The 57671-nt window shown below is 60.6% G+C and carries 47 protein-coding genes and 2 tRNA genes (1 of these 49 running past the window's edge); 11 read left to right on the top strand and 38 right to left on the bottom strand.

Annotation, left to right across the window (positions count from 1 at the left end):
- Nucleotides 1-172 precede the first annotated feature (172 nt).
- The 8 genes from GIW48_RS07565 to amaB all read right to left on the bottom strand — a co-directional run bounded on the left by GIW48_RS07565 (nt 173) and on the right by amaB (nt 10231).
- The gene (locus GIW48_RS07565) at nt 173-940 is read right to left on the bottom strand and encodes an SDR family oxidoreductase (protein ID WP_017136080.1); all 768 of its coding nucleotides are present in this window, start codon (nt 938-940) and stop codon (nt 173-175) included.
- 820 nt (nt 941-1760) lie between these two features.
- Nucleotides 1761-2477: an ABC transporter ATP-binding protein gene (locus GIW48_RS07570; protein WP_017136079.1), complete on the bottom strand. Its 717-nt coding sequence runs from the start codon at nt 2475-2477 to the stop codon at nt 1761-1763.
- On the bottom strand, nt 2474-3349 hold the full coding sequence (locus GIW48_RS07575; protein WP_017136078.1) for an ABC transporter ATP-binding protein: 876 nt from the start codon (nt 3347-3349) through the stop codon (nt 2474-2476). The genes GIW48_RS07570 and GIW48_RS07575 overlap by 4 nt, the downstream gene beginning before the upstream one ends.
- Nucleotides 3346-4623: a high-affinity branched-chain amino acid ABC transporter permease LivM gene (gene livM, locus GIW48_RS07580; protein WP_017136077.1), complete on the bottom strand. Its 1278-nt coding sequence runs from the start codon at nt 4621-4623 to the stop codon at nt 3346-3348. Before livM ends, GIW48_RS07575 begins: the two co-directional genes overlap by 4 nt.
- Nucleotides 4624-4625: 2 nt before the next feature.
- The gene (locus GIW48_RS07585) at nt 4626-5540 is read right to left on the bottom strand and encodes an ABC transporter permease subunit (RefSeq protein WP_017136076.1); all 915 of its coding nucleotides are present in this window, start codon (nt 5538-5540) and stop codon (nt 4626-4628) included.
- Between the two features lie 249 nt (nt 5541-5789).
- On the bottom strand, nt 5790-6926 hold the full coding sequence (locus GIW48_RS07590; RefSeq protein WP_099548106.1) for a branched-chain amino acid ABC transporter substrate-binding protein: 1137 nt from the start codon (nt 6924-6926) through the stop codon (nt 5790-5792).
- Between the two features lie 374 nt (nt 6927-7300).
- On the bottom strand, nt 7301-8584 hold the full coding sequence (gene amaA, locus GIW48_RS07595; protein WP_017136074.1) for an L-pipecolate oxidase: 1284 nt from the start codon (nt 8582-8584) through the stop codon (nt 7301-7303).
- A 156-nt stretch (nt 8585-8740) separates the two neighbouring features.
- Nucleotides 8741-10231 (bottom strand): L-piperidine-6-carboxylate dehydrogenase, encoded by a 1491-nt coding sequence (gene amaB / locus GIW48_RS07600; protein WP_017138439.1) that lies wholly within the window; start codon nt 10229-10231, stop codon nt 8741-8743.
- Between the two features lie 153 nt (nt 10232-10384).
- Between amaB and GIW48_RS07605 the strand changes: the two genes are divergently transcribed.
- The 3 genes from GIW48_RS07605 (at nt 10385) to nadE (ending at nt 13532) form a co-directional block, all read left to right on the top strand.
- Nucleotides 10385-11272 (top strand): LysR family transcriptional regulator, encoded by an 888-nt coding sequence (locus GIW48_RS07605; protein WP_017138440.1) that lies wholly within the window; start codon nt 10385-10387, stop codon nt 11270-11272.
- Between the two features lie 214 nt (nt 11273-11486).
- Nucleotides 11487-12701, top strand: a complete 1215-nt coding sequence (gene pncB, locus GIW48_RS07610) for a nicotinate phosphoribosyltransferase (RefSeq protein WP_017138441.1) — start codon at nt 11487-11489, stop codon at nt 12699-12701.
- A gap of 3 nt (nt 12702-12704) precedes the next feature.
- Nucleotides 12705-13532, top strand: a complete 828-nt coding sequence (gene nadE / locus GIW48_RS07615) for an ammonia-dependent NAD(+) synthetase (protein WP_017138442.1) — start codon at nt 12705-12707, stop codon at nt 13530-13532.
- 124 nt (nt 13533-13656) lie between these two features.
- Here the strand turns inward: nadE and azu are convergent, their stop codons facing one another.
- Nucleotides 13657-14103, bottom strand: a complete 447-nt coding sequence (azu, locus tag GIW48_RS07620) for an azurin (RefSeq protein ID WP_017138443.1) — start codon at nt 14101-14103, stop codon at nt 13657-13659.
- 333 nt (nt 14104-14436) lie between these two features.
- On the opposite strand from azu, the gene GIW48_RS07625 reads away from it, so the two are divergent.
- Entirely contained in the window at nt 14437-14619 is a 183-nt protein-coding gene (locus GIW48_RS07625) for a hypothetical protein (protein ID WP_017138444.1), read from the top strand.
- A 46-nt stretch (nt 14620-14665) separates the two neighbouring features.
- Here the strand turns inward: GIW48_RS07625 and GIW48_RS07630 are convergent, their stop codons facing one another.
- The 13 genes from GIW48_RS07630 to rnr all read right to left on the bottom strand — a co-directional run bounded on the left by GIW48_RS07630 (nt 14666) and on the right by rnr (nt 33284).
- A complete protein-coding gene (locus tag GIW48_RS07630; protein ID WP_170040302.1) occupies nt 14666-15556 on the bottom strand; it encodes a transglutaminase family protein in 891 nt (296 codons plus the stop codon).
- Complete coding sequence (locus GIW48_RS07635; protein WP_017138446.1) at nt 15556-18042, bottom strand: circularly permuted type 2 ATP-grasp protein; 2487 nt, start codon at nt 18040-18042, stop codon at nt 15556-15558. The genes GIW48_RS07630 and GIW48_RS07635 overlap by 1 nt, the downstream gene beginning before the upstream one ends.
- A gap of 193 nt (nt 18043-18235) precedes the next feature.
- A complete protein-coding gene (locus tag GIW48_RS07640) occupies nt 18236-21526 on the bottom strand; it encodes a transglutaminase family protein (protein WP_236461951.1) in 3291 nt (1096 codons plus the stop codon).
- Nucleotides 21527-21713: 187 nt separating this feature from the next.
- On the bottom strand, nt 21714-22163 hold the full coding sequence (locus GIW48_RS07645; RefSeq protein ID WP_176991758.1) for a hypothetical protein: 450 nt from the start codon (nt 22161-22163) through the stop codon (nt 21714-21716).
- On the bottom strand, nt 22160-23092 hold the full coding sequence (locus tag GIW48_RS07650; protein ID WP_099548100.1) for an NAD synthetase: 933 nt from the start codon (nt 23090-23092) through the stop codon (nt 22160-22162). Before GIW48_RS07650 ends, GIW48_RS07645 begins: the two co-directional genes overlap by 4 nt.
- Nucleotides 23093-23253: 161 nt before the next feature.
- On the bottom strand, nt 23254-25557 hold the full coding sequence (locus GIW48_RS07655; RefSeq protein WP_138451339.1) for a YgiQ family radical SAM protein: 2304 nt from the start codon (nt 25555-25557) through the stop codon (nt 23254-23256).
- Between the two features lie 426 nt (nt 25558-25983).
- On the bottom strand, nt 25984-27381 hold the full coding sequence (dnaB, locus tag GIW48_RS07660) for a replicative DNA helicase (RefSeq protein ID WP_017138451.1): 1398 nt from the start codon (nt 27379-27381) through the stop codon (nt 25984-25986).
- A gap of 110 nt (nt 27382-27491) precedes the next feature.
- Nucleotides 27492-27938, bottom strand: coding sequence for a 50S ribosomal protein L9 (gene rplI / locus GIW48_RS07665; RefSeq protein WP_003171376.1), 447 nt, complete (start codon nt 27936-27938; stop codon nt 27492-27494).
- An 18-nt stretch (nt 27939-27956) separates the two neighbouring features.
- Nucleotides 27957-28850, bottom strand: a complete 894-nt coding sequence (locus GIW48_RS07670) for a hypothetical protein (protein WP_099548099.1) — start codon at nt 28848-28850, stop codon at nt 27957-27959.
- 36 nt (nt 28851-28886) lie between these two features.
- A complete protein-coding gene (gene rpsR, locus GIW48_RS07675; protein WP_002551829.1) occupies nt 28887-29117 on the bottom strand; it encodes a 30S ribosomal protein S18 in 231 nt (76 codons plus the stop codon).
- Nucleotides 29118-29145: 28 nt separating this feature from the next.
- Nucleotides 29146-29568: a 30S ribosomal protein S6 gene (gene rpsF, locus GIW48_RS07680; RefSeq protein ID WP_003217491.1), complete on the bottom strand. Its 423-nt coding sequence runs from the start codon at nt 29566-29568 to the stop codon at nt 29146-29148.
- 327 nt (nt 29569-29895) lie between these two features.
- Nucleotides 29896-30651, bottom strand: a complete 756-nt coding sequence (rlmB, locus tag GIW48_RS07685) for a 23S rRNA (guanosine(2251)-2'-O)-methyltransferase RlmB (protein ID WP_017138453.1) — start codon at nt 30649-30651, stop codon at nt 29896-29898.
- Entirely contained in the window at nt 30648-33284 is a 2637-nt protein-coding gene (rnr, locus tag GIW48_RS07690; RefSeq protein ID WP_099548098.1) for a ribonuclease R, read from the bottom strand. The genes rlmB and rnr overlap by 4 nt, the downstream gene beginning before the upstream one ends.
- 224 nt (nt 33285-33508) lie before the next feature.
- On the opposite strand from rnr, the gene GIW48_RS07695 reads away from it, so the two are divergent.
- From GIW48_RS07695 to GIW48_RS07710, 4 genes are all read left to right on the top strand, one after another.
- Nucleotides 33509-33595 (top strand) — tRNA-Leu (locus GIW48_RS07695).
- A gap of 153 nt (nt 33596-33748) precedes the next feature.
- A tRNA-Leu gene (locus tag GIW48_RS07700) sits at nt 33749-33835 on the top strand.
- A gap of 144 nt (nt 33836-33979) precedes the next feature.
- Nucleotides 33980-35005 (top strand): extracellular solute-binding protein, encoded by a 1026-nt coding sequence (locus GIW48_RS07705; RefSeq protein WP_138449479.1) that lies wholly within the window; start codon nt 33980-33982, stop codon nt 35003-35005.
- Nucleotides 35005-36558 (top strand): ABC transporter permease, encoded by a 1554-nt coding sequence (locus GIW48_RS07710; RefSeq protein ID WP_170039131.1) that lies wholly within the window; start codon nt 35005-35007, stop codon nt 36556-36558. The genes GIW48_RS07705 and GIW48_RS07710 overlap by 1 nt, the downstream gene beginning before the upstream one ends.
- Before the next feature lie 108 nt (nt 36559-36666).
- On the opposite strand, the gene GIW48_RS07715 is transcribed toward GIW48_RS07710, so the two are convergent.
- The 12 genes from GIW48_RS07715 to GIW48_RS07770 form a co-directional block, all read right to left on the bottom strand.
- Nucleotides 36667-38601, bottom strand: coding sequence for a methyl-accepting chemotaxis protein (locus GIW48_RS07715; RefSeq protein ID WP_017138457.1), 1935 nt, complete (start codon nt 38599-38601; stop codon nt 36667-36669).
- Nucleotides 38602-38740: 139 nt separating this feature from the next.
- Complete coding sequence (locus GIW48_RS07720; protein ID WP_017138458.1) at nt 38741-40030, bottom strand: adenylosuccinate synthase; 1290 nt, start codon at nt 40028-40030, stop codon at nt 38741-38743.
- A gap of 54 nt (nt 40031-40084) precedes the next feature.
- Complete coding sequence (locus GIW48_RS07725) at nt 40085-41272, bottom strand: ATP phosphoribosyltransferase regulatory subunit (protein ID WP_170039127.1); 1188 nt, start codon at nt 41270-41272, stop codon at nt 40085-40087.
- 292 nt (nt 41273-41564) lie between these two features.
- The gene (gene hflC / locus GIW48_RS07730) at nt 41565-42431 is read right to left on the bottom strand and encodes a protease modulator HflC (protein WP_017138460.1); all 867 of its coding nucleotides are present in this window, start codon (nt 42429-42431) and stop codon (nt 41565-41567) included.
- On the bottom strand, nt 42431-43609 hold the full coding sequence (gene hflK, locus GIW48_RS07735) for an FtsH protease activity modulator HflK (RefSeq protein WP_017138461.1): 1179 nt from the start codon (nt 43607-43609) through the stop codon (nt 42431-42433). Before hflK ends, hflC begins: the two co-directional genes overlap by 1 nt.
- Nucleotides 43610-43705: 96 nt before the next feature.
- Nucleotides 43706-45007 (bottom strand): ribosome rescue GTPase HflX, encoded by a 1302-nt coding sequence (gene hflX, locus GIW48_RS07740; RefSeq protein WP_017138462.1) that lies wholly within the window; start codon nt 45005-45007, stop codon nt 43706-43708.
- A gap of 12 nt (nt 45008-45019) precedes the next feature.
- Complete coding sequence (gene hfq / locus GIW48_RS07745) at nt 45020-45280, bottom strand: RNA chaperone Hfq (protein ID WP_003188059.1); 261 nt, start codon at nt 45278-45280, stop codon at nt 45020-45022.
- 93 nt (nt 45281-45373) lie between these two features.
- Nucleotides 45374-46345, bottom strand: coding sequence for a tRNA (adenosine(37)-N6)-dimethylallyltransferase MiaA (gene miaA, locus GIW48_RS07750; RefSeq protein ID WP_099548094.1), 972 nt, complete (start codon nt 46343-46345; stop codon nt 45374-45376).
- Complete coding sequence (mutL, locus tag GIW48_RS07755; protein ID WP_419789488.1) at nt 46345-48258, bottom strand: DNA mismatch repair endonuclease MutL; 1914 nt, start codon at nt 48256-48258, stop codon at nt 46345-46347. Before mutL ends, miaA begins: the two co-directional genes overlap by 1 nt.
- Nucleotides 48258-49679 (bottom strand): N-acetylmuramoyl-L-alanine amidase, encoded by a 1422-nt coding sequence (locus GIW48_RS07760; protein ID WP_017138465.1) that lies wholly within the window; start codon nt 49677-49679, stop codon nt 48258-48260. Before GIW48_RS07760 ends, mutL begins: the two co-directional genes overlap by 1 nt.
- A gap of 17 nt (nt 49680-49696) precedes the next feature.
- Nucleotides 49697-50167: a tRNA (adenosine(37)-N6)-threonylcarbamoyltransferase complex ATPase subunit type 1 TsaE gene (gene tsaE / locus GIW48_RS07765; protein ID WP_170039124.1), complete on the bottom strand. Its 471-nt coding sequence runs from the start codon at nt 50165-50167 to the stop codon at nt 49697-49699.
- Nucleotides 50155-51015: an NAD(P)H-hydrate dehydratase gene (locus GIW48_RS07770; protein WP_186617906.1), complete on the bottom strand. Its 861-nt coding sequence runs from the start codon at nt 51013-51015 to the stop codon at nt 50155-50157. The genes tsaE and GIW48_RS07770 overlap by 13 nt, the downstream gene beginning before the upstream one ends.
- Before the next feature lie 63 nt (nt 51016-51078).
- On the opposite strand from GIW48_RS07770, the gene queG reads away from it, so the two are divergent.
- Complete coding sequence (queG, locus tag GIW48_RS07775; RefSeq protein WP_017138468.1) at nt 51079-52143, top strand: tRNA epoxyqueuosine(34) reductase QueG; 1065 nt, start codon at nt 51079-51081, stop codon at nt 52141-52143.
- On the opposite strand, the gene GIW48_RS07780 is transcribed toward queG, so the two are convergent.
- The gene (locus tag GIW48_RS07780) at nt 52140-52757 is read right to left on the bottom strand and encodes a trimeric intracellular cation channel family protein (protein ID WP_169986743.1); all 618 of its coding nucleotides are present in this window, start codon (nt 52755-52757) and stop codon (nt 52140-52142) included. The genes queG and GIW48_RS07780 overlap by 4 nt on opposite strands.
- A gap of 415 nt (nt 52758-53172) precedes the next feature.
- Complete coding sequence (gene orn, locus GIW48_RS07785; RefSeq protein WP_060767947.1) at nt 53173-53715, bottom strand: oligoribonuclease; 543 nt, start codon at nt 53713-53715, stop codon at nt 53173-53175.
- Between the two features lie 107 nt (nt 53716-53822).
- On the opposite strand from orn, the gene rsgA reads away from it, so the two are divergent.
- Nucleotides 53823-54854 carry a small ribosomal subunit biogenesis GTPase RsgA gene (gene rsgA, locus GIW48_RS07790; protein WP_003171340.1) on the top strand — a complete coding sequence of 344 codons (1032 nt, stop codon included), beginning with the start codon at nt 53823-53825 and terminating at the stop codon, nt 54852-54854.
- A gap of 455 nt (nt 54855-55309) precedes the next feature.
- Here rsgA and motB read toward each other — a convergent pair whose 3' ends face one another.
- A complete protein-coding gene (gene motB, locus GIW48_RS07795) occupies nt 55310-56335 on the bottom strand; it encodes a flagellar motor protein MotB (protein WP_017138471.1) in 1026 nt (341 codons plus the stop codon).
- 3 nt (nt 56336-56338) lie between these two features.
- A complete protein-coding gene (motA, locus tag GIW48_RS07800; RefSeq protein WP_017138472.1) occupies nt 56339-57190 on the bottom strand; it encodes a flagellar motor stator protein MotA in 852 nt (283 codons plus the stop codon).
- A 166-nt stretch (nt 57191-57356) separates the two neighbouring features.
- Here motA and GIW48_RS07805 point away from each other — a divergent pair, with 166 nt between their 5' ends.
- Nucleotides 57357-57671: the 5' end (the start) of an HDOD domain-containing protein gene (locus GIW48_RS07805; RefSeq protein ID WP_236460417.1), read on the top strand. The gene runs 1221 nt beyond the window's last position; only the first 315 of its 1536 coding nucleotides appear in the window; its start codon is at nt 57357-57359; its stop codon lies off the right edge, out of view.

Here is a 57671-nt window from a genome sequence, read left to right on the forward strand (position 1 = left end):
AAGACAGCCGAGAGATGCGGGGACGGGGAGGGCTGCGGCCCGGGAGAGCCGCCAACGCACGAAATATAGAACCGGCGGCTACGCCGTCGGGCGGGAGCAAGCTCCCTCGCCACAACAACAACAACAACAACAACAACAACAACAACAACAACAACAACAACAACAATCAGTTTCAGCCCTTGGCCCCACGCTCAATCGCAAACCCAGCCCAGGTCTGGCTCACCGGCATCAGCTCCAACCGGTTGATGTTCACGTGCGCCGGGGTATTCATCACCCAGAAGATCGTGTCGGCAATGTCCTGCGGCTGGATCGGCTCGGCACCGGCATAGGTCGCGTCATAACGCGCCTGGTCACCGCCAAAGCGCACCAGCGAGAACTCGCTCTCACACAGGCCTGGCTCGATGTTGGTCACGCGCACGCCAGTGCCTTGCAGGTCGCAACGCAGGTTCAGCGAGAACTGCTTCACGAACGCCTTGGAACCGCCATACACGTGGCTGCCCGGGTACGGGTAGTTACCGGCGATGGACCCCAGGTTGATGATGCCGGCGCCACGGCCGTGGGCGATCAGGCGCGGCAACAGCAGGTTGGTGGTGGTCAGCAGGCCTTTGATGTTGGTGTCGACCATGGTTTCCCAATCGTCGAGGCTGCACTTGGGCGCAGGGTCGGTGCCCACGGCCAGGCCGGCGTTGTTGATCAGCCCGCGCAACTTGGCGAACGACGGCGGCAGGTTGGCGATGGCCTCCTCCATACCCTTGCGGTCACGCACGTCCACCACCAGGCCATGCACTTCGGTCTGCTTGGAAAGCTCTTCGACCAAGGCATTCAAACGGTCAGCACGACGGCCGGTAAGCACCAGTTTCCAGCCAGCGTCGGCAAAACGACGGGCGCAAGCTTCGCCAAAACCAGAGGTGGCGCCAGTAATAAACAGCGTGTCGGACATGGTGTTCTCCTTGCGGGCATCGGAAAAAAACAGCCAGCAGAATGCCCTTACGCCGCGATTGCAGCAACCGCTAAGCGCATAACTTCATACACGACTGGTTGTTTTTTGATCACTTCAGGCAAAGCCTTATAGAACGTGGCGTGCAGCCATATGCACGCAGGTTATCCACAACTGCGCCCACAGTCTTTGGGGGCAAGTGTAAAAAGCGCCAAGCCGCTCTATACAAGGCTTGCAGGCGATTTCAGAAAGTTTTTTGCTTGACCTTGGCCAAGGCGTATGTAGCCCAATGGCAAGAGGGAAAATCCGAACGATGGCTCCAGGCCAGTCATTCCGGCCTCTGCGGCCGTCTTTCCAGAGTTTAGTCACAGACTTATCCACAGGCTGTTCCGACATAAATCAGTCATATACCTGTGTCTTTAAACAGGTTGACAAAGCCCTCGGCAGGCCAGCAAAAACCGGCTGATCAATAAACAACCACCACGCTGCAAGCCACGGTTTTAAAGGCTTGCAGCCAGCTACTCCCACGTTACCCACAGCCGGTTCCACAGCGGATGGGGACAAGTCAAAACTGTGACAAAACAGGGATTTGCGGCGGCTATATGTCGCGCTTTGGAGGTGGGCTGGATTTGTTTTCCACAATTTGGCGGGAGCACTGAAAACACCCCAAAAACACCTGTGGGAACCGTTTCATGTGGGAGCTGGCTTGCCTGCGATGGCATCTCCTCGGTCTACCTGAAAGACCGAGGTGCTTGCATCGCAGGCAAGCCAGCTCCCACAGAGAGCCGGTTCCCACATGGGGTTATTGCGTCAGGCCTTTAGATCAATGCCCGCCGAGGTAGGCGTTGCGCACTTCCTCATTCACCAGCAATTCCTTGCCGGTGCCCGTCAGGCGAATCTCGCCGTTGACCATCACATAGGCCCGGTCCGACAGGCGCAGCGCGTGGTTGGCGTTCTGTTCCACCAGGAAGATAGTCATCCCGGTGGCGGCCAGCTCGCGCAGTGTGGAAAAGATCTGCTTCACCACAATGGGCGCCAGGCCCAGGCTCGGTTCGTCCAGCAACAGCAGTTTGGGCCGGCTCATCAGCGCGCGGGCGATGGCGAGCATTTGCTGCTCACCACCGGACATGGTCATTGCGCGCTGGGTGCGCCGCTCCTTGAGCCGAGGGAACAGCTCGAACATGCGCTGCATGTCTTCCTGCGCATACTTGTCACCAATCGGGATGGTGCCCATCAGCAGGTTTTCCTCGACGGTCATGTCGGGGAACACCCGCCGCCCTTCCGGCGACTGCGCAATGCCGTTGGAGGCGATGTAGTGGGACGACTTGTGGGTAATGTCGACGCCGTTGTACAGAATTTGCCCGGACTCGGCGCGCGGCTGGCCGAAAATCGACATCAGCAGCGTGGATTTACCCGCGCCGTTGGAGCCGATCAGGCTCACGGTTTCGCCTTCGTTAATGTGCAGCGAGACTTTTTTCAGGGCCTGGATCGGGCCGTAAAACACGTCCAGGTCCTTCATTTCGAGGATAGGTGCACTCATACCAGCTCCTCTTCGTCTGCGCCCAGGTAGGCGGCAATCACTTTCGGGTCGTTGCGGATCGCGTCCGGGCCGCCTTCGGCGATCACGTTGCCGTGGTCGAGCACCACGATGTGGTCGGAAATACTCATCACCATGCCCATGTCGTGTTCGATCAGCACCACTGTCAGGTCGTGTTCGTCGCGCAGCAGGCGAATCATCGCGCTGAGGGCTTCGGTTTCCTGCGGGTTGAGGCCGGCTGCCGGCTCGTCCAGGCAGATGATCTGCGGCCGGGTGCACATGGCGCGGGCGATTTCCAGGCGGCGTTGCTGGCCGTAGGAAAGCTCACCGGCCAGGCGGTTGGCGCAGTCCACCAGATCCACCACTTCCAGCCAATAGAAGGCGTGGTCGAGAGCATCGCTTTCGGCCTTGCGGTAGCCCTTGGTGTTGAGGATGCCCGCCAGCATGTTGCGGTTGACCCACATGTGCTGGGCCACCAGCAGGTTTTCCAGCACCGACATTTCCTTGAACAGGCGAATGTTCTGGAAGGTCCGCGCCAACCCTGCGCGGTTGACCAGGTGGGTGCCGCCGAACATCTTGTAGTACACGCGGCTGAAGAAGCTTTTTGGCGACACAAAGTCGACGGCCTTGAAGCGCTCGCCGAGCAACTGGATCACGTTGGTCTGCTTGCCACGAATGTTCAGTTCGATCTTGCCGCCGCTGGCTTTGTAGAAGCCGGTGAGGCAGTTGAACACCGTGGTCTTGCCCGCGCCGTTGGGGCCGATCAGGGCGAAGATCGAGTTGCGTTTGACCTTGAGGCTCACATCGCTCAAGGCCTTGATGCCACCGAAGTGCATCATCAGGTGTTCCACGGAGAGGACGACTTCTTTGCTCATGGCGCCACTCCTTTACGTGGGGTCACACCGGTTCGGCTGATGCGGATCAGCCCGCGTGGCCGCCAAATCATCATCACCACCATCAACACGCCAAACAGCAGCACACGGTACTCGGAGAAGCTGCGCAGCAACTCCGGCGCGACGGTCAAGACGAACGCCGCAATCACCACACCGACTGTCGAGCCCATGCCGCCCAACACCACGATGGCCAGGATCAGCGCAGACTCGAAGAAGGTAAACGACGACGGGTTGACGAAGCCCTGATAGCTGGCAAAGAACACCCCGGCCAGCCCCGCAGTCGAGGCCCCGATGGTGAACGCCGAAAGCTTGACCAGTACATGGTTCAGGCCCATGGAACGGCAGGCGATTTCATCTTCGCGCAAGGCTTCCCAGGCGCGGCCCACTGGCATGCGGGTCAGGCGGTGCTTGATGTACAGCACGGCCAGCACCACCAGGAACAGCACGATGTAGATGAACATGAACTTGATGTTGGGGTTGTAATCGATGCCGAAGAACTCGTGGAACGGAATCCCGCCATCCTTGGCCTTGCGCCCGAACTCCAGGCCGAGAAAGGTCGGCGAAGGCACCGGCATACCGTTGGGGCCACCGGTGAACGACAGCCAGTTGTTGAGCACCAGGCGGATGATCTCACCAAAGCCCAGGGTCACGATCGCGAGGTAGTCACCGTGCATTCGCAACACCGGGAACCCGAGTATGCAGCCCGCCAGCGCGGCAGCGATGGCCGCCAGGGGCAACACACTCCAGAAGCCCAGGCCCAGGTATTGATAACCGAGCGCCAGGCCGTAGGCGCCGATGGCGTAGAACGCCACGTAACCCAGGTCGAGCAAACCGGCCAGGCCCACCACGATGTTCAGGCCAAGGCCGAGCAACACGTAGATCAGCCCGAGAATCACCACGGTCAGCAGGTACTTGTTGGCGAAGATCGGGAACACGATCGCGATCACGATCAGTGCCGGGATGATCCAGCGCAGCCGCGATTTGTAGTCCGGCGGCAACACGTGCACGCCGGAGCCACTGCTCTCGAAACCCTGCAGGATCTTCACGCCCTTGGGGGTTTGCAGGAACAGGCTCAAGGCAAAGCGCCCGGCCATCACGATGGCGACCAACGTGGCCACCCGCGCAGGCTCGAGGTTAAAGCTATACCCGTCGAGGACCACGCCGACAATCGGACCGAACACGATCAACGAAATCAGCCCGGCAAGGACCGTATCGACCACACTTTTCTTGATATCGATAGATTTGGCAGCAGACATGTTTACACCTTAGCCACGAGTGGGCGACCAAGCAGGCCCTGAGGACGGAAGATCAGAATCACCACCAGCAGGGAGAAGCTGAACACGTCTTTGTAGTCAGAGTTGATCAACCCCGAAAACAACGACTCGGAGATACCCAGGATGATCCCGCCCAACATCGCCCCAGGCAGGGAGCCGATGCCGCCGAGTACCGCTGCGGTAAATGCCTTGATGCCGATGATGAAGCCGGCATAGAAGTCGAAGGTGCCGTAGTTGAGGGTGATCAGCACGCCGGCCAGGGCGGCCATGGCGGCACCGATGACGAACACGTAGGAGATCACGCGGTCGGTGTTGATGCCCAGGATCGAGGCCATCTTGCGGTCTTGCTGGGTGGCGCGGCACATGCGGCCGAGCTTGGTGTATTTGATGATGTAGGTCAGCAGGCCCATGCCGAGAAACGCGGCCACCAGGATAAACACCTTGGTGTAGGTCAACTGCACGAAGCCCGTGCCGATATCGACGCGCCAGGCGCCGGCCAGCAGGGTTGGAATGCCTTGTTGTTTCGCGCCCTGAGCGATCTGCGCATAGTTTTGCAGGATCAGGGAGATACCGATGGCGCTGATTAACGGTGCCAGCCGGGTGGAGTTACGCAGCGGTTTGTAGGCGACACGCTCGATGACCCAACCGTACACGCCGGTGACGACCACGGTGAAGATCAGAGTGCCGAGAATGAGCAGCGGGAAGGATTCGATGCCGAAGTAAGCCAGCAGTGCCAGACTGATCGCCGCGAGGTAAGCGGAAATCATATAAACCTCGCCGTGGGCGAAGTTGATCATGCCAATGATGCCATAGACCATTGTGTAGCCGATGGCGATCAGGCCGTAGACCGACCCGAGGGTCAGGCCGTTGACCAGTTGCTGCAGGAAAATACCATCCATAACGCAATCTCACGCGGTGAGCACCTGCACACGGTTGAGTGCGCGGCGCTTCTGGAGGAAAAGACAGATATCGATATCAACACCACTCCCTGTGGGAGCGGGGCCCTGTGTGGGAGCTGGCTTGTGTGGGAGCTGGCTTGCCTGCGATTGCATCACCTGGGTATTACTGAAGTACCGAGGTGCCTGTATCGCAGGCAAGCCAGCTCCCACAACAAGCCCGCTCCTACATGGGTTCCGTGGTGCTTGTTCTTACTTCTGCTTTTCCAACTGGTGGTATTTGCCGTCTTTATCCCACTGGTAAACCACGTAGTCGGAGATTTTCAGGTCGCCCTTGGTATCCCAGGCTTTTTCGCCCATCACGGTTTTCACCGGGTGAGCCTTGAGCCACTTGGCGGCGTCTTCGCCCTTGTTGGATTTGGCGCCGTTGAAGCCAGCCGCCAGGGCCTGGATCGAGGCGTAGGCGTACAGGGTGTAGCCTTCTGGCTCAGTGCCGTTTTTACGGAACTCTTCCACCACGGTTTTGCTGTCTGGCAGCAGGCGCGGGTCGGCGCCGAAAGTCATGTACACACCATCCACGTATTGCTTGCCGCCAGCGGTGGCCACCAGTTCGTCGGTCACGACACCATCATCGGACATGAACTTGACGTCCTTGAGGCCGGCTTCACGAATCTGGCGAACCAGCGGACCGGCTTCCGGGTGCAGGCCGCCGAAGTACACGACGTCCGCACCAGTGGAGCGGATTTTGGTGACCAGCGCGCTGAAGTCTTTCTCGCCACGGGTCAGGCCTTCTTCCAGCACCGGCTTGACGCCGCGCTTGGTCAACTGGGCAGCAGTAGCGTCGGCCAGGCCTTTGCCGTAGGTGTCCTTGTCGTTGATGACCGCTACTTTTTTGCCTTTGAGCACGTCGACGATGTAGTCGCCGGCCACGATGCCTTGCTGGTCGTCACGCCCGCACATGCGGAACACGGCGCTCAGACCACGCTCGGTTACCTGTGGGTTGGTGGAGCCCGGGGTAATCATGATGATGCCCGCATCGGCATACACTTCAGACGCCGGGATGGTGTTGGACGAGCAGAAGTGCCCGACCACGCCGATCACTTTGTCCTGGTCGGCCAAGCGGTTGGCCACGGCCACGGCTTGCTTGGGCTCACAGGCGTCGTCACCTGCCACCAGTTTGATCTGCTCGCCGTTGATGCCACCGGCCTTGTTGATAACATCGGCTGCCGCCTGGGCACCCTTCATGTACTGCTCACCGAAAGCTGCGTTGGCGCCCGTCATCGGGCCTGCCACGCCAATCTTCACATCAGCTTGAACAAACGCAGAAACACCCAACGCCGCTGCAACGGCGAGGGCCAGAAAACCTTTCTTGTAAAACGTCTGGGACATGAGTGGTGCTCCGAGGTTTTTGTTTATTGGCACTACGAATTCGCGTCAAACTTTCACAGGAAAGCCCAGAGCAAGGCGCGTGCCATTACTTTTTTATTCTTCAAAAAGACACGGTGTCATTGTTATTACAGGCGTTTCGACTCCCTTTGCCAGTACGTGCAACCGTCTAGCATCGAAAGGTGCAACCAATGAATCCAAAAAGTACAACCCTGGCAGGTCGCACCTGCAACCGGATGCCTAAACGACAGTTCCTACAGCTGTAACAATGTGCGTAACGGAACTGCACATTTACAGTGCGTGATTGCTACGACTTGCACCAATACAGATTAGTAGCCTGCTAAGAAGATGCAGGCTTTTGACAGGTATTTCGCTGATCAGACCACGATCCGCAGGCATTGCCCGGCGTGATACAGCGAGAACCCCGCTTCATACAGGCAACTGCGCAGGCCCACTCCGGCGAGCGGTTGCATCGGCGCAAACGGGATCGGCAACGCCTGGGGATCCTGGTGACATAAGTAGTCGGCAAAGGCCTTGCCCACCACACTGCCCGTGGTCACGCCGCGGCCGTTATAACCGGTGACGGCGACCAGACCGGGGGCCGGCTCGAACAGGCGCATCAGGTGGTCCGGGGTGAAGGCGATGCAGCCGGTCCAAGTGCATTCCCACTGCACCGATTTGAGGTACGGGAAGTAATGCTGCTGCACCCGATCGGCCCACGCCTTGAGGAACCACGTCGGTTTCTGGTTGCCATTGCCCAGGCTGCCGAGCAACAAGCGGCCATCCGCGTCGCGGCGGATGCTGCTTAACACCTGGCGTGTGTCCCACGAGCCCTGCCCGCCGGGGAGGATATGTTGCGCGGCTTCGTCCGTCAGCGGGGCCGAGGCGACCTGGTAGTAGTAACCGGGAAAGAAGTTGCGCCGCAGCTCGGTCCATTCGCCTTCGGTATAGGCGTTGGAGGCGATCACCACTTGCGCCGCCTGCACTGAACCCTGGGCGGTCTGCACCGACCAGAGTGCACCTTGGCGTTCAAGTTGCGTGACCGGCGAATGATCGAACAGTTGCCCGCCAAGTCCCACAGCCGCATTCGCCAGGCCAGTGGTGTAGGCCATTGGGTTCAAGGTGCCAGCGCGCCGGTCCAGCAGGGCGGCGGCGATCTTTTTGGTGCCGGTGGCCTGTTCGCACGCCTGGCCCGTCAGCAGCTCGACGGGGGCGCCACGGCGCTTCCACTGTTCTTCGCGACTGCGCAAATCCGCCTCGCCACGGGCGTTATGCGCCATGTGCAAGGTGCCCTCACGGCGCAGTTGGCAATCAATCTTGTATTTGTCGATCAGGCTGAACACCAGCGACGGCGCCGCGCCCAGCATGCGGTTGAGCTGGCTGCCCACCGCTTCGCCGAAACCCGCTTCGATCTCGTCCGGCGGGATCCACATACCGGCGTTGACCAGCCCGACGTTACGCCCCGAACCGCCATGGCCGGTGCGATGAGCCTCCAGCACGGCGACGCTTTTGCCTTGCTCCAGCAGGTGAATGGCGGCCGACAAGCCGGTGATACCGGCACCGATCACGCACACATCAACCTTGACCTCGCCCTTGAGCGCGGCGCGATCGGGCCGGCCTGGGGTGAGTTGTTCCCATAAACATGTTTCGCGTAGTGCCATTGCCAGACTCCGATGAGACCCAACAAACAACTATTGTTCTGAATTGCAAATGAGACCAAATGTGGGAGCTGGCTTGCCTGCGATAGCGGTGTATCAGCCACCACCGCTATCGCAGGCAAGCCAGCTCCCACATTGATCCCACTTCGACTTGGGGGATCAGTCGAAGGTGATGCCTTGGGCCAAGGGCAGCTCCAACGAGTAGTTCACGGTATTGGTCTGGCGACGCATATACCCGCGCCATGCATCCGAACCCGACTCACGCCCACCACCGGTCTCTTTCTCACCACCAAACGCGCCACCAATCTCCGCGCCGCTCGGGCCGATGTTGACGTTGGCGATGCCGCAGTCACTGCCCACCGCCGACATGAACTGCTCGGCTTCACGCACGTCGGTGGTGAAGATGCACGAGGACAGGCCTTGCGGCACGGCGTTATTCAGGCGCAAGGCTTCGGTGAAGTCGCTGTAGCCAACCACATACAGAATCGGCGCGAAGGTTTCGGTACACACCACGTCACTTTGCTCGGGCATCTCCACAATGGCCGGCGACACGTAGTAGGCATTCGGGAACTTGTCTTCCAGCTGGCGCTTGCCGCCGAACACCTTGCCGCCTTCGCTCAAGGCTTGCTCCAGGGCGTCCTGCATGTTCTCGAAGCCGTGCTTGTCGATCAGCGGGCCGATCAGGTTGCCTTCCAGCGGGTGGCCGATGCGCACTTTGGAATAGGCGGCTTTGAGACGGGTAACGATTTCTTCCTTGACCGACTCATGGGCGATTAAACGGCGCAAGGTGGTGCAACGCTGGCCGGCAGTGCCGACGGCGCTGAACAGAATGGCGCGCACGGCCATGTCGAGGTCGGCGCTTGGGCCGAGGATCATCGCGTTGTTGCCGCCCAGCTCAAGGATGCTGCGGGCGAAACGTGCGGCGACTTTCGGCGCCACTTCGCGGCCCATGCGCGTGCTGCCGGTGGCGCTGATCAGCGCAACGCGCGGGTCATCCACCAGCGCCGCACCGGCGTCACGGCCGCCAATGATCACTTGGCTGAGGTAGTCGGGGGCGCCGTCGAACTTCTTCAGTACGCGCTCGAACAATGCCTGGCAGGCCAAGGCGGTCAGCGGGGTCTTTTCCGAGGGTTTCCAGATCACCGCGTTGCCGCACACCAGCGCCAGCGTGGTGTTCCACGCCCACACGGCGACCGGGAAGTTGAAGGCGCTGATCACGCCGACCACACCCAGCGGGTGCCAGGTTTCACGCATGTGGTGGCCTGGGCGCTCGGAGGCGATGGTCAAGCCGTACAACTGGCGGGACAGGCCCACGGCGAAGTCGCAGATGTCGATCATCTCCTGCACTTCACCCAAACCTTCCTGGGTGATCTTGCCGGCCTCCCACGACACCAACTCGCCCAGGTCGGCTTTATATTCGCGCAATACATCGCCGAACTGGCGCACCAGCTCGCCGCGACGCGGTGCCGGCACCTTGCGCCAGGCCTCGAATGCATGCTCGGCGCGACTGACCTGCTGCTCCACTTCAGCGGCACCTTCCCAGTGCACACTGCCGATACGGCTGCCATCAATCGGCGAATGCACGGGCTGTTTACCCGACTGGTACAGCGCCGGGTTTACCCCGAGACGGTCAAGCAATGCGGCAACCATGGGTCACTCCTTCAAACTCAAACAGAAAATTCGCGCCGCCACAGACACGGCGATCCAGACCTTATTTGTAGCTGGCCCAAGACTTGCCAACAAACGACGATTAGGCGAGATATCATTCCGTTTACTCATGCAAAGAATAAAAAGAGGCGTGCCGTGCTGAATAAAAGACATTTGCCCTCGATCACCGCCCTGCAGTGTTTCGAAGCCGCCACCCGCCACCTGAGCTTCACCCGCGCTGCCGAGGAACTGAACCTCACGCAAAGCGCGGTGAGCAAGCAGGTCGCGCAGCTGGAAGAATTGCTCCAACACCTATTGTTTCGCCGGGTGCGCCGCCGCTTGCAGATGACCCCGGCAGGGGATTTGTACCTGGTGGAAGTGCGCAAAATCCTCACGCAAGTGGAGATGTCCACCCACTACCTGCGCTCCTACGGCGGCGAGACCGAAGTGCTGCGCGTGTCCACGCCCTACACGTTCGGCGCGCGCTGGCTGGTGCCGCGCCTCAAGGGCTGGCGTTTGCGTCACCCGCAGATCCACCTGGACCTGTGCAACGAGCAGGAGCCGGACGAACTGTTGCAAGGCAAGGCCGACATGGCTTTCTACTTCGGCCAGCGTTCACGGCCGGGCACCGAGAGCCTGAAACTGTTCAGCGAAGAGTTGGTGCCGGTGTGTGCGCCAGAGAGCTTGCCTGCGCAGCCATTCACCGACCCCACGCAACTGAGCAACCTGGTGCTGCTGCAAAACGCCTCGCGACCGCAAGGCTGGCATGACTGGTTCGCCAGCCAGGGCTACCAGACCGAGCACAGCTACCACGGGCCGCGTTTTGATACCTTTTATATGTGCATTCGGGCGGCGCAGGTCGGCTGTGGCGTGGCCTTGTTGCCGCGCTTTCTGGTGGAGGAAGAGCTGGCCGAGGGCAAGCTGGTGATTCCCTGGCAGCATGCGATGCCCAGCCAGGATGCGTATTACCTGGCGTATCCCGAGCATTCGGCGGAGGTGCCCAAGGTGCGTGAGTTTGTGAAGTGGATGATGGAGCAGGTTTAGCTCTTTTTGGGCTGCACCACCGCTATCGCAGGCAAGCCAGCTCCCACCTTTGGAATGCATTTCAAGTGTGGGAGCTGGCTTGCCTGCGATGAGGCCAGTGGCCGCACTGAAAAAATCACTGGCAAAACCCTACAGGTCTATGCGCCACTAGCACCCTTCCTTAATTGTGCGTAAAGGCCGGCGCCCATCGCCGACCCGTCTGGAGATTCCCGTTATGAGCGAGAGTGTGTTTGCCGATCGCATCGTGCAGAACTTGCTCGACACCGACTTCTACAAGTTGACCATGATGCAGGCGGTGCTGCACAACTACCCGAACGTGGAAGTTGAATGGGAGTTTCGTTGCCGCAACAGTGAAGACCTGCGCCCGTACCTGGCGGAAATCCGCTACCAGATCGAACGCCTCGCCGAGTTGAGCCTGAGCCCCGACCAGTTGGGCTTCCTGGAACGCATCAGCTTTATGAAGCCGGACTTCCTGCGCTTTCTGGGGCTGTTTCGCTTCAACCTGCGCTATGTGCAAACCGGCATCGAGAACGGCGAGCTGTTTATCCGCCTGCGTGGGCCGTGGCTGCATGTGATCCTGTTTGAAGTGCCGATGCTGGCCATCGTCAGCGAAGTGCGTAACCGCTACCGCTACCAGACCGTCATCCTCGAACAGGCCCGCGAACAGCTGTACCGCAAATTCGACTGGCTGTCCGCCAATGCCAGCAGCGAAGAGCTCTCGGAGCTGCAAGTGGCCGACTTCGGCACCCGCCGGCGCTTCTCGTACCGCGTGCAGGAAGAAGTGGTCAGCGTGCTCAAGCACGACTTCCCCGGGCGTTTTGTCGGCACCAGCAACGTGCACCTGGCCCGCGAGTTCGACATGAAACCGCTGGGCACCATGGCCCACGAATGGATCATGGCCCACCAACAACTCGGCCCGCGCCTGATCGACAGCCAGATCGCCGCCCTCGATTGCTGGGTACGCGAATACCGTGGCCTGCTCGGCATCGCGCTGACCGACTGCATCACCACCGACGCGTTCCTGGGCGATTTCGACCTGTACTTCGCCAAGCTCTTCGACGGCCTGCGCCACGACTCCGGTGACCCGATTCAATGGGCCGAAAAAGCCATCGCCCACTACCACAAGCTCGGTATCGAGCCGATGAGCAAGACCCTGGTGTTCTCCGACAGCCTGACGCTGCCCAAGGCCCTGGAGATTTTCCGCGCATTGCGCGGTCGCATTAATGTCAGCTTCGGTATCGGCACCAACCTGACCTGTGACATTCCGGGTGTTGAACCGATGAGCATCGTGCTTAAAATGACCGCCTGCAATGGCCAGCCCGTCGCGAAAATTTCCGATGAGGCGGGCAAGACCCACTGCACCGATCCGAATTTTGTCGCCTATTTGCGTCACGTTTTTAAAGTACCTGCCCTTTCCAGCAAGGAGTGAATCATGCAAGCCGTACAGCGTGAGATTGCGCAGCAGCTCAAGGTCCAAGCACCGTTCAACGACCAGGCCGCCCTTGAGGCCGAAGTGGCGCGCCGCGTAGGGTTTATCCAAGGCTGCCTGCGCAATTCCGGGCTCAAGAGCTTGGTGCTGGGCATCAGCGGCGGTGTCGACTCGCTGACCGCCGGCCTGCTTGCCCAGCGTGCAATGAAAGAACTGCGCGCCAGCACAGGTGATGAAGCCTACCGTTTTATCGCGGTGCGCCTGCCCTACGAAACCCAGTTCGACGAACACGACGCCCAGGCGTCGGTGGACTTTATCGACCCGGACGAACGCCACACCGTGAACATCGGCCCGGCGGTTAAATCCCTGGCCAATGAAGTGGCGGCGTTTGAAGGCAAGGCGGCGGTGTCGCGTGATTTCGTGCTGGGCAACACCAAGGCGCGCATGCGCATGGTGGCGCAGTACACCATCGCTGGCGCGGCCGGTGGTTTGGTGATCGGCACTGACCATGCGGCGGAAGCGGTGATGGGTTTCTTCACCAAGTTCGGTGACGGTGCCTGCGACCTGGCGCCGCTGAGCGGATTGGTGAAGAACCAGGTGCGTGCGATTGCGCGGCACTTTGGCGCGCCGGAGTCGCTGGTCGAGAAGATCCCGACTGCCGACCTTGAAGACCTGTCGCCGGGCAAACCGGACGAAGCCTCACACGGCGTGACCTACGCCGAGATCGATGCGTTCCTGCACGGCGAGCCGGTGCGTGAGGAAGCGTTCAAGATTATCTGCGACACGTATCGCAAGACTGAGCACAAGCGCGTCATGCCCTTCGCGCCGTGAGGTAGACCGCAATCGCAGCGGTGCGACGATTCGACAAGCCAGCTCCCACACTTGACCGAGTTCCAACAGGGGAACGCGGTCAAATGTGGGAGCTGGCTTGCCTGCGATGAACGATAACGCGGTGTTACTTGACTACCACAGTGCCTTTCATCATCGAGATGTGGCCCGGGAACGAGCAGAAGAACGCGTAATCCGTGCCGGCAGCCAGTTTCGACACATCAAAGGTCACCGAATCTTTCTCACCAGCACCAATGATCTTGGTGTGAGCAATGATGCGAGTGTCGCCGTCTTTGAGGTAGTTTTTGTCGATACCAGCGGCCATGCCGTCGCTGGCAACGCCCGGCATGTCGGCGGCGGAACTCAGCACCCAGTTATGGCCCATGACGTTTTTCGGCAAGCTGCCGGAGTGTTCAAGGTTCACGGTGAACTTCTTGCAGCTCTTGTCGATGGTGATTTCTTTGGTGTTGAAGGACATCTGGTCGGTGGAATCAACAGTGACCGCGCACTCTGCAGCAAGCAACTGGCCGCTCGCCAGTGTCAGCAGGGAAACAGCAACGATTTTGGCAAACATGTGAATCTCCAAGGCAGGGTTTAAAAAACGCGTATTGCGACTAGGGTGCCCCAAGCAGGCTGAAATTCTTATGATCTGAATCAACAGATTGTATACAACTTTAGGCTATCAGACTGATCAACACAATCTACCAGCCAAACAACAGCCACCCGCTTATGATCGCTCCATCACCCACCGGAGCGTCTGCCATGCACTTCAATCAGTTCTTCAACGGCCTCTTGGCCGCGTATGCCTGCGGTAAGTGAAGGCCAATCGCGCTGCTAAGCTGCTACCATAGCGACCCAAGGCAGCTGCGCGCCGCCCACCCTCACCTTCGACCCTAGAGGATCGCCCATGGCCAAACCTAATTACTCCTTCGCCAAACGTCAGAGAGACTTGGCCAAGGAGCAGAAGAAAGAGGAAAAGCTGCAACGCAAGAAAGCCGCTGCAGATGAAGAAGCAGGCGCACTGAACCCGGATGCTGAAGGCGAAGTGGCTGCTGATGACACCGAGACACCGAAAGACCCGGCGGAATAAATTTTGTTGAGGTGAGCAGGCCCTCCCTGCTCACCCCAACCCACTGTTACTCCAGCGGCATCACCGTCACCCGAACCTCCGGGTCATGGTTCCCTCCTCCCAGAATCACCCCACGCAACGGCGACACATCCGAGAAATCACGGCCCCAGGCCAGAGTGATGTGCTCCAGTGCCGGCTGCACGTTATTCGTCGGATCAAAATCCACCCAGCCCGCCACCGGGCAAAACACCGAGACCCAGGCGTGGGATGCATCGGCGCCGATCAGACGTGGCTGGCCGGGCGGTGGCTGGGTCAGCAGGTAGCCGCTGATGTAACGCGCGGCCAGGCCCCGCGAGCGCAGGCACGCGAGCATCAGGTGAGCGAAGTCCTGGCACACGCCGCGTCGGCGCTCCAGCACTTCCACCAAGGGCGTGGCGACCTGGGTGGCTTCGGCATCGAAGGTGAATTCGCTGAAGATCTTCTGCATCAAGGCCTGCACGCCCAGCAGCAACGGCACGCCTGGCGGGAAGCAGCTTTCGGAGAACTCGACGAAGGTGCTCTTCAGGTGCACGTAGGGCGACTCGAAGCGATAACGGCAGGCTTCGAGCATCTCCGGCGACAGCACCTGGCTGCTGTAGGTCAGGCTGTCGCGCGTCTGGTCCCAAGGCGGTGACTGCTGGAAATCCAGCGCCGGCCGCGCCAGCACTTCCACGGTCAGCCCGGCATTGACCAGCAATTCATCATGGGGCCGTTCGAACGCCAGCCGGGTGATCGGGTTGCCGAACACGTCCAGCTCATCACGACGCGACGACGGCTGCGGGCTGATATCCAATTGCTGGGAACTGCAGCGCTGCCACGCACATGGGCGCGGCCACAGGTGTGCCAACTGCTGGGCCAGGGACACCGGGCTGTCGTAGTGGTAATGGGTATCGTGAAAGATCTGATAGCGCGCACTCATCACACCGACACCGTTTGCTGGCTGACATCATCCACATGGGCAAAGTGGCGCAACGCCAGGCGATCCGACACTTGCCCGCTCTCATCGGCGACCGCTTGCAGCAGGTCCGCCAGGCCGTCCAACGCGGCACGTACGCTGGATTCGCCGAACAGCGGGTTCTCCAGGCAGCCCAGATCAAAACGCGACAGGCGCTCCACCAACGGCGCCAGGCCGGTTTCCCGTGGCACGCCAAAGTCATCATTGAGACGCCGCAGGGTGCGGCTGACCAGCTTCAACTGGAACAGCACCGCATGCGGGTTCTGCTCATCGAGCAGCAACAAGTCGAGCACCGGGATCAGTTGCGGCACGGCCAGGTAACGCGAGCGATAGGTGATGCTGCTATTGCCCAGCTCCAGCAGCCATTCCAGCCCGGCCTGATCAAATACCGCCACGCCACGCAGGAACGCGGCGAGGCTGCTGCTGAGAAATTGCAGGCGCTCAATACGCCGGCCCATCATCAAAAAGCGCCAGCCTTCATCACGGGTCATGTCATCCAGGGCAAACCCGGACAGCGCCGCCAGGGACATCACCAGGCGGTTGAGGAAGTCCAGCAACTCGCCAAAATCCGGGGCCTCGCTTTCCAACTCCAGGGCTTCGCGCTGCAACTCCACTAGCGCTTGCCAGTTCTCGCGGGACAACTTGCCACGCACCTGGGACGCCGCCCACTGCAAGCGTTGCAGGTTGGCGCGCAGGCTCGACGGCCAGTCATCGCCGAGCAAAGCGGCAAGCAGGCGCTCGGGCAGTTCGCCCTCCTCCGGCAACAAGCGCAGGGTCTCGCCCAGCTCGACAGCGGCCTGCAAGGCTTGCGGGTCGTCGCCATCGACATAACGCGCCAGCACAATGCGCAGCCAGCGCGCGCTGTCATCACAGCGTTCGCAGTAACGGCCAAACCAGAACAGGTTTTCCACTACGCGCGACGGCAGATAAGGGTCGCGCCGCACCAGATCATGTACGCCAATCGCCCGTTGCGCGCGCCAATGCTCGCCGCCGACAGCGCGATCGCCGAGCACCCACGTGTCTTTGCTCGCGCCACCACGCTGCATCGACACCACTTCGGCATCCGCCTCAGCCGCCACGCGAGTCAGGCCGCCGGGCAGTACACGGTAGCCGTCAGCGCTGGCCACCGCGTACACGCGCATGCCGATGGCACGGTGTTGCAGATGGTCGTCGACGGTGTGCCATACCGGCGCCTGGGACAATTGCGCCAGCTCCTGGGCCACATAGGCGTAAGGCCGCGCACGCATGCGCTCGGCCAGGGCCAGGCGTTGCTCTTCGTTCAAATCGCGGCCGAATACCGGCGCGAAGCTTTGCGAAGGAAACGCTGGTTTGATCAGCAATTCCGGCAGCTTTTCCAAGGCTTCGGCCAGCACCGGCGCCTCGCCGCACCACCAGGTGGCGATGGACGGCAGGATCAGTTCTTCACCAAACAAAAACTCGTTGATCTTCGGCAGAAAGCCGAGCAAACCGGGCGACTCCAGCACGCCGCTGCCCAAGGCATTGGCCACCAGCACATTGCCCTGGCGCACCGCATCCAGCAGGCCGGGCACGCCCAGCGCCGAGTCGGTGCGCAGCTCCAGCGGGTCGCAGAAATCGTCATCCAGGCGCCGCATGATCGCGTGCACCCGGCGCAGGCCGCTGAGGGTTTTGAGGAACACCGTGCTGTCGCGCACCGTGAGGTCGCCGCCTTCTACCAATGGGTAGCCGAGCTGGCGCGCCAGGTAGAGGTGTTCGAAATAGCTTTCGTTGAAACGCCCCGGCGTGAGCAGCACGATCAACGGTGGCTGGTCATCACCGGGCGCCTGGCGGGCCAGGGTTTCCTGGAGCGTGCGGAAGAAACCGGTGAGGTGTTGAACCTGCAAATCGCGGTACAGATCCGGGAATGCACGGGACACGATGGTGCGGTTTTCCAGCGCGTAACCTGCGCCCGATGGCGCCTGGGTACGGTCGGCGGTGACCCACCAACGGCCATCCGGGGTGCGCGCCAGGTCCACGGCATACAGGTGTAGAAACGCGCCGTCCGGTGGCTGAATGCCCTGGCACGGCCACAGGAAGTTGTTGTGCCCAAACACCAGCTCCGCCGGCAACAGGCCTTCTTTGATCAAGCGCTGCGGGCCGTACAGGTCGGCGAGCACGGCATTGAGCAAACGCGCCCGTTGGGCGATGCCGGCCGACAGGTGCTGCCACTCATCGGCGGCCAGCACATGGGGCAGCAAGTCCAGCTCCCACGGGCGGTCGGCGCCCTTGGGGTCGGCGTAGACGTTGTAGGTCACGCCGTTTTCCTGGATCTGCCGGGTCAGCAACGCCTGGCGCTGGGCCAGTTGCACGGGCGTACTGCGTTGCAGGTGATCGAGCAGGCGCTGCCAATGGGCACGCACCGCGCCACTGTCGTCGAGCAGTTCGTGATAGGTGCCCGCAGTGAGCGGGTAACGGTCGAGCAAGTCGGGCATGGAACGCTCGGCAGAGGCAAGGGAAGTCAGTTTAAATCAAATTCACTGCAATCAAGTGTGGGAGCTGGCTTGTTGTGGCGAGGGAGCTTGCTCCCGGTCGACTGTGTAGCAGTCGCCTGCTTTGGGGGCGCTTCGCACCCCAACGGGAGCAAGCTCCCTCGCCACAAAAGCCATCCCACATTTGGATTGTGGTTTAGTCATTTTTATTGGGGAAACGCCGCAAATCCAGGGTCATTGGTAGTTCATCGTTAATCACCAAGGGCGGCACAGGCAATTTGCCTGGGCTGTGGCCGATGCGGAAAAACCGCGCCATACGCCGGCTCTCCGCCTCATTGGCATTCACCGGCAAGCTGTCGTAATTGCGCCCACCCGGATGCGCGACGTGGTACTGGCAGCCGCCCAGCGAGCGTTGCATCCAGGTATCGAGCAAGTCGAACACCAACGGCGCATGCACCGCGATGGTCGGTTGCAAACAGTTGGCCGGTTGCCAGGCGCGATAACGCACGCCAGCGACGAACTCGCCGATACGCCCGGTCGGCTGCAACGGCACCGGGATGCCGTTGCAGGTCAGCAGGTAGCGTTGCGGCGCCAAGCCGCTCAACTTCACCTGCAAGCGTTCCAGGGATGAGTCCACGTAACGCACCGTGCCACCGACGGCGCCTTCTTCGCCCAGCACGTGCCAAGGCTCCAACGCCTGGCGCAACTCCAGTTCGATACCGCTGACGGCGTAGTCGCCGACCTTGGGGAAACGAAACGCCAGGTGCGCGGCAAACCATTCGGCGCGCAGCGGGTAACCAGCAGCATTCAGCTCGACGATCACGTCGGCAAAATCCTGCTCGATAAAGTGCGGCAGCAAAAAGCGATCGTGCAGCTCCGTGCCCCAGCGCGCCAGTTTTGCTGGTGCATACGGCTCACGCCAGAAGCGCGCGACCAAGGCCCGCAGCAGCAATTGCTGGGTGAGGCTCATGCGCGCATGGGGCGGCATTTCAAACGCACGCAGTTCCAACAGACCCAGGCGGCCAGTGGCGCCATCGGGCGAGTAGAGTTTGTCGATGCAGAATTCGGCGCGGTGGGTGTTGCCGGTCACGTCGATCAGCAGGTTGCGCAACAGCCGGTCGACCAACCATGGCGGGCATTCTTCGCCAGGCTCGGGCATTTGTGCGAAGGCGATTTCCAGCTCATACAGCGCGTCGTTACGCGCTTCATCCACCCGTGGCGCCTGGGAGGTCGGGCCGATAAACAGCCCGGAAAACAGGTACGACAAGGACGGATGGTTATGCCAGTAGCTGATCAGGCTGCGCAGCAAATCCGGGCGGCGAAGGAACGGTGAGTCTTTCGGCGTAGCGCCGCCCAGCACAAAGTGGTTACCACCGCCGGTGCCGGTGTGGCGCCCGTCGATCATGAACTTTTCGGTGGTCAGGCGGGTTTGCCGCGCCTCTTCGTAGAGGAACTCGGTGCGTTCTACCAGCTCATCCCAAGTGGCGGACGGCTGTACATTGACCTCGATCACACCCGGATCCGGCGTGACCCGGAAGTTGCTCAAGCGCGTATCGAACGGCGGCTCGTAACCTTCCAGCAACACCGGGCAATGCAGTTCTTCGGCGGTGGCTTCAATAGCGGCCACCAACTCCAGGTAATCCTCGACGCGTTCCAGCGGCGGCATAAACAGGTACAAACGCCCTTCCCGTGCTTCGGCACACAAGGCGGTGCGAGTCAGCCAATCGGCGGATTCGTCGACCTTGGGCACGCGCTCGTCGCTCGGCGCAGGCGTGCCATGGCTTTGCAGTTGCGCGGTGGTCGGCAGGTCCGGCTGATCCTGATTCGGGTCGGTGGGATGCACAAATGGGTATTCCGCCGCCGTCACCCATGGCTGCGAGGCCAACGGCAGGCGGTAACCCAACGGCGAATCACCCGGCACCAGACGGCAGTGGTTATCACGCAGGTACCAGCGCCCACTCTGCCAGCGGTCATTGGCCGCCGTGCGCGCCAGCGGCAACACTTGGCCGATGACTTTATCCAGGCCCTGGCTGAACACTTTGCGCAGACGCTCGCGCTCCAGGTCATCACTCAGGCGCGGGTCCTGGGCGGTGACGTTTTGCGGCAGCGCACCTTCGCGCCACAGGTAGTAGAAGTTGTCTTCGAAAGCCGGGAACACAAAGCGTGCCGGCAGTTTAAGGCGCTCGGCGACACTGGCCAGGAAGCGCCCGGCCATCACGCCATCGGCGCCGTAGTCCTGTTGTTCATCGGCGATCAGCGCGCTGTTGTGCCAGATCGGCACGCCGTCGCGGCGCCAGTAGCAATTGAGCGACCAGCGCGGCAGTTGCTCGCCGGGGTACCACTTGCCCTGGCCGAAATGCACCAGGCCTTTGGGCGCGTAGTGCGCGCGCATGCGCTGGAACAGCTCGGCAGACAGGCGACGCTTGTCCGGCCCCAGCGCCGCGGTGTTCCACTCGGCGCCGTCGGGATCATCGATGGAGACAAAGGTCGGCTCGCCGCCCATGGTCAGGCGTACATCATCCTTGAGCAGGTCGGCGTCGATCTGCCGGCCCAACGCCTGGATCGCCAGCCATTGCTCTTCGGTGTAGGGCTTGGTGACACGCGGCGCTTCCCAAATGCGCTCCACCGACATCTCGTGGGTAAATTCGCACTCGCAGGGTTCCACCAGCCCGCTGATTGGCGCAGCGGACGAAGGATCAGGGCTACAGGCCAATGGGATATGCCCTTCACCGGCGAACAGCCCGGAGGTGGCGTCCAGGCCGATCCAGCCCGCGCCGGGCAAGTACACCTCGCACCAGGCGTGCAGGTCGGTGAAGTCGACTTCGGTGCCGGACGGGCCATCGAGGGCTTTGACGTCGGCGGTGAGCTGGATCAAGTAGCCCGACACAAACCGCGCCGCCAGCCCCAGGTTGCGCAGTAGTTGCACCAGCAGCCACGCCGAATCGCGGCAGGAGCCGGAAGCGGCGCCCAAGGTGAATTCCGGCGTTTGTACGCCCGGTTCCATACGGATCAAATAGCCGATGTCGGCCGCCAGGCGCTGATTGAGCCCGACCAGAAAATCCACAGCCGGCAGCGGCGTGCGGTCGATGCCGGCCAGATAGGCGGCAAACTTTGGCGTCAGCGGCAAGGTTTCCAGGTACGGCGCCAGCTCACGCTGCTCATCGGCGGCGTAGCTGAAGGGGATTTTTTCGGCGTAGGGCTCGAGGAAAAAATCGAACGGGTTGAATACCGCCATCTCGGCGACGAGGTCGACCTCAATGCGCAACTCATCAGTCTTTTCCGGGAATACCAGGCGCGCCAGGTAATTGCCCTGCGGGTCTTGCTGCCAATTGATGAAGTGCTGCTCGGGCAGCACTTTGAGCGCGTAAGACAAGATCCGCGTGCGGCTATGGGCAGCCGGGCGCAAGCGCACGATCTGTGGGCCGAGTTCGACAGCGCGGTCATAGCGGTAATGCGTAACGTGGTGCAACGCGACATGAATCGACACGGCGGCCTCCTGCGAGCCAGGGCATGAACACAAAGCGCGCAAGACTTATGCCAGAGCGGCCGTCATTGCGCTTTATCGTAAGACCCGGTGCAGTACAGCACCAAAACGGCGCCAACGTGGGTGCCGTGGTGCAAGGCTTGCACATATTTGTGGCGTGCGTGTGAGGCCGGGTGGTGAATCTACCCAGTCAGCGCGTTTTGTGGCGAGCGATCGTGGCTTCGCGAAGGTGGCGGACTTCGAGCAGCTTTTGGCGCATTTCGCGGTGGCGCTTGCTGTTAAGCAGGAGCAACCCCAACAGCGGAAAGAGTACCGCCGAGCCGTAGACCAGTTTGGGAATGGGGTACTGGATCATCGGCAGCACGAACAGCAGGCAGCAACCCAGATAACCCGCCACCAGGCCGGTGGCCCATGGGCGGCCACGCGCAACCATCACGTTGGCAAAGACCAGCACCGCCACCAGCAGCAAAATTGCGAGGCCTGAGTAGTCGGATTTAAGCGACGCATCGACACCCCGCAAATACGTCACGCCGGCGAGGGATACAGCAGACGCGCCGGAAAAGATCGCCATGAAGATCGTGCCCATGAACACCGGGAAATAGCGCGCGAGAAAACTGCCCATGTCGGGGAAACCTTTCATTCGGTGAGGTCCTCGTACAAGCCGATTGCAAGGGTGGTGGCAGTGCCCACGCTACCGCTGCGGTAGCTGCCCACGATACCGAGGATGCCGCCCAATGCGTCTTTCATCTGGGTCAGGGTGGCATGCCGAATTTCCGTGGAGCTGAAGCTCTTGGTCAGTTTGCCTGCACGCTGCTGCAACTTGAGCAACTTGGGCGTCAGGCTGGGGTCGCGCAGGCTTAGCAGCTCCTTGGTCAGTTTCTTGCGTTCCTGGCGATTTAAACCCTTGAGCAATTCATACCAACTCTTGCCCAGAGCGGCAGCCTTTTTGGCCCTGAGCAGCTTCACCGTGGTCAGCGCGCCGGTGCCGATCCCCACCAGGGAAGCCGTATCAAGGATGGTTGAAACAGCGCCGAACCATTCGGCGTCATCCATCCGGTCGTTAGCGTCAGGGTCGAGTATCTCGTTGTAGGTACGCGCCACGCCAAACCCGCATTGCGCACTGCTGGCCAGCGCCGCCGTCACGCCAATGCCCACCACGAACGCGCTGGCGCCCGCCGTAAAAGGCACGGCGACGCTGCCGCTGAACACCACGATCCAACCGATAATCGCGGCGGTGCACGACAAGCCCATATCAAACGCCTCTTTTCTGAGGCGTTCTTCCCGTGGGTCGGTCTTGACCTGCTCCACAAATTGCGCGGGCGAAATGTACTTCTGTGCTTCGCGCAAAATGATGCGCTTGGGCTTAATGCTGCAGAGGGGCTTGAATTCGCGCAGGGTGATCACATTGAAGTCGGCGTCGATGTACACCACACCGGCGCCGACAATGCCGGGGTCGGCATCGATGGCGGCGAACAACCGTGGCAGGTTGATCTGGCTTTCGATACGCTGGCGCGCCATGAATTGGGAGCGGTTGGAGTCCATGCCGATGGAGAGCAGGGGGTTGCTCATGGGTGTTCTTCCTTGAATATGAGGGTGGCCGGGCCGGCTTTGTGGGAGCTGGCTTGCCTGCGATGGCGATCTAATGGGCGCCACCTTAACAAACAGGCACGCCAGCGAATAGAAAGCAAAACGCCAGCACGAGGCTGGCGTTTTGCATATTCAGGTTGCGATCAGCGCGGCACGACCGGCTTGCGCGCAGGCTTGCCGCCTTTGCCCTTCGCCGCATCACTGCGTTCTTTAGCCGCCTGCTTGTTACGCGCCTGAGCTGCCGCCTTGGCTTGCTCACGCTTGTCCCACGGGTTGCTGCCATCACTGCCGCGCGGTGGCAGGCCGGTGTGCTGGGTGAGGATCCTGGTGGTGGTCTCCTTCGCAACCTTATGGCTGCCAGCCGGCGTCGAGTTCTTGCGACGGGCGCTCTGGTAGCTGTCGGTGGACGGCTGGTGCAGCGGGATCAACTGATCCTTGCCCGGCCCGATCAGGTCGGCGCGGCCCATGCGCGTCAGTGCTTCACGCAGCATCGGCCAGCCTTTCGGGTCGTGGTAGCGCAGGAAGGCCTTGTGCAGACGGCGCTGTTCCTCGCTCTTGACGATGGTGACCGCGTCGCTCTTGTAGGTGACCTTGCGCAGCGGGTTCTTGCCCGAATGGTACATGGCGGTGGCGGTGGCCATCGGCGACGGGTAGAACGCCTGCACCTGGTCGGCGCGGAAGCCATTGCCCTTGAGCCACAGGGCCAGGTTCATCATGTCTTCATCGGTGGTGCCCGGGTGGGCGGCGATGAAGTACGGGATCAGGTACTGTTCCTTGCCCGCTTCCTTGGTGTACTTCTCGAACATGCGCTTGAACTTGTCATAGCTGCCAATGCCCGGTTTCATCATCTGGTTGAGCGGACCTTCCTCGGTGTGTTCCGGGGCGATCTTGAGGTAACCGCCGACGTGGTGGGTAACCAGCTCCTTGACGTACTCCGGCGACTCGACCGCAAGGTCGTAGCGCAGGCCGGAAGCAATCAGAATCTTCTTCACACCCGGCAACGCACGGGCGCTGCGATACAGCTGAATCAACGAGGAGTGATCGGTGTTCAGGTTCGGGCAGATGCCCGGGAACACGCATGACGGCTTGCGGCACGCGGATTCGATTTCCGGGCTCTTGCAGGCGATGCGGTACATGTTCGCGGTCGGGCCGCCGAGGTCGGAGATCACGCCGGTAAAGCCTGGCACTTTGTCGCGGATCTCTTCAATCTCGCGAATGATCGACTCTTCGGAACGGTTCTGGATGATGCGGCCTTCGTGCTCGGTGATCGAGCAGAAAGTACAGCCACCGAAGCAGCCACGCATGATGTTCACCGAGAAACGGATCATGTCGTAGGCCGGGATCTTTTCCTTGCCGTACACCGGGTGCGGGACGCGGGCGTAAGGCATGCCGAACACGTAGTCCATTTCTTCGGTGGTCATAGGGATGGGCGGCGGGTTGAACCACACGTCCACTTCGCCATGCTTCTGCACCAAAGCGCGGGCGTTGCCCGGGTTGGTTTCCAGGTGCAGCACGCGGTTGGCGTGGGCGTACAGGACCGAGTCGCCACGGACTTTTTCCATGGACGGCAGACGAATGACCGTCTTGTCACGGGTCATGCGCGGGCTGGCAAGAATTTGTACGACCTTGGCTTCTTCCGGGTCTTCAACCGGGCCTTTTTCCTGCTCGATGGCGCAGGCCTGGGTGTCCTGGGTATTCACATACGGGTTGATGATCTTGTCGATCTTGCCCGGACGGTCGATACGCGTGGAGTCCACCTCGTACCAGCCTGCAGGCGTGTCACGGCGAATGAACGCGGTGCCGCGCACGTCGGTGATGTCTTCGATCTTGTGGCCCCACGACAGGCGCTGGGCAACTTCGACGATGGCCCGCTCGGCGTTGCCGTACAGCAGGATGTCGGCGCAGGCATCGATCAGGATCGAGTTGCGCACACGGTCCTGCCAGTAATCGTAGTGGGCGATGCGGCGCAGGGACGCTTCGATGCCGCCAAGTACGATCGGCACGTTCTTGTAGGCTTCCTTGCAACGCTGGCTGTACACCAGGCTGGCGCGGTCCGGGCGTTTGCCGGCCATGCCGCCTGGGGTGTAGGCGTCGTCGGAACGGATTTTCTTGTCAGCGGTGTAACGGTTGATCATCGAGTCCATGTTGCCGGCCGCGACGCCGAAGAACAGGTTCGGCTCGCCGAGCTTCATGAAGTCGTCTTTGGACTGCCAGTTCGGCTGCGCAATGATCCCGACGCGAAAGCCCTGGGACTCCAGCAGCCGGCCGATGATCGCCATGCCAAACGACGGGTGATCCACATACGCATCACCGGTGACGATGATGATGTCGCAGGAATCCCAGCCAAGCTGATCCATCTCCTCCCTGCTCATCGGCAGGAATGGCGCAGGACCGAAACATTCGGCCCAGTACTTGGGATAGTCAAATAACGGCTTGGCTGTTTGCATGACGGTGACCGGTGTTGAGATGAAAAATCGCGGGCGCGGAATATAGCACAAATTTTGACCAATTCCGACGGTAATGGTCGGAATTGTGCTGATGCAATCGAAGGCAAGCCAGCTCCCACACTCGAACGGTGAATACCTTCAAATGTGGGAGCTGGCTTGCCTGCGATGAGCATAGGTATCTACACAACTTTTAAAAGCAGCCTATTTCTCCTGTGGCGAGCAGGCTTGTCCTGCGTTGGGCTGCGAAGCAGCCCCAAAAACAGACGCTGAGTACTTTCAGCAAAATTGCCGTGCTTGTACTGGGGCCGCTTCGCAGCCCAACGCAGGACAAGCCTGCTCGCCACAACAGCCCACCTGCCACAGACTTCGTGTTAACCGGTTGTGTAGATACCTATGCTGCGATGAGGCCCTTACAGGCGCTGAAACTTACTCGTCATCGTCGAAGTTATAGCTGCCCGGCGCCAGGTTCTCGAAGCGCGTGTACTTACCGATAAACGCCAGGCGGATAAAGCCGATTGGCCCGTTCCGCTGCTTGCCGATGATGATCTCGGCAATGCCTTTGTGCTCCGTCTCGGGGTGATACACCTCGTCGCGGTACACGAACATGATCACGTCAGCATCCTGCTCGATCGCTCCGGATTCCCGCAAGTCGGAGTTCACCGGGCGCTTGTTCGGGCGTTGCTCAAGGGAACGGTTGAGCTGGGACAGCGCCACCACCGGGCAGTTGAATTCCTTGGCCAGGGCTTTGAGCGACCGGGAGATTTCGGAAATCTCGTTGGTGCGGTTGTCACCGCTGGAGCCTGGAATCTGCATCAGCTGCAGGTAGTCGATCATGATCAGGGCGATGTCGCCGTGCTCACGCACCAGCCGGCGAGTACGTGCACGCATCTCTGATGGGCTGATACCGGCGGTGTCATCGATAAACAGCTTGCGGTCGTTAAGCAAGTTGACCGCCGACGTCAGGCGCGGCCAATCGTCGTCTTCCAGGCGACCGGCTCGCACCTTGGTCTGGTCGATACGGCCAAGCGAGGAAAGCATACGCATGATCAGCGATTCACCAGGCATCTCCAGCGAGTAAACCAGTACGGCTTTGTCGCTGCGCAGCACGGCGTTTTCCACCAGGTTCATCGCAAAGGTGGTTTTACCCATGGATGGACGGCCGGCGACGATGATCAAGTCAGACGGCTGCAGGCCGCTGGTCTTCTCGTCGAGGTCGGTGTAGCCGGTGGAAATACCCGTGATGGCGTTGTCGGTGTTGAACAAGGTGTCGATGCGGTCGATGGCCTTGGTCAACAGGTCGTTGACGCTGACTGGGCCACCGGTTTTCGGCCGCGCTTCGGCGATCTGGAAGATCTGGCGTTCAGCCTCATCAAGGATCTCGGCGGCGGTGCGGCCTTCGGGGTTGAAGGCGCTGTCGGCGATTTCGGTGCTGATTCCGATCAACTGGCGCAGGGTGGCGCGCTCGCGAACGATCTGCGCATACGCCTTGATGTTGGCGACGGATGGCGTGTTTTTCGCCAGCTCACCCAGGTAGCCCAGACCGCCGACTTGGGAGGTCTGGCCTTCCTTGTCCAGCTGTTCGGCCAGGGTTACCACGTCGATCGGCGAGTTCTGGTCGGCCAGCTTGGCAATGGCGCGGAAGATCAGGCGGTGGTCATGGCGATAGAAATCACCGTCCGAGACTTGATCCAGCACGCGTTCCCAGGCGTTGTTATCCAGCATCAAGCCACCGAGCACGGCCTGTTCGGCCTCGATGGAATGCGGCGGCACCTTCAGGGCAGCGGTTTGCAGATCGTATTGCTCAGGAGCTGAAATATCGTTCATGGCCACTTGGAATTAGGGGTGTGTAGAAAAACAAAAGGCACGACCTGTAAACAGGATCGTGCCCGATGTTAACCGCCTGGCACGCGAGGTGCCAGTCAGTTAGGTGTTGCTTAAGCTGCTACCACTACAACGCGTACGGTGGCTTCAACTTCAGCGTGCAGGTGCACGGCTACGTCGAATTCGCCTACGTTGCGGATGGTGCCGTTCGGCAGACGAACTTCGCTCTTCTGCACTTCAACGCCGGAGGCGGTCAGTGCATCAGCGATGTCGTGGGTGCCGATCGAACCGAACAGCTTGCCTTCGTCACCGGCGGTGGCAGTGATAGTCACTTCCAGCTCAGCCAGTTGGGCAGCGCGAGTTTCGGCCGAAGCTTTTTTGTCTGCTGCGGCTTTTTCCAGCTCAGCACGACGCTCTTCAAACGCAGCCAGGTTGGCAGCGGTTGCAGCGGTGGCTTTGCCGTATGGCAGCAGGTAGTTACGACCGTAGCCGGCCTTAACGTTCACTTTGTCGCCCAGGTTGCCCAGGTTGGCGACTTTTTCCAGAAGGATCAGTTGCATGTGAAAATCCTCTAACTTTTAACCTTCACCGTTCGCGTTATCGGCGTCTTTCGACGCCAGACGACCGCGAAAATCAATCAGGCCGTCGACAATGGCCAAAACCACGAGTAACGGATAGATCAGCTGCATAAACAGCAACATCGTGACGTACAACCCCACCAGCCAGAACTTGGCCAGGCGCTTTCGCGCAACCAGCCCGTGAATCAGGGCCAGCCCGGCAAACACCAGCGGTACACTGCAAATCGGCGCCAGCAAGGCCATCTGTGGGCCGAAGTTCGGCCCGACAACCATGCACGCCAGCAGCAACATCGCCGGCCCCGCTGGGATTCTGATACTGCGAAATTCGCGACCAAAACCACCCGGGTTGTACAACAACGCTTGCCAATAACGCCCAACAATCAGGCTCAGCACGCTGACGACCTGCAACAATGCCGCAATCAGGCCGGTCAGGACCGGGGCAATCAGTGACGCAAACCGCGCTCGCTCATCTACCGACAATTGCTGGTAGAGATCCCCGAGGGCCATCGGCAGGATCTTGACGATCTCTTGCGACAGCGCTTCGATTTGCGGGCGGAAAGCCGCGCCAAGCATCACTGAGTACACCAACCCCAATGCCACGCTGACCAGCAGCGTGCGGACCCAGGACTCACTTGCGCGTAAAACCAACGCAAGGCTCGATGACCCCAGCAGTACCAGAAGTACCCGTGGATCACCGAATTGAAGCCACCAGATCAAGGCCGGCAACAATCCCAGGGCAAGAACGCCAAGGGCGTCCTTCAAACCGCGCCGCAGGAGCACAAGGCAACCTGCAGCAGCACCCAACCAATAAAGCAGCGGCAATGCCGCACATCCGGCCACTACCAGAGTGGCCTGCACGCGACCGCGCATGATGAACTCAGCTAAGGCGCGCATGCATTCAATCCCTTACTACTTGTCGACTGCCCGGTCTCAGCGGCCGTGGCTGTCGGTGTAGGCCAGCAGGGCCAGGAAGCGGGCGCGCTTGATAGCGGTGGCCAGCTGACGCTGATAACGTGCTTTGGTACCGGTGATACGGCTTGGAACGATTTTGCCGGTCTCGGATACGTAGGCTTTCAGAGTGTTGAGATCTTTGTAATCGATCTCTTTCACGTCTTCAGCGGTGAAGCGGCAGAATTTACGACGACGGAAGAAACGTGCCATTTGATAGGCTCCTTAAAAGGTCCGTGGATTACTCGTCAGCGTTATCGCTGTTGTCGCTGTCATCACTATCAGCGCTTTCAGCGCCTTCGTGCTCAGGACGGTCGCGACGCTCACGGCGCTCACTGCGGTTTTCTTCAGCCTTGAGCATCTCGGATTGGCCGGTAACGGCTTCTTCGCGACGGATGACCAGGTTACGGATCACTGCATCGTTGTAGCGGAAGTTGTCTTCCAGCTCGGCCAGGGCCTTGCCAGTGCACTCAACGTTCAGCATCACGTAGTGAGCCTTGTGAACATTGTTGATTGCGTAGGCCAGTTGACGACGGCCCCAATCTTCCAGACGGTGGATTTTGCCGCCGTCTTCTTCGATCAGCTTGGTGTAACGCTCAACCATGCCGCCGACTTGCTCGCTTTGATCCGGGTGGACCAAAAAGATGATTTCGTAATGACGCATGAATGCTCCTTACGGGTTGTAGCCTGCCGCTCAAAAACGGTCAGACAAGGAGTGAATGACACTTATGGATCTTGCCGCAGGGAGGCACATAGGTGCCTGCCAGGAAGGCAAGGGGCGCAATTGTAGAGAAGGGGGAGAAACGGCGCAAGGTGATTGGTGATTATTTGAACAATCTTCCAAACACCCTGAAACGACTGCGGGAGCTGAAATTCTGTGGGAGCTGGCTTGCCTGCGATGCAGGCACCTCGGTGTATCAGTGATACAGAGGTGATGCTATCGCAGGCAAGCCAGCTCCCACACAAGCCCGGCCGCACATTTTTGATCGGGTTACTTCTTGCTCTTGGCCTTGGCACCGCGCTGACGCTGGGCCTCGAACAAGCACACGCCGGTGGCAACCGACACGTTGAGGCTGCTGACGCTACCGGCCATCGGCAATTTCACCAGGTAATCGCAGTGCTCGCGGGTCAGGCGACGCATGCCTTTGCCTTCGGCCCCCATGATCAGGATGGTCGGGCCGGTGAGGTCCTGGTCATAAATGCTGACCTCGGCTTCGCCTGCAGTGCCCACGATCCAAAGGCCGCGCTGCTGGAGTTTCTCCAGGGTACGCGCCAGGTTGGTCACGGCCACCAGTGGAATCACTTCCGCCGCGCCGCACGCGACTTTACGCACGACCGGCGTCAGGGTTGCCGACTTGTCCTTAGGCACGATCACCGCCAGCGCACCGGCGGCATCGGCCGAACGCAGGCAAGCGCCGAGGTTGTGCGGGTCGGTCACGCCGTCCAGCACCAGCAACAGTGGTGCGCCTTCGGTACGGTCGAGCAGCTCGTCGAGCATCGCTTCGCCCCAGACCTGGCTCGGGCTTACGTCCGCAACCACGCCTTGGTGAACGCCCTCGACCCACACGTCCATTTCACGGCGCTCGGCCTGGCCGATGGCAACCTTGTTTTGCGTAGCCAGCTCGACCAGCGCTTGTACACGCGGCTCGCTGCGGCCTTCGGCCAACCACACCTGCTTGACGCGTTTAGGGTGATGACGCAGCAGTGCTTCTACGGCGTGCACGCCGTAGATTTTTTCCAGACTCATGACTTGGCCTTAGGTTTGCGCGACCCGCCGCTTTTCGCGGGGGCCGAACCCGCTTTAGGCGGGCCTTTACGGTGTTTACTCGGTTTGCTCGACGGCTTTTCCGCCCCGTGGGACTTTCCCCCAGACGCCGCTTTACCACCGCTTTTGGCTTCGTTGAGCAACTGCTGCTTCAACTCACGGCTCTTGCGCACTTCAGCGTTTTTCGCCGCTGCATCGCTCGGGCGGTAGGCCTCTGGGGCCTTCTCCTTGGTGGACGAACGACGAGCGGCCTTGGCTGGCGCAGGCTCGGTGGGCGCTGCTTTCGCAGGCGCGCCCTTGCCTTTGCTGGCTGGCGCAGTCGGTTCGCTGCCACGCTTTTTACGGCCAGTCGGTGTTTCGGTCGGCTTGTCGGGCATGCCGAAGTCGATCTTGCGCTCGTCGAGGTCGACGCGCATGACCTGCACTTCCACGGTGTCACCCAAACGGAAGCTGCGACCGGTACGCTCGCCCGCCAGGCGGTGATGCACAGGGTCGAAGTGGTAGTAATCGCCCGGCAGCGCAGTGACGTGCACCAAGCCTTCGACGTAAATGTCGGTCAGCTCGACGAACAGGCCAAAACCCGTCACGGCAGTGATCACACCAGGGAACGACTCGCCCACGCGGTCTTTCATGAACTCGCACTTGAGCCAGTTCACTACGTCGCGGGTGGCTTCGTCGGCGCGGCGCTCGCTCATGGAGCACTGCTCGCCCAGCTGTTCCAGGGCCGCTTCGTCGTACGGATAGATCCGTGCCTTCGGAATGGTCATGGCACCGGCGCGCTTGACGTGCGGGGTGTTCTGCTTGGAGTGGATCACGCTGCGGATCGCCCGGTGCGTGAGCAGGTCCGGGTAACGACGAATCGGCGAAGTGAAGTGGGTGTACGCCTCGTAATTCAGGCCGAAGTGGCCCTGGTTATCGGCGCTGTACACCGCCTGGCTCAGAGAGCGCAGCATCACGGTCTGGATCACGTGGTAATCCGGACGGTCCTTGATGCTGGCCAGCAGCGCCTGGTAATCCTTCGGCGTCGGGCCGTCCTTGCCTTTGTGCAGGGACAGGCCAAGCTCACCGAGGAAAGCGCGCAGTTTTTCCAAACGCTCCGGCGGCGGGCCGTCGTGCACGCGGTACAGGGCAGGAATTTCGTGCTTTTTGAGGAACTCTGCGGTGGCCACGTTGGCCGCCAGCATGCACTCCTCGATCAGCTTGTGCGCATCGTTGCGCGTGGTCGGCGTAATGGCCGCGATCTTGCGCTCGGAACCGAAGACAATCCGGGTTTCCTGGGTTTCAAAGTCGATTGCGCCACGCACATGACGTGCGCCCAGCAACACCTTGTACAGCGCGTAAAGCTGCTTGAGGTGCGGCACTACGTCGGCATATTCGCCACGCAAGGCCTTGGCTTCGCTGGTCTTCGGCGCTTCCAGGATGGTGCTGACCTTGTTGTAGGTCAGGCGCGCCTGGGAGTGGATCACCGCTTCGTAGAACTGGTAGTCGGTCATTTCGCCGGTTTTGGAGATGGTCATCTCGCACACCATGGCCAAACGGTCGACTTTCGGGTTCAGGGAGCACAGGCCGTTGGACAGCTGCTCAGGCAGCATCGGGATCACGCGCTCAGGGAAGTACACGGAGTTGCCGCGCACCTGGGCTTCGTTATCCAGGGCCGAACCGATCTTCACATAGCTGGAGACGTCGGCAATCGCGACGAACAACTTCCAGCCGCCGGAGAACAGGCGCAGCTTGCCAGGCTTGGCTTCGCAATAGACCGCATCGTCGAAGTCGCGGGCATCTTCGCCGTCGATGGTGACGAACGGCAGATGGCGCAGGTCGATGCGTTTTTCCTTGTCTTTCTCTTCCACTTCCGGCTTGAGCTTGGCGGCTTCCTTGAGCACAGCCTCGGGCCAGACGTGAGGAATATCGTAGGTGCGCAGCGCAACGTCGATTTCCATGCCCGGCGCCATGTAGTTGCCGACCACTTCAACAATATCGCCCTGTGGCTGGAAGCGCGCGGTTGGCCAGTGGGTGATTTTCACCTCGACGAACTGGCCGACCTTGGCGGCGCCATTGCGACCCGGGGTGATCAGCACTTCCTGCTGGACCTTCGGGTTATCCGGCACTACAAAGCCGATGCCGCCTTCTTCGAAGTAACGGCCAACGATGGACTCGTGGGCACGGGACACCACTTCGACGATCACGCCTTCACGGCGACCACGACGGTCCAGGCCGGAAACGCGGGCCAGGGCACGGTCGCCGTCGAATACCAGGCGCATTTGCGCCGGGCTCATGAACAGGTCGTCGCTGCCGTCATCCGGGATCAGGAAGCCGAAGCCATCCCGATGGCCGGCGATGCGGCCCAGGATCAAGTCGAGCTTATCCACAGGCGCATAGGTGCCACGACGGGTGTAGATCAGTTGAGCATCGCGCTCCATGGCACGCAAACGGCGGCGCAGGGCTTCGAGCTGGTCTTCGGTGGTCAGACCGAACTCTTCAACCAACTGCTCGCGGCTAGCAGGCGAACCACGATCGGCGAGATGCGCCAGGATCAGTTCGCGGCTAGGAATAGGGTTTTCATATTTTTCCGCTTCACGAGCGGCCTCGGGATCGAGGGACTGCCAATCGGCCATTAGAGAGTTTTCACCTTGTCTATATGCGGGTTAGTTTGGCATACGCGTATTGAAACGGGAAATTTCAGGTGTCAACAAGCGTTTAAAAGGCCTTTGCAGCCCTCGGAAAGCGCCTTGAATGACCATTGGCGAAATTTTCCGGGCTTTTTTCATCGCAGGGCTTTACAGCTCAAAATCGCCTCCGTATAGTGCGCGCCATCGACGACGGCAACGTTGTTGATGCTGCCCAGGTGGTGAAATTGGTAGACACGCCAGCTTCAGGTGCTGGTGATCGCAAGGTCGTGGAAGTTCGAGTCTTCTCCTGGGCACCAAATTCAGATTAAACCCGCGAAAGCGGGTTTTTTCGTTTCAGGCCTCTGATTTTTAACAAGAATATTGAATTATATTTTTGATATCAGGGGTTTACAGATTAAAAAGCGCTCCGTATAGTTCGCTCCATCAACAGCGCAAGCGTTGTTGATAATGCCCAGGTGGTGAAATTGGTAGACACGCCAGCTTCAGGTGCTGGTGATCGCAAGGTCGTGGAAGTTCGAGTCTTCTCCTGGGCACCAAATTCAGATCAAACCCGCGAAAGCGGGTTTTTTCGTTTCCGGGGTTTGAAAACTTCCCCAAGGATTCTCCCCTCATCCGCACTTGAGAAGTTTTATCGTTTATCCTTGCAATGATTTGTTGCATACAAGCGAGGAACACTTCGGATGATGATCCGCGATAACCGTCTCAAGACATCCCTTCTGCGTGGCCTGACCCTCACCCTGCTTGGCTTGACGCTGCTCTCGCCCACCGCCTACTCCGCCGACAAGGTGTCCCTGACCCTGTACAACGGCCAGCACAAAGAAGTCGGCGATGAACTCGCCAAGGCCTTCGAAGCCAAGACCGGCATTCACGTCAACGTGCGCAAAGGCAGCAGCAACCAGCTCGCCAGCCAGGTCGTGGAAGAAGGCGAGCGCTCCCCTGCCGATGTGATCTACACAGAAGAATCGCCGCCGCTGAACAAACTCGGCGAGCAAGGCCTGCTGGCCAAGATTGATGCGAGCACGCTGGACGTATTGCCCAAGGATTACGTCGGCAGCAACGGTGACTGGATGGGCGTGACCGCTCGTACCCGCGTCGTGGCCTTTAACCCCAAACTGATCGCCGAAAAAGACCTGCCCAAATCGGTACTCGATTTCGCTGGCCCCGAGTGGCAAGGCAAAGTCGGCTTCGTGCCCACCAGTGGCGCATTTCAGGAGCAGGCCGTGGCGATTATCAAGCTGCACGGTCGCGAAGCTGCTGAAGAATGGCTGACCGGCCTGCGCGCCTTCGGCAAGGTGTACAGCAACAATATGGTCGCGCTCAAGGCCGTGGAAAACGGCGAAGTGGCCACCGTGCTGGTGAACAACTACTACTGGTTCGCCCTGAAGAAAGAAAAAACCAACCTGGATTCTCAGCTGCATTACTTCACCGATGGCGATGTGGGCGGCCTGATCACCGTGTCCTCGGCGGCGGCGCTCAAATCCAGCAAGCACCCCAAAGAAGCCCAGCAACTCCTGGCATTCATGGCCAGTGAAGAAGGCCAGCGCGTCATCACCAATACCTCGGCCGAATACCCGCTGCGCAAGGGCATGCAATCCAATCGCGGCCTCAAGCCGTTCAGCGAGCTGCAACCGCCGAAAGTCACCCCGGCAGACCTTGGCAACGCCGAAGAAGCCCTGGACCTGGAACGTGACGTTGGCTTGAACTGATGAACCCATCGCTACCCGCCGGGGTATTCACCCCCCGGCGCAAACGCCCGCCGATCTGGTTGTTGTTACCCGTGCTGTTTCTGGTTGGCCTGAGCCTGCTGCCGCTGGTATATGTCGGGACCAAGGCCTGGCAGGCCGGCTGGGCGGAGGCGGTGCACCTGCTGTGGCGGCCGTATGTGTTCGGGCTGTTGCGCAACACCTTGGCTTTGATGGTTGGGGTGACGGTGGCTTGCGGCGTGATCGGCCTGTCACTGGCGTGGCTACTGGAGCGCAGCAACCTGCCGGGGCGACGCATCTGGGGAGTAATCCTGTGCCTGCCGTTTGCGGTACCGGCCTTTGTCAGCAGCTTTACCTGGGTCTCGCTGAGCGCCAACTTCGAAGGGCTTGGCGGGGCAATACTGGTGATGACCCTGTCCAAGTACCCACTGGTGTTTCTGCCGGTGGCGGCGACATTGCGCAATCTTGATCCATCCCTTGAAGAGTCGGCCCGCACGCTGGGACTGAATCGCTGGGGCGTTTTTTTCCGAATTACACTGCCGTTGCTCTGGCCCTCGCTGCTGGCCGGAGCCCTGCTGATCGCGCTGCATATGCTGGTGGAATTCGGCGCGCTGTCGATCATCGGCCTGCAAACCTTTACCACCGCGATCTACCAACAGTTCGAACTGGAATTCAGCAACGCCAATGCCGCGATGCTCTCGGCGGTGCTGCTGGTGATGTGCCTGACGCTGCTGTGGCTGGAGCTGCGGGTGCGCGGCAAGGGCCGGCATGTGCGCATCGGCCAGGGCGCGGCGCGGCATGCTGAACAGGTAAAGCTGGGCAAATGGTCGACCGTGGGCCAGCTGTACTGCCTGGCGCTGGCGATCATTGGCAGCGGCATTCCGCTGGGGATGCTCGCTTATTGGCTGGCAGTGGGCTCATCGGCGGCATTCCCGGTGGCCGAGATTGGTGAGGCACTGCTGTCCTCTCTGGCACTGTCGTTGGGCGGCGCTGCGCTTTGCCTGGTATTAGCTGTACCGGTGGGGCTGCTGGTGGTGCGCTACAAAGGCCAGTTGGCGATTTGGGCTGAGCGCCTGCCTTATCTGCTGCATGCCCTGCCAGGGTTGGTGATTGCGCTGACACTGGTGTATTTCGCCCTGCACTATGTGCCGGCGCTGTATCAGACCTCGGCGCTGCTGCTGATTGCTTATGCGCTGTTGTTTTTGCCGCTCGCTCAGGCGCCGATTCGAACCGCACTGAACAAAGCTGCGCCGCAATTGGAAGAGGCGGCACGCACGCTGGGCTCCTCGTCGTTCAGCGCGTTTTGCCGGGTGACCTTGCCGATTATTTTCCCGGCCTTGGGGGCGGCGTTCGCGTTGGTGTTTCTGGATGCGATGAAGGAGCTGACGGCGACTTTGCTCCTCAGCCCAACGGGGCTGAATACCCTGGCGACTGCCGTGTGGGCGCATACCTCGAATGTTGAGTTTGCGGCGGCGGCGCCGTATGCGGCGCTGTTGATTCTGGTGTCGGGGTTGCCGGTGTATCTGCTGACGACGCGGATGTATTTGAGCCGCTGAGACCGCTATCGCAGGCAAGCCAGCTCCCACATTCGATTGCATTCCAACGCTGGAACTCGGTCAAATGTGGGAGCTGGCTTGCCTGCGATGAGGCCGGCGCAGACGACGCTAAGCCCGAAACTGCCCCAAACTCGCCTTCAACTGCGCTGCCAACCCATCCAGCACCTTGCCACTGGCCGTCGTCTCCACCACCGCCTGCGCGGCCCGCTCGGCCTGGGCGTGGATCACCTCGACCCGGCCACGCACCGCATGCGCGCCCTGGGCCTGGTGCTCGGCCGCACGCGTCGCCAGGCCAATCGCCGCATGCACTTGCTCCACCGAAGCCTGCACCGACTGTTGCAAGCGCACACTGTCGCGCAGCACCAACAACCCTTCATTCGCCTGGCGCCCGGCCTTGCCGATGGTTTCCACCGCTTCCCGTGCGCCCTGCTGCAACGCCACGATATGCGCCTGGATATCCCCAGTGGAGCTTTGGGTTTTACTCGCCAGCGCCCGCACTTCGTCCGCCACCACCGCAAAACCTCGCCCGGTCTCACCGGCACGCGCCGCTTCAATCGCCGCATTCAGGGCCAGCAGGTTGGTCTGCTCGGCAATCCCGTGAATCACCGTCAACACCACTTCGATCTGCTCGCTTTGCTGCGCCAACCGCTCGATCACCTGGGAACCGGCCTGCACTTGCCCCGCCAGCGCTTCGATCAGGCTGCCGACCTCAGCCGAGGTCCGTGAGTTTTCGTCCGTGGCCTGGCGAATACCCACCACCTGCTGCAACGCTGCCTGCATTGCATGGCTTTCGGCCTGGGCCTCATCGGCCATTTGCGACAGAGCGCGCAAGCTTTCGGCAACTTCGTCGCGCTGCAAACCGGCCGCCTTGTCAGCCCCGGCATTGCGCAAGGTCATGGCGCCGATTTCGACGCCGGTGCGCTGTGCCACATCGCCGGCCTCACGCACGATTGGCTGCAACTTATCCACAAAGCGATTGACCGCCGAGGCCATGTCGCCGATTTCGTCCTTGCTATTGATCTGCACACGCTTGGTGAGGTCGCCCTCGCCCGCCGCCAGGTCGTCCATAGCGGCAATCAACAACTTCAGCCGATTGACCACACGGCGCCCCAGCACGATGGCGATCAGCAGCAATACGCCAAACCCGACAAGGGCGAGCCCCAGGCCGATGCGCCAGCGCAACGCTCCCGCAGCGTCCTGTACGGCGCTGCTGGTGTTGGCGGTCATCTGGGTGGCAGTGGCTTGCGCCGATTGCAGGCGCGCGCCCATGGCCGCTGCGCTGTCGGCGGCGGCGCCTTTGAGGCTGTCACCGACCAACTGATCACTGCTCGCGATCAGTGCGGCAAAACGCTTGTCCAGCGCCGCCAGGTCGGCCTCTACGGCTTTGGTCGAGACGCCCATACGGACTTTGCCGATCTCCGTGCCGTTGGGGCTGATGGACGCCTCGACGTAGAACACCGAAGGGTCGTTTTTAGCCGCATCCAGGACCTTATCCAAGGCTCGGTCGCCCTTGCCCTTGTCGAGCAGTGCCTGGTTGATCGGGTTTTCGCGATTGAGGTAACGGGTCAGGTGCTCGCCAGCGGCGTCGTCATACACCACGAACAACACGTTGGGATTACGCTGGGCGCGCCGGGCGAACTCCGACAATGTCGGCACGTCGCTGTCCCACATGGCGCGGGGCGCCACCGACGCCAGCAGTTGGGCCATGTCATTGGCCGAGTCCTGCAGGTCTTTTTCCAGGGTCGCACGCAGTTGCTTCTGCTCCTCTTGCAGGCGCGTGGAAAGCCCTGCGGTCAGGCGCTGGCGCGTGCTCGAAGACAAGCTGTCCAGGCTCGAGGTGACTTCCTTGCCGGCTTGCGCCAGCTCGCCAGACAGTTTCTGGCTGTCGGCACCCAGGCGGCTGCTTAAATCCGCTTCCAACGCCGTCACGGTGCTTCGCGTCAGGGCAACGGCCACCAGCACTTGCACCAAAAGAGCGATACCTAGGGTAACGAACACCGGCCGCAACAGCCGGCTTTGTAACAATGAGAGAACGGCAGACACGGTAAATCCCTCCACCACGGGTGCCATTAATTTGATAGCACCGCGAAAGAAAGAACCGTAGCAAGGGTCGTGCCGATTGCCAGCCAGCCACAAAAAAGGGCTCCCGAAGGAGCCCTTTGCTTTTTACATCAACAGCTTATTAAGCGAACGGGTGACGCAGAACGATGGTCTCGTTGCGGTCCGGGCCTGTCGAAATAATGTCGATCGGCGCGCCGATCAGCTCTTCAACACGCTTGATGTAGGCACGAGCATTGGCCGGCAGTTCTTCCAGGGTTTTGGCGCCCACGGTCGATTCGGTCCAGCCCGGCACTTCTTCGTACACAGGCTGCAGGCCTACGTAGCTGTCAGCGTCGGTCGGTGCAACATCCTTGCCTTCGGCATCTTTGTAGCCGATGCAGATGTTGATGGTTTCCAGGCCGTCGAGAACGTCCAGCTTGGTCAGGCAGATGCCCGAGATGCTGTTCACATCGATAGCGCGGCGCAGGATAACGGCGTCGAACCAGCCGCAACGACGGGCGCGGCCAGTGGTAGCACCGAACTCGTGACCTTGCTTGGCCAGGTGCGCGCCGACTGCGTCGAACAGCTCAGTCGGAAACGGGCCCGAACCCACGCGCGTGGTGTAAGCCTTGGTGATGCCCAGGATGTAGTCCAGGAACATCGGGCCAACGCCCGAACCGGTCGCAACGCCACCCGCGGTGGTGTTGGAGCTGGTCACGTACGGATAGGTGCCGTGATCGATGTCCAGCAACGAACCCTGGGCGCCTTCGAACATGATGTCTTTGCCGGCGCGACGCAGGTCGTGCAGCTCGGCGGTCACGTCCAGCATCAGCGGCTTGAGCAGCTCAGCGTATTCCTTGCACTCAGCCAGAGTCTTTTCGAACTCGATGGCCGGCTCTTTGTAGTAACCCACCAGCATGAAGTTGTGGTAATCCACCAGTTCACGCAGCTTGTCTTCAAAGCGCGGCATGTTGAGCAGGTCGCCCACACGCAGGCCACGACGTGCAACCTTGTCTTCGTAAGCCGGGCCAATGCCGCGACCGGTGGTGCCGATCTTCAGCTCGCCACGCGCCTTTTCACGGGCCTGGTCCAGCGCAACGTGGAAGGACAGGATCAGCGGGCAGGACGGGCTGATACGCAGGCGCTCGCGCACCGGTACGCCTTTCTCTTCCAGCTTGGTGATCTCACGCAGCAGGGCGTCAGGTGCAACCACAACACCGTTGCCGATCAGGCACTGCACGCCTTCGCGCAGCACGCCCGACGGGATCAGGTGCAAAACGGTTTTTTCGCCATCGATGACCAGGGTGTGGCCAGCGTTGTGGCCACCTTGGTAGCGCACTACGGCGGCAGCATGTTCGGTCAGCAGATCAACGATCTTGCCTTTGCCCTCATCACCCCATTGGGTGCCCAGGACTACGACATTCTTACCCATAACACTTGTCCTCATTCGCGCAAACTTGGTGCCGGCGATGGCCGGCAGGAAAACTCAAGAAGCCAGTGGCGATACTTGCCAAAGCCCGTTCTGCAGAATCAATTGCCGGTCGCAGTCCGCTTCACGGGCGGCGGCCAATGGCTGCCCAGGCAAAGCCTGGACAACACGCTGACCCTCACTGCGCAACTGGCAAACCTGCTGCCAGAGTGCTGCGTCCGTACTGTCGGGCATCCAGATGCCACCAGACGGCAGCTCGACCTCAGCACGCCCCAGGGTCACCAGGGTTTTCAAATCGGTAGAAAAGCCAGTCGCCGGACGTGCGCGACCGAAGTCAGCGCCGATATCGTCATAACGACCGCCCTGGGCGATGGCCTGGCCAACACCCGGCACAAAAACGGCAAACACCACACCGGTGTGGTAGTGATAGCCGCGCAACTCACCCAGGTCGAAATACAGCGGCAACTCGGGGAAGCGCGCCGACAACTGCTCGGCAATCGCAAACACATCATCCAGTGCAGCCAATACCGGCGCCGGCGCATTGGCCAGGCGCTCACGGGCAGCCATCAGCACTTCACGGCCACCGCACAGGTTCACCAGTGCGCGCAGCATGTCGGCCAGGTCCGCAGGCACGCCTGCAGTCAGGGCGATGACTTCATCGATCGCCTTGCGCTGCAAGGCATCGAACAACTGTTGCTCCACTTCACCGGACAAACCAGCCGCACGGGCCAGACCACGGTAGATACCAACGTGGCCCAGGTCCATGTGTACATCCGGCACATCGGCCAGTTGCAGCATGGCCAGCATCAGGCTGATCACTTCAACGTCGCTGCTCGGGCTGGCATCACCGTACAACTCGGCGCCCAACTGGATCGGGCTGCGCGAAGACGACAATGCACGCGGCTGAGCATGCAGCACGCTGCCGGCGTAGCACAGGCGGCTCGGGCCTTCGCGGCGCAGGGTGTGCGCATCGATGCGCGCCACCTGCGGCGTGATGTCGGCACGGAAACCCATTTGCCGGCCCGATTGCGGGTCGATGACCTTGAAGGTGCGCAGATCCAGGTCCTGGCCCGCGCCGGTCAGCAGGGATTCCAGGTACTCGATATGGGGGGTCACGACAAACTCGTAACCCCAGCTCTGGAACAGATCCAACACCTGGCGACGCGCTACTTCAATGCGCGCAGCTTCTGGTGGCAGTACTTCTTCGATGCCATCTGGCAGCAGCCAGCGGTCTACCGTTGCCATTACGCCATTCCCCTATGATCCGGGCGGCCAGCCCTCGGCCGAGCCTTGAGTGAAGCAGAAAATACCCACGCTTTGCATAATCCACGCGCAAGAGCGACGTGACGAACGGCCTGCCAGCGGCCTCGTCGGGCACTTTCCTCGAAAAACCTGTGGCGCCTGCCGAATCAAACATGCAGACGCAAAAAAGCCGGGAATTTCCCGGCTGCCGCATCATACACCCGTTTTCTGAAAGGATCACCCCGCCAGGCATTTTAGCCGCCCGACGGAGTGCGCCCTAAGGTCACAGGCTTGGTTACTTGGACTTTTCCAGGTAGCGGAAGAAGTCGCTGCTTGGGTCCAGCACCATGACGTCGGTTTTGTTCGCGAAGCTTTCACGGTAGGCACGCAGGCTACGGTAGAACGCGTAGAACTCCTGGTCCTGGCCGTAAGCCTTGGCGTAGATCGCCGCAGCTTGAGCGTCGCCGTCACCACGAGCCTCTTCAGACTCGCGATAAGCCTCTGCCAGCAGTACACGGCGCTGACGGTCGGCATCCGCACGGATACCTTCAGCCAACTCGTTACCTTTGGCGCGGTGCTCACGGGCTTCACGCTCACGCTCGGTGCTCATACGCTCGAACACGCTGCGGTTCACTTCCTTCGGCAGGTCGATAGCCTTGACCCGGACATCAACCACTTCAATGCCCAACTCTTTTTCTGCCATCGTGTTCAGCGAACGGGTGATGTCAGCCATCAGCGCATCACGTTCACCGGATACCACCTCGTGCAGGGTGCGTTTACCAAACTGGTCACGCAGGCCCGATTCCAGACGGCGCGACAAACGCTCGTCGGCAATCTGCTTGAGGCCGGAGGTCGCGGTGTAGAAGCGCTCGGCATCCTTGACGCGCCACTTGGCGTAGGCGTCAACCATCACGGCTTTCTTTTCCAGGGTGAGGAAGCGTTGTGTCGGTGCATCCAGGGTCATCAGGCGGCCGTCGAACTTACGCACCTGGTTCACGTAGGGGACTTTCACATGCAGGCCCGGCTGGACATCCGCCTGCACCACACGACCGAATTGCAGCAACACCGCGCGCTCGGTCTGAGACACGATGTAGAAGCAGTTCCAGGCAGCGATGACCACGACGACGCCCACAATCAGGGCGGTCAGCGATTTATTGCTCATCAACGACTCTCCCTGGTACGTGTTTGCTGTTGCAGCAAGTCAGCGGCCGCACGGGCGCTCGCTTCGTTGGCAGCGGCATTCGAGCTGCTGGACGGTGCGCTGGTGCCGCTACGACCACCTTCGATCATCTTGTCCAGCGGCAGGTACAGCAGGTTGTTCTGCCCACCTTTGCTGCCGGTCACGAGAACCTTGCTGGTGTTGCTGAAAACTTCCTGCATGGTGTCCAGGTACAGACGCTCACGCGTGACTTCCGGAGCCTTGCGGTACTCGGCAACCAGTTTGGTGAAGCGATCCGCCTCACCCTTGGCGCGGGAGACCACTTCGTCGCGGTAACCGTTGGCATCTTCAAGGATACGCTGGGCCTGACCACGGGCTTCCGGTACGACACCGTTGGCGTAGGTTTCAGCCTGGTTGCGCGAACGCTGCTCGTCTTCACGGGCGCGGATCACGTCATCAAAGGCTTCCTGCACTTCGCGCGGTGCAGCTGCGCTCTGTACGTTCACCTGAGTGACGGTGATGCCGGTGCGGTAGGTATCGAGGAACCGCTGCAGGCGCTCCTTGATCTCGCTGGCCATCAATTCACGACCTTCGGTCAGCACCTGGTCCATGGCGGTGGAACCCACCACATGGCGCAGGGCACTTTCGGTTGCGTGTTGCAGGCTGATTTCCGGCTGATCAACGTTCAGCACGAAGTCCTGCAGGTTGCTGATCTTGTACTGCACGGTCAGTGGCACTTCGACGATGTTCTCGTCTTCGGTCAGCATCTGGCCCTGCTTGGTGTAGGCACGCTCACGCGTGACGTTCTCCATGTACTTCTTGTCGATCGGCGGGAAATAGATGTTCAGGCCTGGCCCGACAGTCTCGTAGTACTTGCCGAAGCGCAGCACAACAGCCTGCTCCTGCTCGTCCACCACGTACACGGCGCTGTACAGCCACACGGCTGCGAGCACGACAAGCCCGAGGCCCAGCAGGCCATAGCCGCCGCCCTTGCTTGTGCGACCGCCGTCGTCACCACCACCACGTTTTTTTCCACCACCGAACAACCCATTCAGGCTTTCCTGCAGCTTTCGGAAGGCCTCGTCGAGATCTGGTGGCCCCTTGCGGTCGCCATTATTGCGGCGTTTACCACCCCAAGGATCCTGATTATTCGAGTTGCCACCCGGCTCATTCCAAGCCATAGCGCTCTCCATCTGATAAAGCAAAGACGCACCCACGGCGCGCCGACCAATGCTACAGAATGCCTGCTACTGCGGCACAACCGCTTTCGGAGGCTTTTATTGCAAAGTGTGTTGTTCGATGAACTCTGTCGGTACCACACCTTCACGGCTGACCAGCCGATTCAGCTCCGAGCGCGGCAATCGAACGGCCAGCAAGCTGACACCTTCTTCGTCGTATTCTTCTTTCTGTACGGCGCCCAGTTCGAAAAACTGTGCACGCAGTCGAGCAAAACGTTGCGGCAAGCGCAAGGTGCCGACAAACAAATCGCTGCCCAGCAGTTCGGCAATCGCTTGTTCAAGCAACTCCAGACCACTGCCATCGCGCGCCGACAGCCATACCCGCTGGGGCTTGCCGTCTTCATCGCGCTGGATTTGCGGCTCAACGCCCTCAAGCAAATCGAGTTTGTTATAGACCTCGAGGATCGGCAAGTCTTGTGCACCAATCTCGCCCAGCACCACCATCACTTGCTCGATCTGCAACATGCGATCCGGTTCGGCCGCATCGATCACGTGCAACAGCAGGTCGGAATTGCTCGACTCTTCGAGCGTAGACCGAAATGCCTCGACCAGCTTGTGGGGCAAATGACGAATGAAACCTACTGTGTCGGCCAGGACAATCGGCCCCAGGTCGTCGATATCCAAACGGCGCAAGGTCGGGTCAAGGGTGGCGAACAGTTGGTCGGCCGCGTAAACGTCCGATTTCGTCACGTTGTTGAACAGCGTGGATTTGCCGGCGTTGGTATAGCCCACCAGGGACACGGTAGGGATATCCGCACGCGAGCGGCCACGGCGTGATTGTTCGCGCTGGCTGCGTACTTTTTCCAGGCGGCCCTTGATCTGGCGCAGGCGCACCCGCAGCAGACGGCGGTCGGTTTCCAGCTGGGTTTCACCCGGGCCGCGCATGCCGATGCCACCACCCTGGCGTTCAAGGTGAGTCCAGCCGCGTACCAACCGGGTGCTCATGTGGTCAAGCTGGGCCAGTTCTACCTGGAGCTTGCCTTCATGGGTACGGGCGCGCTGGGCGAAAATATCGAGAATCAGACCGGTGCGGTCGATCACGCGACACTCGAAAACACGTTCGAGGTTACGTTCCTGACTGGGCGTGAGGGTGTGATTGAAGATCACCAGATCGGCTTCTTCGGCGTGAACCAGGTCGCGCAGCTCCTCGACCTTGCCGCTGCCTATCAGGTATTTGGCGGTTGGCCGATGACGCGGTACGTTAAAAAACGCAACGGTCTCGGCGCCGGCCGAATTTGCCAACTCCTGAAACTCCTGCGGATCTTCGCGCGCCTCAGGGTCCTGTCCATCCAAGTGAACGAGGATTACTCGCTCACCACCACCGTGGCGCTCAAAGAACAAAGGAGACTCCTATCAGGCGTTACCTGGCTCAGCGTCACCCTGTTCATCACCTGCTGCGCTAGGCAGACGGATTGGACGAACTGGAACGACTGTCGAGATAGCGTGCTTGTAAACCATCTGGCTGACGGTGTTTTTCAGCAGGATCACGAACTGGTCGAACGACTCGATCGTGCCTTGCAGCTTGATACCGTTAACCAGGTAGATGGAAACCCCAACTTTCTCTTTACGTAAAGTATTCAAGTAAGGGTCTTGTAGCGAATGCCCTTTTGACATGTGCCGCACTCCTTTAAGGATCAATAATAAAATTCGGAAAATAGATAGCTTATGGCCGTCACACCCCCAAGGATAGACGGCAATTGCAAGGACTCAGCTCAATATGGAGACCGATCCCAAGTATTTCAAGGCGCGTGACAGATTGTCGCTGTCCAGGCTGTCCAACCAGTGCAACTCGCTCCAGCTGCGCAGCCAGGTGAACTGGCGCTTCGCCAATTGGCGCGTGGCAATGATGCCGCGCTCCTGCATTTCGGCTGACGTCAGCTTGCCATCCAGGTGTTCCCAGACTTGGCGGTAGCCTACAGCACGTATCGAAGGCAACCCGGCATGCAGGTCACCTCTGGAACGCAGTGCTACGACCTCGTCCACAAACCCCTGTTCCAACATAATTGTGAATCTTTGTGCAATTCGTTCATGCAACACCTGGCGATTTGCCGGAGCAATGGCCAGATTCGCCACAGTATAGGGCAATTGTGACTGTCCAGATGCGCCTGCATCAGCACTTTGCGCAGTTTGTTTCAGCCTGTGTTCAGTCATGGTCTGGCCGCTCACCCGCCAGACTTCCAGGGCGCGACTGAGGCGCTGGGGGTCATTGGGGTGAATGCGCGCAGCGGAAACCGGGTCGACTGCCGCCAACTGGTCGTGCAGGGCTTGCCAGCCAAGGCGTGCAGCCTCTTCTTCAATTTCGCCACGCACCTGGGCGTCGGCCGCAGGCATATCCGCCAAGCCTTCCTGCAAAGCCTTGTAATAGAGCATCGTACCGCCCACCAGCAGCGGAATATTGCCCCGCGCGGTGATCTCGGCCATGGCGGCCAGGGCATCGGCACGGAAATCGGCGGCGGAATAGCTCTCGGCCGGGTCGATGATGTCAATCAACCGGTGCGGATACTGTGCCAACAGTTCTTTTGAAGGCTTGGCCGTGCCGATGTCCATGTCCCGGTAAACCAGGGCAGAGTCGACGCTGATCAGCTCGCAAGGCAGCACTTTGGTCAGCTCGATGGCCAGGTCGGTCTTGCCGGCGGCCGTAGGGCCCATCAGGAAGATGGCGGGGGGCAAGGCACTCATCAACGGCCGCGCAAGAACAGTTTGTCCAAGTCGTCCAGGCCCATTTGGGTCCAGGTCGGTCGGCCATGGTTGCATTGCCCGCTGCGCTCGGTGTTTTCCATGTCGCGCAGCAAACCGTTCATTTCCGGCAACGCCAGGCGGCGGTTGGCGCGGATTGCACCGTGGCAGGCCATGGTACCGAGCAGTTCGTTGATATGTGCCTGGATGCGATCGCTGGTGCCGTATTCCATCAGGTCGGCCAGCACGTCGGCGACCAGGCGGTTGGCTTCGGCTTGCTTGAGCAAGGCGGGAATCTGGCGAATAGCCAGGGTTTCCGGACCCAGGCGTTGCAGTTCGAAGCCCAGCTTCTGGAACACGCCGTGGTGCTCCTCGGCGCAATCGGCTTCACGCTGGCTCACCGCCAGGGATTCCGGCACCAACAACGGCTGGCCGCTCAGACCTTCACTGGCCATGGCGATCTTCAAGCGCTCGTACATGATCCGTTCGTGGGCGGCATGCATGTCCACCAGTACCAGGCCGTGGGCGTTTTCGGACAGGATATAAATGCCCTTGAGCTGCGCCAGCGCATAACCCAAAGGCGGAATATCACCGCCGCCCTCAGGCAATGCCACAGCGCCCGGCTCGGCCCCCGGCAGCGGTGCAAAAAATTCGCGATAGGCCGCCTGGGCCTCGGCTACCGGCACAGTCGACTGCGGGCGTGGCGTGTATTGGTACTGATAACCCGCGCCCGCACCGGACCCTGGCGCGGTGTAGGAAGGCTGCGGCTGCGGCGATTGCAGCAGGTTGGCCGCCAGGCTCATTTCGCCCTGAGGCCCGAACTCGCCAGCCTCCGGACCGCTCGGCCTTACCGCCGCCGTCACAATCGGCGCTGACAACTGATCATCCGGGCGCACATCGCCCAAGGCGCGGTGCAGCGTGCCGTAGAGGAAGTCATGCACCATGCGCCCGTCACGGAAGCGCACTTCGTGCTTGGTCGGGTGCACGTTGACGTCGACCACCGACGGGTCGACTTCAAAGAACAGCACAAACGTCGGGTGCCGCCCGTTGAACAGCACATCGCGATACGCCTGGCGCACCGCGTGGGCCACCAGTTTGTCGCGTACCGCACGGCCATTCACAAAGAAATACTGCAAGTCCGCCTGGCTGCGGGAGAAGGTCGGCAAACCGACCCAGCCCCACAGGCGCAAGCCATTGCGCTCGATTTCAATCGGCAGCGCCTGCTCAAGGAAGCCTGCGCCGCAGATCGCCGAGACCCGCCGAGCGCGCGCGGCGTCGTCATGGGCTTCGTGCAGGCTGAGGATGGTTTTGCCGTTGTGGCGTAAATGGAACGCCACATCAAAACGCGCCAACGCCAGGCGCTTGATGACTTCTTGCAGGTGATCGAATTCGGTTTTTTCGGCCTTGAGGAACTTGCGTCGCGCGGGCGTGTTGAAAAACAGGTCGCGAACTTCAACCGACGTCCCCACCGGGTGCGCGGCCGGCTGCACACGAGGCGCCATGTCACGGCCTTCGGTTTCCACCTGCCAGGCTTGCTCGGCGCTGCGGGTGCGCGAAGTCAGGGTCAGGCGTGCTACGGAGCTGATAGAGGCCAATGCCTCACCGCGAAAACCCAGGCTCATTACCCGCTCAAGGTCTTCAAGGTCGCGAATCTTGCTGGTGGCGTGACGAGCCAGGGCCAGCGGCAGGTCATCCGAGGAAATCCCGCTGCCGTCGTCGCGAACCCGCAGCAGCTTGACGCCGCCCTGCTCCACATCGACATCAATGCGCTTGGCACCGGAGTCGATACTGTTTTCCAGCAATTCCTTGATCACCGACGCCGGGCGCTCAACCACCTCACCCGCAGCAATCTGGTTGGCGAGGCGCGGGCTGAGCAGTTCGATGCGCGAGCCACTGTTCAATAAGGAGTCGCTCATTACTGCGCCGCCAATTCAGTGCCAGGGATGGTCAACACCTGACCGACTTTCAACTCATCGGTCTTCAGGTTGTTGGCGCTGCGCAAGGTCGCGGCAGATACCTGGAAACGCACGGCCAGCATGGCCAGCGTGTCGCCGGGTTGCACGCGATGGTCACGCGGGCCTTGGGCGATTTTGCCGGAATCACGCAGCCAGGCAATGTAGGTACCCGGCGGCGGGTTCTGCTGGAAGAACTGGCGAATACCGGCGCTGATCGAACGCGCCAGCGCCTGCTGGTGATTGGCGCTGGCCAGCTTCGAGGCTTCGTTGGAGTTGGAGATAAACCCGGTTTCCACCAGGATCGACGGGATATCCGGCGACTTCAACACCATAAACCCGGCCTGCTCCACGCGTTGTTTGTGCAGGGACGTCACGCGGCCAATGTTGCTGAGGACTTTTTGGCCGACGTTCAAGCTGGAGGTCAGCGAAGCGGTCATCGACAAGTCGAGCAGTACACCGGCGAGCATTTTGTCCTTGTCGTCGAGGGACACGTTGCCGGCCCCGCCGATCAGGTCGGAACGGTTTTCACTGTCGGCCAGCCAGCGTGCGGTCTCGGACGTGGCGCCACGATCCGACAAGGCAAACACCGAGGCACCGAAGGCAGCGGTTGATGGCGCGGCGTCGGCATGGATCGACACAAACAGGTCTGCACCCTTCTTGCGGGCGATTTCGGTACGGCCACGCAGCGGGATGAAGTAGTCGCCGGTACGGGTCAGCTCGGCGCGATAACCTTTCATGCCATTAACCTGGCGCTGCAGTTCACGGGCGATGGCCAGTACCACATCTTTTTCATGCTGGCCGCGCGAGCCGGAGGCGCCCGGGTCTTCGCCGCCGTGGCCGGCGTCGATCACCACAATAATGTCGCGCTTGCCCGCAGGCGCAGGTGGTGGCGGCGGCAACTTGACCTGCGGCTGCGACGGGTTGACCGGCACGGCCGGAACAGTCGCAACGCTTGGGGTTGGCGCAGGCGGCGGTGCAGCGTCGGCGGCGTTGTCGAACAGGTCGACCACCAACCGATTGCCGTATTGGGCATTAGGCGCCAGCACAAAGCTTTTCGGGGTCACGGCCTTTTTCAGGTCGATGACCACACGCAGGTCCGTCGGCGTGCGCTGGGCCGAGCGCATCGCGGTGATCGGGGTATTGGCGGTTGAGACTTTCAGCGGCGCGCCGAGGGTGGCGCCGTTGATGTCGATCACCAGCCGATCGGGCGCCGTCAGGGTAAAGACGCTGTGCTGGACCGGGCCAGACAGGTCGAACACCAGTCGCGTGTTATCCGGCGCTCGCCACAGGCGAACACTTTTCACCTGTGAAGCAGCCAGAGCATTGAAAGTCATTGCCGCAAGCAACACCCCTACGACAGCAACCATCGCGCGAAAGCGCATACCTAACCCCACCAATTTTATTTGAATTCCAATGCCAGGGCCGCGCACCAAGACTGGCCGCGCGCACTCTGGGGCAACAACTTCAGCTGACGTCCATGCTCATGCGGCGTAATGGTAATGGTCAGGTCCGGCTTTGGCAAAAAGCCTGTGCCTTTATCTGGCCACTCGATCAAGCACAGTGCGTCTTCATCGAAGTAATCACGGATACCCATGTACTCCAGTTCTTCGGGGTCGACCAGCCGATACAGGTCGAAATGGAAGGCGCGAACTGCACCGATCTCGTAGGGTTCGACCAAGGTGAACGTCGGGCTTTTTACCGCGCCCGTGTGGCCCAACCCACGAATTATCCCTCGCGACAGCGTGGTTTTGCCCGCGCCCAGGTTCCCTTCAAGGAATATCAGTCCTGCGCCGGCCGTAACCTGTGCAATACGCTGACCCAACGCAACCATGGCGTCTTCATCAGCCAGAAAAAGGCTTACTTCAGGCACGGCGACTGCTCCTCCAGCAATTGACGAATGGCAGGTATCAGGTCGCTGGCGGCCAGGCCGCGACCATAAGTGCCTTGGCGATCCCCCGCCGTGGCGTGCAACCACACAGCCAGGCAACTTGCCTCATAGGCGGGCATGCCCTGGGCCAGCAATGCACCCACCAAGCCGCTCAGCACATCACCCAAACCGGCCGTCGCCATCGCCGGGTGACCTTGGTCACAGCGCGAAACACGGCCGTCCGGGCTGGCAATCAAACTGCCAGCACCCTTGAGGATAGCCACTGCATTGAATTTCTGGCTTAACGCGCGCGCCACGTTAAGGCGATCGGCCTGAACCGCGGCTGTCGTGATGCCCATCAACCGCGCCGCCTCGCCGGGATGCGGCGTGATCACGCTGCTGGCCGGCAGGCTTACACCGCCTGCGGCCAACTGGTTCAAGGCGTCAGCATCCCAAACTTGCGGCTGCTGGGCGTTGGCGGCAACCGACAACAGGCTTTTGCCCCAGGACGCTGCGCCCAGGCCGGGGCCGATAACAATCACCGAGATTTTTTCCAGCAGCCCCATCAACTGATTGGCCGAACTGACGCCGACGGTCATCACCTCCGGCAAGCGTGTGAGTGCGGCTGGCACGTGTTCCGGGCGAGTCGCCAACGAAACCATGCCTGCGCCACTGCGCAAGGCGCTTTCGGCGCTGAGCAGCCCGGCACCGCCAAAGCCATGGTCGCCGCCGATGACCAGCAGGTGACCGAACTGGCCTTTATGGGCGTCCGGGGAACGTGCAGCCAGTTGCGGCAAATGGCCGTGCAACAGCGGCTGTACGTCGGTAATTGTGTGTTTTGTCTGCGGCATGCGTCTTCAAGCTCCGATGTCTGGCAGAATTATACGCATCTAACCTGTGGTTTCCCGTGTCTCATGCCTGCAATTACTTCCGATCTGCCCGCCCTCGCCCAATCGATCAAAGACTGGGGCCGCGAGCTGGGCTTTCAACAAGTCGGCATCAGCGGCCTGGACCTGGCCGAGCATGAGCAGCACCTGCAACGCTGGCTCGACGCGGGCTACCACGGCGAGATGGAATACATGGGCGCCCATGGCAGCAAACGCTCGCACCCCGATGAACTGGTGCCGGGCACGCTGCGTGTAGTTTCGCTGCGCATGGATTATCTGCCAGGCGACACGCAAATGGCGCAGTTGCTGGCCAAGCCAGAAAAAGCCTACATCTCCCGTTACGCCTTGGGCCGCGATTACCACAAGCTGATCCGCAAGCGCGTGCAACAACTGGCCGACCGTATCCAGGCACAGATCGGCCCGTTCGGCTTTCGCGCCTTTGTCGACAGCGCGCCCGTTTTGGAAAAAGCCATTGCCGAACAAGCTGGCCTCGGCTGGATCGGCAAAAACACCCTGGTACTCAATCGCAAGGCCGGCAGCTATTTCTTTTTAAGCGAACTGTTTGTCGATTTGCCGTTGCCCGTGGACGCGCCTCACGTCACCGAGCATTGCGGCCGCTGCACCGCATGCCTGGATATCTGCCCCACCAATGCCTTCGTCGGCCCTTATGTGCTCGACGCGCGGCGCTGCATTTCCTACCTGACCATCGAGCTCAAGAGTGCGATCCCCGAGGACCTGCGCCCACTGATCGGCAATCGAGTGTTCGGCTGCGATGACTGTCAGATCGTTTGCCCGTGGAATCGTTTCGCCCGATCCACGGCCGAAAGCGATTTCAAGCCACGGCACAATCTGGATAACGCAGAACTGGCCGAATTGTTTATGTGGGACGAGGATAAATTCCTCAGCAACACAGAAGGCTCGCCCCTGCGTCGTGCCGGGTATGAGCGCTGGCTGCGCAACCTGGCAGTGGGCCTGGGCAACGCGCCGTCAAGCATTCCGGTACTCGAAGCCTTGAAAGCACGTCGCGATTATCCGTCCGAACTGGTGCGCGAACATGTGGAATGGGCGCTGAACCAGCACGCTACGCGCTAGTGCACGTCGTCGTTGTAGACGAACTTGGGCATTTCCCAGTGAAAACGTATCGCCAGCAGCCGCAATAAAAAGCCGCTGAACAAAGTCAGCAGAATCGCCTGCTCGCTGGGCAGTTGCAGATACAGGCACAGCATGTAGAACCAGGCCGCGAGGAACGACACGCTGGCGTACAACTCGCGGCGAAAGATCAGCGGGATGTCGTTACAGAAGATATCGCGCAGGATGCCGCCGAATACGCCCGTGATCACGCCGCTGACTGAAGCCACCAGCATGCCGTGACCCATTTCCAAAGCAGTCATGCAGCCGATCAGGGTAAACGCCACCAGGCCCAAGGCGTCCAGCGCCAGGAACAGCGAGCGCAGACGGCGCATCAGCGGTGCAATAAAGATCGTCACCAGCGCGGCGATCGAGGTCAGCACCAGGTATTCCGGGTGTTTGACCCACGTCAGCGGGTAATGCCCCAACAGTACATCGCGCACCGAACCGCCGCCCAGCGCCGTGACGCAGGCGATCAGCACCACGCCAAACCAGTCCATCCCACGGCGCCCGGCGGACAGCGCGCCGGTCATGGCTTCAGCGGTGATGGCGATGAGGTAGAGCATCAACAGCATGATGGCGATCCTTGCGAATAGGCGCGCATTCTAATCATTGGGTGATGGCACCAAAAGGGGGCGCATGGCGAAAGACCGTATCGACAGCATCGCAGGCAAGCCAGCTCCCACATTTGAATGTGTTCACAAGTCAAAGTGTGGGAGCTGGCTTGCCTGCGATAGGGCCTGGTATCTACACAACTTGAAGGCATCCAGATTTCCCTGTGGCGAGCAGGCTTGCCCTGCGTTGGGCTGCGAAGCGGCCCCAGTAAAGACACTGCAATTTTCCTGAAAGAACTCAGCGTCTGGATTTGGGGCTGCTTCGCAGCCCAACGCAGGGCAAGCCTGCTCGCCACAACAGCCCACTTACCACAGAGTTTGTTTCAACCGGCTGCGTAGACACCAATGCTGCAATGGGGCCAGAGCAGGCGCCACAGATTCAAGCCTTGATGAAATGCTTGCGGTAATGCTGCAACTCGGCGATCGACTCGCGAATGTCATCCAGCGCCAAATGCGTGCTGCCTTTGTGGAAGCTGTCCTTGACCTCCGGCGCCCAGCGCGCCGCCAGCTCTTTGAGCGTGGACACATCCAGATTGCGGTAGTGGAAGTAGCTTTCCAGCCCCTTCATGTGCGTATAAAGGAAGCGACGATCCTGGCAGATGCTGTTGCCGCAGATCGGCGACTTGCCCTTGGGCACCCACTTTTCCAGGAAGGCGATGGTTTCAGCTTCGGCCTCAGCCATGCTGATGCGGCTCTCGCGCACGCGCTGGGTCAGGCCCGAGTTGCCGTGGGTGCGGGTATTCCACTCGTCCATGGTGGCCAGTACAGCGTCGCTGTGATGGATGGCGATCACCGGACCTTCGGCCAAGGTGTTGAGGTTGCTGTCGGTGACAATGGTCGCCATCTCGATGATGACGTCGGTGTCGGGGTTCAGACCGGTCATTTCCAGATCGATCCAAATCAGGTTCTGTGGGTTTTGCATGGCTTGATTCTCTTGGCCCTTGGCTTAGCTGCGCAGTTTAGCAGGCGGGGGCGTGCTAGACTCGCGACCGTTTTACCCAACCTTTGCATTATCGACACGGAACACCAATGGCCAAACGCCAGCTCAATCGCCGCCAAAACTGGCGCATCGAAAAGATTCAAGGCGAACGCGCCGCTCGCGCCGCCAAACGTGAATCCTCCGCCGTGGAAGCGCTCGAGGGCGGCGACCTGGGGCCTGAACAAACGGGCCTGGTGATCGCGCACTTCGGCGTGCAGGTCGAAGTCGAGGCGCTCGAGGGCGAACTCGCAGGCTCGGTGTCGCGCTGCCACCTGCGCGCCAACCTGCCTGCGCTGGTCACCGGCGACAAGGTCGTGTGGCGTGCCGGCAACCAGGGCATCGGCGTGATCGTCGCCCAATTGCCGCGCACCACCGAACTACGCCGCCCCGACAGTCGTGGCCAGCTCAAGCCTGTGGCGGCCAACGTTGACATGATCGTGATCGTGTTCGCACCGCTGCCCGAGCCGCATGCCAACCTGATCGACCGCTACCTGGTCGCAGCCGAGCATGCCGGCATTCGCCCGCTGCTGCTGCTGAACAAATTCGACCTGATCGACGAGCAGAACGCCCCGGCGCTCAACGCGTTGCTGGCGGTCTACCGCACCCTGGGTTACCCGGTGCTGGAAGTGTCGGCGCATCACGGCAATGGCATGGAACAACTGCAACAGCAGTTGGACGGGCGCATCAGTGTGTTCGTCGGCCAGTCTGGCGTGGGCAAGTCATCGCTGGTCAACAGCCTGCTGCCGGAAGTCGACACCCGTGTCGGCCCGCTGTCGGAACTGTCCGGCCAGGGTACCCACACCACCACCACCGCGCGGTTGTTCCACTTCCCCGGCGGCGGTGAGTTGATCGACTCCCCAGGCATCCGTGAATTCGGCCTCGGCCACGTCAGCCGCAGCGATGTGGAAGCGGGCTTCATCGAGTTCAACGACCTGATCGGCACCTGCCGCTTCCGCGACTGCAAACACGACCGCGAGCCGGGCTGTGCGTTGCTCAAGGCCCTGGAAGATGGGCGCGTGCAGCAGCAGCGAATGAACAGCTATCGGTCGATTATTGCGAGCTTGCCGGAGAGCAGCTACTAACGATCCACTTCTTGATACACATAAACCAGTGTACTGAAGCCCCTAGTCCATTGATTTAATAGGAGCAGGCATCAAGAATCCGGACCAACTGGGTGGCTCATACGCACAAGCCAGCTTGTATTCGGATTTCTCGATGCGCATAATTGCTCCGTCACCAGCGAAAGCTGGCAGGAGTCTGGATCCTTTTCGGGGTTGATCCAGCGGCGCAGAAGGGGCGAAGCAAGCTCCACTGCGCGTCGAATGAAGCCGCCTTCGGGCGGCTTTGCTTTTTGTGGGGCATTAACAACTGCACAGAAAGACTCGCTCCAAGGGCCGGGAGTACTTCGTGCCGCGCCTGTGCGTGGAGGACATGCGAGGTGTCATCAGCGGCGTCAAAGCCTACCTTCCTCTCTGAACACAAATGAAAACGCCCCGACATAGTCGGGGCGTTTTCATTTACAACCAACAAAGACCGCTTACGAACCCGGCGTTGGCGCAGGCGCCGTAGGGTCTTTCACCCCGCCGTCATCAAACAGGTTCAGCTTCTGCCGCAGCTCATGGGCCGGCAGCGGCTCCTGCCCTGGCGGAATAGCATTCGGATCTGCCGGCACTTCACCCGGAGCGCCTTCGCCCTGGGTCGGCGCCGCAGGTGGCGGCTGATCACCTTCAATCGCACGCTGGGCTTTTTTAGTCAGCACCACGATATCGATACGGCGGTTGATCGGGTTGAACGGGTCTTTAGGGTCAAACAACTGCGAGGACGCAAACCCCACCACGCGCGCCACTTGCGGGTCGGGATAGCTGCCCGCCACCAGCGCACGACGGGCGGCATTGGCGCGGTTGGCCGAAAGCTCCCAGTTGCCGAAGTCGCCTTGGCCCGCATAGGGCTTGGCGTCGGTATGACCGCTGATGCTGATCTTGTTCGGCACCGCCTTGATGGTGTCGGCCATGGCCAGCAGGATATCTTCGAAGTACGGCTTCAAGCGCGCACTGCCGGAGTCGAACATCGGCCGATTGGCCGCATCGGTGATCTGGATGCGCAAGCCTTCGGGGGTGATCTCGAAGGAAATCTGATCCTTGAACTTCAGCAGCTGCGGGTTTTCTTCGACCTTGGTCTGCAGTTCCTGCAGCAACAACTCCAGGCGCTCTTTCTCGACCTGCTCGGCCATGCTCTCGACGGTGTCGCGCTCGATCGGGATATTTTCCTGCGGCGACTCGGTCTTGACCTCGGGGTTGATGGTGCGCTCAGGCGCCAGTTGCGGTGAGCCGCCCAGGTCGATCACGAAGGGCGTGCCGCTTTCCGAAAAACCAATCGGGTCTTTGAAGTAACCGGCAATGGCGATCTTCTGCTCGGGCGTGGCGGTCGACATCAGCCACAGCACCAGGAAGAACGCCATCATCGCCGTGGCAAAGTCGGCGAAGGCGATTTTCCAGGCGCCGCCATGGTGCCCCGCAGCGAAGCGCTTGACGCGCTTGATGATTATCGGCTGGTTGTTTTCCATGACTTAGCGACCGCGAACCGCTTGTTCCAGCTCGGCAAAACTTGGGCGATGTTTCGGGTACAGCACCTTGCGCCCGAACTCCACCGCCAGCGATGGCGGCATGCCGGACGCCGAAGCCACCAGGCAGGCCTTGATCGCTTCGTACAAATTCACTTCTTCCTTGGCATCGTGGGCCAGGGACGTGGCCAGTGGGCCGAAGAAACCGTAGGCCGCGAGGATACCGAAGAAGGTACCGACGAGGGCCGCGCCCACGTGCATGCCGATAGCCTTCTGGTCGCCCTCACCCAGGGATGCCATGGTCACCACAATGCCCAGTACCGCCGCAACGATACCAAAACCGGGCATGCCGTCAGCGACGCCGGTCACGGCGTGGGAAGGATGTTCCAGCTCTTCCTTCAGGCTGAACAGCTCCATGTCGAACAGCCCTTCGAGCTCGTGCGGGGCCATGTTGCCGGAGGACATGATGCGCAGGTAGTCACAGATGTAGGCGGTCATGCGCTCATCTTTGAGCACGGCCGGGTACTTGGCGAAAATCGGGCTGGCGGCAGCGTCTTCGATGTCGCCTTCGATGGCCATCATGCCTTCGCGGCGGCTCTTGTTGAGGATCTCGTAGATCAGCCCCAGCACTTCAAGATAGAACGTGTGAGAGAAGCGTGAGCTGAACATGCCCAGCGACTTTTTGATCACGTGCATGGTCATGTAGCCGGGGTTGGCCTGCAGGAAAGCACCAAACGCGGCGCCGCCGATGATCAGCACTTCGAAGGGCTGGATCAGCGCGGCAATTTTACCGTGGGACAGGACGTACCCACCGAGCACACTTGCGATGACGACGATGATGCCGATAATTTTAGCCATAGGAGATTGGTACTTGCGCCGTCGGGTTCATGGACATAGTGGGTGCTGCAGAAAACTCTTGTTCTACTTATCGGCAAAACTGCGCCAGACTATAGCCCGTTAAGGCGAAAAGCCAATTCGGCCCGTTCCGGGCGTGTAGAACGCAAGTGATGATCGCGCCCCAATCATGGCAAACGAAACGACAGTTCCAAATACAAAACCCACCACCCCCGCCGCTTGGATCAAGCGCCTGGACGATGTGCTGCTGCCTGTTCCTCAGGCTAGTCACGAACGCGTGTGCAAGGCCATCCGCGACAGCCGCAGTTCATTGCGAGATATTGCCGAGCTGATGCAAAACAGCCCGGCACTGGTGCTCAGTGTGATGCGCGAGGCCAACAGCCAGGCGCACGGCAGCCTGTCGGGGCCGGCGGAAAACCTCGAAGTGGCGCTGAACCGCCTGGGTCTCAAACGCGCCGAAGAATTGCTCGCGCGCCTGCCCTCG

Origin of the sequence: Pseudomonas sp. PA-6-3C (assembly GCF_021605825.1) — a bacterium.
GTDB lineage: Bacteria > Pseudomonadota > Gammaproteobacteria > Pseudomonadales > Pseudomonadaceae > Aquipseudomonas > Aquipseudomonas edaphica.

Excerpts from the sequence above, each read along its gene's own strand:
- amaA (WP_017136074.1), bottom strand. The coding sequence starts at position 8,584 with ATGGCACTACGCGAAACATGTTTATGGGAACAACTCACCCCAGGCCGG.
- rlmB (WP_017138453.1), bottom strand. The coding sequence starts at position 30,651 with ATGAGTCTGGAAAAAATCTACGGCGTGCACGCCGTAGAAGCACTGCTG.
- GIW48_RS07760 (WP_017138465.1), bottom strand. The coding sequence starts at position 49,679 with ATGCGCTTTCGCGCGATGGTTGCTGTCGTAGGGGTGTTGCTTGCGGCA.
- GIW48_RS07585 (WP_017136076.1), bottom strand. The coding sequence starts at position 5,540 with ATGGATGGTATTTTCCTGCAGCAACTGGTCAACGGCCTGACCCTCGGG.
- GIW48_RS07570 (WP_017136079.1), bottom strand. The coding sequence starts at position 2,477 with ATGAGTGCACCTATCCTCGAAATGAAGGACCTGGACGTGTTTTACGGC.
- GIW48_RS07565 (WP_017136080.1), bottom strand. The coding sequence starts at position 940 with ATGTCCGACACGCTGTTTATTACTGGCGCCACCTCTGGTTTTGGCGAA.
- hfq (WP_003188059.1), bottom strand. The coding sequence starts at position 45,280 with ATGTCAAAAGGGCATTCGCTACAAGACCCTTACTTGAATACTTTACGT.
- GIW48_RS07720 (WP_017138458.1), bottom strand. The coding sequence starts at position 40,030 with ATGGGTAAGAATGTCGTAGTCCTGGGCACCCAATGGGGTGATGAGGGC.
- hflC (WP_017138460.1), bottom strand. The coding sequence starts at position 42,431 with ATGAGCAATAAATCGCTGACCGCCCTGATTGTGGGCGTCGTCGTGGTC.
- GIW48_RS07770 (WP_186617906.1), bottom strand. The coding sequence starts at position 51,015 with ATGCCGCAGACAAAACACACAATTACCGACGTACAGCCGCTGTTGCAC.
- GIW48_RS07710 (WP_170039131.1), top strand. The coding sequence starts at position 35,005 with ATGAACCCATCGCTACCCGCCGGGGTATTCACCCCCCGGCGCAAACGC.
- rplI (WP_003171376.1), bottom strand. The coding sequence starts at position 27,938 with ATGCAACTGATCCTTCTGGAAAAAGTCGCCAACCTGGGCAACCTGGGC.
- rpsF (WP_003217491.1), bottom strand. The coding sequence starts at position 29,568 with ATGCGTCATTACGAAATCATCTTTTTGGTCCACCCGGATCAAAGCGAG.
- dnaB (WP_017138451.1), bottom strand. The coding sequence starts at position 27,381 with ATGAACGATATTTCAGCTCCTGAGCAATACGATCTGCAAACCGCTGCC.
- rpsR (WP_002551829.1), bottom strand. The coding sequence starts at position 29,117 with ATGGCACGTTTCTTCCGTCGTCGTAAATTCTGCCGCTTCACCGCTGAA.
- pncB (WP_017138441.1), top strand. The coding sequence starts at position 11,487 with ATGAGCGAGAGTGTGTTTGCCGATCGCATCGTGCAGAACTTGCTCGAC.
- GIW48_RS07590 (WP_099548106.1), bottom strand. The coding sequence starts at position 6,926 with ATGTCCCAGACGTTTTACAAGAAAGGTTTTCTGGCCCTCGCCGTTGCA.
- GIW48_RS07625 (WP_017138444.1), top strand. The coding sequence starts at position 14,437 with ATGGCCAAACCTAATTACTCCTTCGCCAAACGTCAGAGAGACTTGGCC.
- mutL (WP_419789488.1), bottom strand. The coding sequence starts at position 48,258 with ATGAGCGACTCCTTATTGAACAGTGGCTCGCGCATCGAACTGCTCAGC.
- miaA (WP_099548094.1), bottom strand. The coding sequence starts at position 46,345 with ATGAGTGCCTTGCCCCCCGCCATCTTCCTGATGGGCCCTACGGCCGCC.
- motB (WP_017138471.1), bottom strand. The coding sequence starts at position 56,335 with ATGGAAAACAACCAGCCGATAATCATCAAGCGCGTCAAGCGCTTCGCT.
- GIW48_RS07725 (WP_170039127.1), bottom strand. The coding sequence starts at position 41,272 with ATGGCAACGGTAGACCGCTGGCTGCTGCCAGATGGCATCGAAGAAGTA.
- GIW48_RS07650 (WP_099548100.1), bottom strand. The coding sequence starts at position 23,092 with ATGAGCAACCCCCTGCTCTCCATCGGCATGGACTCCAACCGCTCCCAA.
- GIW48_RS07635 (WP_017138446.1), bottom strand. The coding sequence starts at position 18,042 with ATGCCCGACTTGCTCGACCGTTACCCGCTCACTGCGGGCACCTATCAC.
- amaB (WP_017138439.1), bottom strand. The coding sequence starts at position 10,231 with ATGGTTGCCGCATTGCTTGACCGTCTCGGGGTAAACCCGGCGCTGTAC.
- GIW48_RS07670 (WP_099548099.1), bottom strand. The coding sequence starts at position 28,850 with ATGCGCGCCTTAGCTGAGTTCATCATGCGCGGTCGCGTGCAGGCCACT.
- motA (WP_017138472.1), bottom strand. The coding sequence starts at position 57,190 with ATGGCTAAAATTATCGGCATCATCGTCGTCATCGCAAGTGTGCTCGGT.
- GIW48_RS07655 (WP_138451339.1), bottom strand. The coding sequence starts at position 25,557 with ATGCAAACAGCCAAGCCGTTATTTGACTATCCCAAGTACTGGGCCGAA.
- nadE (WP_017138442.1), top strand. The coding sequence starts at position 12,705 with ATGCAAGCCGTACAGCGTGAGATTGCGCAGCAGCTCAAGGTCCAAGCA.
- livM (WP_017136077.1), bottom strand. The coding sequence starts at position 4,623 with ATGTCTGCTGCCAAATCTATCGATATCAAGAAAAGTGTGGTCGATACG.
- hflK (WP_017138461.1), bottom strand. The coding sequence starts at position 43,609 with ATGGCTTGGAATGAGCCGGGTGGCAACTCGAATAATCAGGATCCTTGG.
- GIW48_RS07645 (WP_176991758.1), bottom strand. The coding sequence starts at position 22,163 with ATGAAAGGTTTCCCCGACATGGGCAGTTTTCTCGCGCGCTATTTCCCG.
- orn (WP_060767947.1), bottom strand. The coding sequence starts at position 53,715 with ATGCAAAACCCACAGAACCTGATTTGGATCGATCTGGAAATGACCGGT.
- rnr (WP_099548098.1), bottom strand. The coding sequence starts at position 33,284 with ATGGCCGATTGGCAGTCCCTCGATCCCGAGGCCGCTCGTGAAGCGGAA.
- GIW48_RS07575 (WP_017136078.1), bottom strand. The coding sequence starts at position 3,349 with ATGAGCAAAGAAGTCGTCCTCTCCGTGGAACACCTGATGATGCACTTC.
- queG (WP_017138468.1), top strand. The coding sequence starts at position 51,079 with ATGCCTGCAATTACTTCCGATCTGCCCGCCCTCGCCCAATCGATCAAA.
- azu (WP_017138443.1), bottom strand. The coding sequence starts at position 14,103 with ATGTTTGCCAAAATCGTTGCTGTTTCCCTGCTGACACTGGCGAGCGGC.
- GIW48_RS07705 (WP_138449479.1), top strand. The coding sequence starts at position 33,980 with ATGATGATCCGCGATAACCGTCTCAAGACATCCCTTCTGCGTGGCCTG.
- GIW48_RS07630 (WP_170040302.1), bottom strand. The coding sequence starts at position 15,556 with ATGAGTGCGCGCTATCAGATCTTTCACGATACCCATTACCACTACGAC.
- rsgA (WP_003171340.1), top strand. The coding sequence starts at position 53,823 with ATGGCCAAACGCCAGCTCAATCGCCGCCAAAACTGGCGCATCGAAAAG.